General features: G+C 38.1%; 63 protein-coding genes, 1 riboswitch and 1 other annotated feature (1 of these 65 cut by a window edge). Of the genes, 38 read left to right on the forward strand and 25 right to left on the reverse strand.

Translation table 11 applies throughout. From position 1 onward, the window contains the following. Positions 1-303 precede the first annotated feature (303 nt). Both AC1Q8L_RS08715 and AC1Q8L_RS08720 read right to left on the reverse strand, forming a co-directional pair. Positions 304-1224: a Nif3-like dinuclear metal center hexameric protein gene (locus AC1Q8L_RS08715; protein WP_098311936.1), complete on the reverse strand. Its 921-nt coding sequence runs from the start codon at positions 1222-1224 to the stop codon at positions 304-306. A 32-nt stretch (positions 1225-1256) separates the two neighbouring features. Next, on the reverse strand, positions 1257-1433 hold the full coding sequence (locus AC1Q8L_RS08720; RefSeq protein WP_098284230.1) for a hypothetical protein: 177 nt from the start codon (positions 1431-1433) through the stop codon (positions 1257-1259). 165 nt (positions 1434-1598) lie between these two features. Between AC1Q8L_RS08720 and AC1Q8L_RS08725 the strand changes: the two genes are divergently transcribed. Next, positions 1599-1922 carry an iron-sulfur cluster biosynthesis family protein gene (locus tag AC1Q8L_RS08725; RefSeq protein WP_000289570.1) on the forward strand — a complete coding sequence of 108 codons (324 nt, stop codon included), beginning with the start codon at positions 1599-1601 and terminating at the stop codon, positions 1920-1922. A gap of 200 nt (positions 1923-2122) precedes the next feature. After that, positions 2123-3028 (forward strand): DMT family transporter, encoded by a 906-nt coding sequence (locus tag AC1Q8L_RS08730; protein WP_001255405.1) that lies wholly within the window; start codon positions 2123-2125, stop codon positions 3026-3028. A 28-nt stretch (positions 3029-3056) separates the two neighbouring features. Here AC1Q8L_RS08730 and AC1Q8L_RS08735 read toward each other — a convergent pair whose 3' ends face one another. Continuing rightward, positions 3057-3278 (reverse strand): hypothetical protein, encoded by a 222-nt coding sequence (locus AC1Q8L_RS08735; RefSeq protein ID WP_000639042.1) that lies wholly within the window; start codon positions 3276-3278, stop codon positions 3057-3059. 279 nt (positions 3279-3557) lie between these two features. On the opposite strand from AC1Q8L_RS08735, the gene AC1Q8L_RS08740 reads away from it, so the two are divergent. Beyond that, positions 3558-3941, forward strand: a complete 384-nt coding sequence (locus AC1Q8L_RS08740; protein ID WP_000624926.1) for an ATP synthase subunit I — start codon at positions 3558-3560, stop codon at positions 3939-3941. Between the two features lie 359 nt (positions 3942-4300). Here AC1Q8L_RS08740 and pckA read toward each other — a convergent pair whose 3' ends face one another. Beyond that, on the reverse strand, positions 4301-5887 hold the full coding sequence (pckA, locus tag AC1Q8L_RS08745) for a phosphoenolpyruvate carboxykinase (ATP) (protein ID WP_053563510.1): 1587 nt from the start codon (positions 5885-5887) through the stop codon (positions 4301-4303). Between the two features lie 228 nt (positions 5888-6115). After that, a riboswitch (SAM riboswitch) is annotated at positions 6116-6237 on the forward strand. 169 nt (positions 6238-6406) lie between these two features. Between pckA and metK the strand changes: the two genes are divergently transcribed. Beyond that, positions 6407-7606: a methionine adenosyltransferase gene (metK, locus tag AC1Q8L_RS08750; RefSeq protein WP_000163117.1), complete on the forward strand. Its 1200-nt coding sequence runs from the start codon at positions 6407-6409 to the stop codon at positions 7604-7606. Positions 7607-7832: 226 nt separating this feature from the next. On the opposite strand, the gene AC1Q8L_RS08755 is transcribed toward metK, so the two are convergent. After that, entirely contained in the window at positions 7833-8012 is a 180-nt protein-coding gene (locus tag AC1Q8L_RS08755) for a hypothetical protein (protein ID WP_000424797.1), read from the reverse strand. A 236-nt stretch (positions 8013-8248) separates the two neighbouring features. On the opposite strand from AC1Q8L_RS08755, the gene AC1Q8L_RS08760 reads away from it, so the two are divergent. Continuing rightward, positions 8249-8758 carry a MogA/MoaB family molybdenum cofactor biosynthesis protein gene (locus tag AC1Q8L_RS08760; protein ID WP_000117130.1) on the forward strand — a complete coding sequence of 170 codons (510 nt, stop codon included), beginning with the start codon at positions 8249-8251 and terminating at the stop codon, positions 8756-8758. Next, entirely contained in the window at positions 8755-9357 is a 603-nt protein-coding gene (locus AC1Q8L_RS08765) for a molybdenum cofactor guanylyltransferase (RefSeq protein ID WP_000092360.1), read from the forward strand. The genes AC1Q8L_RS08760 and AC1Q8L_RS08765 overlap by 4 nt, the downstream gene beginning before the upstream one ends. A 278-nt stretch (positions 9358-9635) precedes the next feature. Here the strand turns inward: AC1Q8L_RS08765 and AC1Q8L_RS08770 are convergent, their stop codons facing one another. From AC1Q8L_RS08770 to AC1Q8L_RS08780, 3 genes are all read right to left on the reverse strand, one after another. Next, positions 9636-10778 (reverse strand): glycosyltransferase family 4 protein, encoded by a 1143-nt coding sequence (locus AC1Q8L_RS08770; protein WP_098361132.1) that lies wholly within the window; start codon positions 10776-10778, stop codon positions 9636-9638. Positions 10779-10790: 12 nt separating this feature from the next. Then, positions 10791-11324, reverse strand: coding sequence for a phosphatase PAP2 family protein (locus tag AC1Q8L_RS08775; protein WP_000868578.1), 534 nt, complete (start codon positions 11322-11324; stop codon positions 10791-10793). Between the two features lie 144 nt (positions 11325-11468). Beyond that, the gene (locus AC1Q8L_RS08780) at positions 11469-11981 is read right to left on the reverse strand and encodes a gamma carbonic anhydrase (RefSeq protein WP_000640208.1); all 513 of its coding nucleotides are present in this window, start codon (positions 11979-11981) and stop codon (positions 11469-11471) included. 74 nt (positions 11982-12055) lie between these two features. On the opposite strand from AC1Q8L_RS08780, the gene AC1Q8L_RS08785 reads away from it, so the two are divergent. Then, positions 12056-12859, forward strand: coding sequence for an alpha/beta hydrolase (locus AC1Q8L_RS08785; protein WP_025118653.1), 804 nt, complete (start codon positions 12056-12058; stop codon positions 12857-12859). 40 nt (positions 12860-12899) lie between these two features. Then, entirely contained in the window at positions 12900-13964 is a 1065-nt protein-coding gene (locus AC1Q8L_RS08790; protein WP_001102475.1) for a tetraprenyl-beta-curcumene synthase family protein, read from the forward strand. 37 nt (positions 13965-14001) lie between these two features. On the opposite strand, the gene AC1Q8L_RS08795 is transcribed toward AC1Q8L_RS08790, so the two are convergent. The 6 genes from AC1Q8L_RS08795 to mnmL all read right to left on the reverse strand — a co-directional run bounded on the left by AC1Q8L_RS08795 (position 14002) and on the right by mnmL (position 19338). Beyond that, positions 14002-15303 carry a PepSY-associated TM helix domain-containing protein gene (locus AC1Q8L_RS08795; protein ID WP_025118654.1) on the reverse strand — a complete coding sequence of 434 codons (1302 nt, stop codon included), beginning with the start codon at positions 15301-15303 and terminating at the stop codon, positions 14002-14004. A gap of 119 nt (positions 15304-15422) precedes the next feature. Next, positions 15423-16097, reverse strand: a complete 675-nt coding sequence (locus AC1Q8L_RS08800; RefSeq protein ID WP_000579349.1) for an aspartate/glutamate racemase family protein — start codon at positions 16095-16097, stop codon at positions 15423-15425. 24 nt (positions 16098-16121) lie between these two features. Then, positions 16122-16802, reverse strand: a complete 681-nt coding sequence (locus tag AC1Q8L_RS08805) for an ABC transporter permease (RefSeq protein WP_065229462.1) — start codon at positions 16800-16802, stop codon at positions 16122-16124. Between the two features lie 18 nt (positions 16803-16820). Continuing rightward, a complete protein-coding gene (locus AC1Q8L_RS08810; RefSeq protein ID WP_025118656.1) occupies positions 16821-17654 on the reverse strand; it encodes an ABC transporter ATP-binding protein in 834 nt (277 codons plus the stop codon). A 155-nt stretch (positions 17655-17809) separates the two neighbouring features. Then, on the reverse strand, positions 17810-18382 hold the full coding sequence (mnmM, locus tag AC1Q8L_RS08815; protein WP_025118657.1) for a tRNA 5-(aminomethyl)-2-thiouridylate-methyltransferase MnmM: 573 nt from the start codon (positions 18380-18382) through the stop codon (positions 17810-17812). After that, complete coding sequence (gene mnmL, locus AC1Q8L_RS08820) at positions 18379-19338, reverse strand: tRNA modification radical SAM protein MnmL/YtqA (RefSeq protein WP_492339428.1); 960 nt, start codon at positions 19336-19338, stop codon at positions 18379-18381. Before mnmL ends, mnmM begins: the two co-directional genes overlap by 4 nt. A 111-nt stretch (positions 19339-19449) precedes the next feature. Between mnmL and AC1Q8L_RS08825 the strand changes: the two genes are divergently transcribed. The 11 genes from AC1Q8L_RS08825 (at position 19450) to AC1Q8L_RS08875 (ending at position 32142) form a co-directional block, all read left to right on the forward strand. Further along, positions 19450-19713, forward strand: a complete 264-nt coding sequence (locus tag AC1Q8L_RS08825; RefSeq protein WP_000840869.1) for a YtzC family protein — start codon at positions 19450-19452, stop codon at positions 19711-19713. A gap of 15 nt (positions 19714-19728) precedes the next feature. After that, a complete protein-coding gene (locus AC1Q8L_RS08830; protein ID WP_001129340.1) occupies positions 19729-19878 on the forward strand; it encodes a hypothetical protein in 150 nt (49 codons plus the stop codon). A 136-nt stretch (positions 19879-20014) separates the two neighbouring features. After that, positions 20015-21037 (forward strand): DUF418 domain-containing protein, encoded by a 1023-nt coding sequence (locus AC1Q8L_RS08835; protein WP_098311933.1) that lies wholly within the window; start codon positions 20015-20017, stop codon positions 21035-21037. A 246-nt stretch (positions 21038-21283) separates the two neighbouring features. Next, positions 21284-22045, forward strand: coding sequence for an ABC transporter ATP-binding protein (locus AC1Q8L_RS08840; protein WP_000165837.1), 762 nt, complete (start codon positions 21284-21286; stop codon positions 22043-22045). Between the two features lie 16 nt (positions 22046-22061). After that, entirely contained in the window at positions 22062-23921 is a 1860-nt protein-coding gene (locus tag AC1Q8L_RS08845) for an FtsX-like permease family protein (RefSeq protein WP_000897802.1), read from the forward strand. A gap of 348 nt (positions 23922-24269) precedes the next feature. Continuing rightward, positions 24270-24836: a tyrosine-type recombinase/integrase gene (locus AC1Q8L_RS08850; RefSeq protein WP_000454206.1), complete on the forward strand. Its 567-nt coding sequence runs from the start codon at positions 24270-24272 to the stop codon at positions 24834-24836. A gap of 33 nt (positions 24837-24869) precedes the next feature. Next, positions 24870-25367 carry a cation:proton antiporter regulatory subunit gene (locus AC1Q8L_RS08855; RefSeq protein WP_001026053.1) on the forward strand — a complete coding sequence of 166 codons (498 nt, stop codon included), beginning with the start codon at positions 24870-24872 and terminating at the stop codon, positions 25365-25367. 3 nt (positions 25368-25370) lie between these two features. Further along, positions 25371-26594: a cation:proton antiporter gene (locus tag AC1Q8L_RS08860; RefSeq protein WP_000380176.1), complete on the forward strand. Its 1224-nt coding sequence runs from the start codon at positions 25371-25373 to the stop codon at positions 26592-26594. A gap of 299 nt (positions 26595-26893) precedes the next feature. Next, positions 26894-28087, forward strand: a complete 1194-nt coding sequence (locus AC1Q8L_RS08865; RefSeq protein ID WP_001137537.1) for an MDR family MFS transporter — start codon at positions 26894-26896, stop codon at positions 28085-28087. Positions 28088-28275: 188 nt separating this feature from the next. Beyond that, positions 28276-28495: a binding site (T-box leader), on the forward strand. Positions 28496-28560: 65 nt separating this feature from the next. Next, positions 28561-30969 carry a leucine--tRNA ligase gene (gene leuS, locus AC1Q8L_RS08870; protein ID WP_000009442.1) on the forward strand — a complete coding sequence of 803 codons (2409 nt, stop codon included), beginning with the start codon at positions 28561-28563 and terminating at the stop codon, positions 30967-30969. A 234-nt stretch (positions 30970-31203) separates the two neighbouring features. After that, the gene (locus AC1Q8L_RS08875; RefSeq protein WP_000677593.1) at positions 31204-32142 is read left to right on the forward strand and encodes a hypothetical protein; all 939 of its coding nucleotides are present in this window, start codon (positions 31204-31206) and stop codon (positions 32140-32142) included. Positions 32143-32186: 44 nt separating this feature from the next. Here the strand turns inward: AC1Q8L_RS08875 and AC1Q8L_RS08880 are convergent, their stop codons facing one another. The 5 genes from AC1Q8L_RS08880 to AC1Q8L_RS08900 all read right to left on the reverse strand — a co-directional run bounded on the left by AC1Q8L_RS08880 (position 32187) and on the right by AC1Q8L_RS08900 (position 37188). Further along, a complete protein-coding gene (locus tag AC1Q8L_RS08880) occupies positions 32187-32609 on the reverse strand; it encodes a pyrophosphohydrolase domain-containing protein (protein ID WP_000180554.1) in 423 nt (140 codons plus the stop codon). A gap of 97 nt (positions 32610-32706) precedes the next feature. Further along, positions 32707-32892, reverse strand: coding sequence for a hypothetical protein (locus tag AC1Q8L_RS08885; protein WP_000038781.1), 186 nt, complete (start codon positions 32890-32892; stop codon positions 32707-32709). Positions 32893-32984: 92 nt separating this feature from the next. Continuing rightward, the gene (gene gerHC, locus AC1Q8L_RS08890; protein ID WP_000411387.1) at positions 32985-34070 is read right to left on the reverse strand and encodes a spore germination protein GerHC; all 1086 of its coding nucleotides are present in this window, start codon (positions 34068-34070) and stop codon (positions 32985-32987) included. Then, positions 34040-35140, reverse strand: a complete 1101-nt coding sequence (locus AC1Q8L_RS08895; protein ID WP_000049081.1) for a spore germination protein — start codon at positions 35138-35140, stop codon at positions 34040-34042. The genes gerHC and AC1Q8L_RS08895 overlap by 31 nt, the downstream gene beginning before the upstream one ends. A 17-nt stretch (positions 35141-35157) precedes the next feature. Next, positions 35158-37188: a spore germination protein gene (locus AC1Q8L_RS08900; protein ID WP_000638086.1), complete on the reverse strand. Its 2031-nt coding sequence runs from the start codon at positions 37186-37188 to the stop codon at positions 35158-35160. 152 nt (positions 37189-37340) lie between these two features. Here AC1Q8L_RS08900 and AC1Q8L_RS08905 point away from each other — a divergent pair, with 152 nt between their 5' ends. After that, entirely contained in the window at positions 37341-38465 is a 1125-nt protein-coding gene (locus AC1Q8L_RS08905) for a homoserine O-acetyltransferase family protein (protein ID WP_001167624.1), read from the forward strand. A 49-nt stretch (positions 38466-38514) separates the two neighbouring features. On the opposite strand, the gene AC1Q8L_RS08910 is transcribed toward AC1Q8L_RS08905, so the two are convergent. Further along, positions 38515-38697 carry a hypothetical protein gene (locus AC1Q8L_RS08910; RefSeq protein ID WP_000171889.1) on the reverse strand — a complete coding sequence of 61 codons (183 nt, stop codon included), beginning with the start codon at positions 38695-38697 and terminating at the stop codon, positions 38515-38517. Between the two features lie 197 nt (positions 38698-38894). Here AC1Q8L_RS08910 and AC1Q8L_RS08915 point away from each other — a divergent pair, with 197 nt between their 5' ends. The 6 genes from AC1Q8L_RS08915 (at position 38895) to AC1Q8L_RS08940 (ending at position 46136) form a co-directional block, all read left to right on the forward strand. Further along, a complete protein-coding gene (locus tag AC1Q8L_RS08915) occupies positions 38895-39200 on the forward strand; it encodes a rhodanese-like domain-containing protein (RefSeq protein ID WP_000141254.1) in 306 nt (101 codons plus the stop codon). A gap of 78 nt (positions 39201-39278) precedes the next feature. After that, positions 39279-39503 (forward strand): spore germination protein, encoded by a 225-nt coding sequence (locus AC1Q8L_RS08920; RefSeq protein WP_000512463.1) that lies wholly within the window; start codon positions 39279-39281, stop codon positions 39501-39503. A gap of 20 nt (positions 39504-39523) precedes the next feature. Then, positions 39524-39847, forward strand: a complete 324-nt coding sequence (locus AC1Q8L_RS08925; protein WP_001110850.1) for a hypothetical protein — start codon at positions 39524-39526, stop codon at positions 39845-39847. 116 nt (positions 39848-39963) lie between these two features. Then, a complete protein-coding gene (locus tag AC1Q8L_RS08930; protein ID WP_098311931.1) occupies positions 39964-43893 on the forward strand; it encodes a BclA-related collagen-like exosporium protein in 3930 nt (1309 codons plus the stop codon). A 199-nt stretch (positions 43894-44092) separates the two neighbouring features. After that, complete coding sequence (gene moaA, locus AC1Q8L_RS08935; protein WP_001157116.1) at positions 44093-45106, forward strand: GTP 3',8-cyclase MoaA; 1014 nt, start codon at positions 44093-44095, stop codon at positions 45104-45106. 16 nt (positions 45107-45122) lie between these two features. Continuing rightward, complete coding sequence (locus AC1Q8L_RS08940; protein WP_001158101.1) at positions 45123-46136, forward strand: molybdopterin-synthase adenylyltransferase MoeB; 1014 nt, start codon at positions 45123-45125, stop codon at positions 46134-46136. Positions 46137-46173: 37 nt separating this feature from the next. On the opposite strand, the gene moaC is transcribed toward AC1Q8L_RS08940, so the two are convergent. Beyond that, on the reverse strand, positions 46174-46659 hold the full coding sequence (moaC, locus tag AC1Q8L_RS08945) for a cyclic pyranopterin monophosphate synthase MoaC (RefSeq protein ID WP_000094143.1): 486 nt from the start codon (positions 46657-46659) through the stop codon (positions 46174-46176). 83 nt (positions 46660-46742) lie between these two features. Here moaC and moeA point away from each other — a divergent pair, with 83 nt between their 5' ends. The 7 genes from moeA to AC1Q8L_RS08980 all read left to right on the forward strand — a co-directional run bounded on the left by moeA (position 46743) and on the right by AC1Q8L_RS08980 (position 51456). After that, complete coding sequence (moeA, locus tag AC1Q8L_RS08950; RefSeq protein WP_000229700.1) at positions 46743-48032, forward strand: molybdopterin molybdotransferase MoeA; 1290 nt, start codon at positions 46743-46745, stop codon at positions 48030-48032. Continuing rightward, positions 48002-48517: a molybdopterin-guanine dinucleotide biosynthesis protein B gene (gene mobB, locus AC1Q8L_RS08955; protein WP_000513629.1), complete on the forward strand. Its 516-nt coding sequence runs from the start codon at positions 48002-48004 to the stop codon at positions 48515-48517. Before moeA ends, mobB begins: the two co-directional genes overlap by 31 nt. Further along, entirely contained in the window at positions 48514-48978 is a 465-nt protein-coding gene (gene moaE / locus AC1Q8L_RS08960) for a molybdopterin synthase catalytic subunit MoaE (protein WP_000611226.1), read from the forward strand. The genes mobB and moaE overlap by 4 nt, the downstream gene beginning before the upstream one ends. A 2-nt stretch (positions 48979-48980) precedes the next feature. Then, complete coding sequence (gene moaD, locus AC1Q8L_RS08965) at positions 48981-49214, forward strand: molybdopterin converting factor subunit 1 (RefSeq protein ID WP_000621776.1); 234 nt, start codon at positions 48981-48983, stop codon at positions 49212-49214. Between the two features lie 93 nt (positions 49215-49307). Then, positions 49308-49721, forward strand: a complete 414-nt coding sequence (locus AC1Q8L_RS08970; protein WP_000717656.1) for a DUF3888 domain-containing protein — start codon at positions 49308-49310, stop codon at positions 49719-49721. 78 nt (positions 49722-49799) lie between these two features. Beyond that, complete coding sequence (gene glcU, locus AC1Q8L_RS08975; protein WP_000350865.1) at positions 49800-50657, forward strand: glucose uptake protein GlcU; 858 nt, start codon at positions 49800-49802, stop codon at positions 50655-50657. A 13-nt stretch (positions 50658-50670) separates the two neighbouring features. Further along, the gene (locus tag AC1Q8L_RS08980; RefSeq protein WP_000286697.1) at positions 50671-51456 is read left to right on the forward strand and encodes a glucose 1-dehydrogenase; all 786 of its coding nucleotides are present in this window, start codon (positions 50671-50673) and stop codon (positions 51454-51456) included. Positions 51457-51528: 72 nt separating this feature from the next. On the opposite strand, the gene AC1Q8L_RS08985 is transcribed toward AC1Q8L_RS08980, so the two are convergent. Then, positions 51529-52023 (reverse strand): CarD family transcriptional regulator, encoded by a 495-nt coding sequence (locus AC1Q8L_RS08985; RefSeq protein WP_000451446.1) that lies wholly within the window; start codon positions 52021-52023, stop codon positions 51529-51531. 253 nt (positions 52024-52276) lie between these two features. On the opposite strand from AC1Q8L_RS08985, the gene AC1Q8L_RS08990 reads away from it, so the two are divergent. Further along, positions 52277-52513 carry a DUF2553 family protein gene (locus AC1Q8L_RS08990; RefSeq protein ID WP_000533807.1) on the forward strand — a complete coding sequence of 79 codons (237 nt, stop codon included), beginning with the start codon at positions 52277-52279 and terminating at the stop codon, positions 52511-52513. Position 52514: 1 nt separating this feature from the next. After that, positions 52515-52697: a sporulation protein Cse60 gene (locus AC1Q8L_RS08995; RefSeq protein WP_000621751.1), complete on the forward strand. Its 183-nt coding sequence runs from the start codon at positions 52515-52517 to the stop codon at positions 52695-52697. 34 nt (positions 52698-52731) lie between these two features. Here AC1Q8L_RS08995 and AC1Q8L_RS09000 read toward each other — a convergent pair whose 3' ends face one another. Beyond that, a complete protein-coding gene (locus tag AC1Q8L_RS09000; RefSeq protein ID WP_000498987.1) occupies positions 52732-52959 on the reverse strand; it encodes a DUF3973 domain-containing protein in 228 nt (75 codons plus the stop codon). A gap of 421 nt (positions 52960-53380) precedes the next feature. Between AC1Q8L_RS09000 and AC1Q8L_RS09005 the strand changes: the two genes are divergently transcribed. Both AC1Q8L_RS09005 and AC1Q8L_RS09010 read left to right on the forward strand, forming a co-directional pair. Continuing rightward, positions 53381-53812 (forward strand): SRPBCC family protein, encoded by a 432-nt coding sequence (locus AC1Q8L_RS09005; RefSeq protein WP_000437768.1) that lies wholly within the window; start codon positions 53381-53383, stop codon positions 53810-53812. Then, positions 53813-54136 carry an ArsR/SmtB family transcription factor gene (locus tag AC1Q8L_RS09010; protein ID WP_000098837.1) on the forward strand — a complete coding sequence of 108 codons (324 nt, stop codon included), beginning with the start codon at positions 53813-53815 and terminating at the stop codon, positions 54134-54136. A gap of 28 nt (positions 54137-54164) precedes the next feature. On the opposite strand, the gene AC1Q8L_RS09015 is transcribed toward AC1Q8L_RS09010, so the two are convergent. Next, a complete protein-coding gene (locus AC1Q8L_RS09015; protein WP_001228030.1) occupies positions 54165-55604 on the reverse strand; it encodes an MDR family MFS transporter in 1440 nt (479 codons plus the stop codon). A 245-nt stretch (positions 55605-55849) separates the two neighbouring features. Then, on the reverse strand, positions 55850-57121 hold the full coding sequence (locus AC1Q8L_RS09020; protein ID WP_025118400.1) for a BaiN/RdsA family NAD(P)/FAD-dependent oxidoreductase: 1272 nt from the start codon (positions 57119-57121) through the stop codon (positions 55850-55852). A gap of 294 nt (positions 57122-57415) precedes the next feature. Here AC1Q8L_RS09020 and AC1Q8L_RS09025 point away from each other — a divergent pair, with 294 nt between their 5' ends. Further along, on the forward strand, positions 57416-57671 hold the start of the coding sequence (locus tag AC1Q8L_RS09025; protein WP_001284026.1) for a putative polysaccharide biosynthesis protein. The gene runs 1397 nt beyond the window's last position; 256 of the gene's 1653 nt are visible here — the first part of the coding sequence; its start codon is at positions 57416-57418; its stop codon lies beyond the right edge, outside the window.

Consider the following 57671-nt stretch of genomic DNA (forward strand, 5'->3'; position numbering starts at 1 on the left):
GTGGGTCCGGTGTTCCCCGTGGGTCCGGTGTTCCCCGTGGGTCCGGTGTTCCCCGTGGGTCCGGTGTTCCCCGTGGGCCCAGTGTTCCCCGTGGGCCCAGTGTTTCCGTTAGAACCGCTGTTGCGCCTGCCGTCGCAACTAAAATAATTACGTGGGTACATATATGTTCTCCTTTCTATATTTTCAAAATCTAGTTTTTAAAATAGAACTACTATATATATATTATGAATTCTATAATTTTGTGTGGCAGATCGTATTTTGTGTCTAGATTTCAAAAGATAGCGGGAGGAGAATTAAGTAGTGTTAGAGCCACCATTTCTCCTGCGGAAGCAAAATAACATCCACATCAAAATTCTCTTTAAACCAATCATACATCAATGTCTCTTTTACTAAATATTCAGAGGCAGAGTGTGACACGCCAATTAGAGACATATTCGTTTCTTTTACATAATCCATAATGAGCGAGTATTTATGTCGGCCGTAATTATTGTCGATATGGCAATGGATTTCTCCTGTAATATATGCTTCAGCACCTTTTTCTTCTGCTTCCTTCATTAAAGATACAACATCGCCACATCCAGCGATAATTGCGATTTTTTTGATGGAATCATGTCGTTTACCTTCGAAGTCTGTGTAAGGAATCTGGAAGAGTTGTTTTAGATGTTTTTGGAGTGCTTCTGTTGATGTTTCATCTATTTCACAAATAAGGCCAACTGGTTCTTGTTCTGGACCTCCATATGCAAAGTTGTCCACTACAGTAGCATTTAATGCTTTTGCAATTGAAATACTCGTTCCATGTGTTTGATGAAAATCCATTGGTACGTGACATGTATATATAGAAAGTTGTTTTTCCTTTATTCCTTGCAAATATTTTTCAGGAATTGGTATGAAACCGCGGCCTGATCTTCCAATTGGATCACCGCACTCCATTACAAGGGGATGGTGCATAAAGAGTAAATCACCGGGTGTGGATTGTGAAATGAATGTTTCAAGAACGTCATCTGTAGGGAATACAGCTAAAAATACTTTGTTTACATTTTCAGATCCGTGCATCATAAGGCCGTTAAATAAATCTACAAAATTTGCTTCGAAAAATTGTTGCCAAGGAAATTTGATAGGATCATATACGGCTGGGATAAATCGACTAAAGGCGCTATCTTTTCCGTATTTTTCAATTTGAAATAAGTGATCGAGTGATTGCTCTATTTTTTTTAAGGCTGGCATGTTTGATAATCCTCCTTAAGATGATTCTTGCTTTATGAGTTGTTTGTATTCTTCGTAGCAAAATAAGAAGTGGATAGGAAACAAATAAAACCTAGAATCCAGCCAATAGAAGGAGAATAGGGAAGTACATGCTGTAATAGCATTCCGCTAGAAATGAAGAAACTACTAAATAGACCTAATAACATAGGATATCGTTGTAGTTTGAACACAGATAGTAAACATCCTTTCTCCTGCATGAACTACTCATAAAAGCTCGATTGCTGAAACTTTATGACATACATTGTATATTAGTCTTAATTTTCTGTATATAACTTTTAAGAAAAATGGTGATACAATATATAAATGATAAGAGAAGAGAGGATGAAGATTAACATATGTACGTTACTGTAACAGAAGCAGCATATAAAAAGATTATGGATACGATTCCAAGTGAAGCGAAATATATAAAGTTATTTTACGATAATGAGGGTTGCGGTTGTGTTATGAGCGGAATCATCGATTTAGTAGCTGTAGCAGAGAAAGATGAGCGCGATGTGGATATTGAATCAAGCACAATGAATTTTATCGCTGATCGTACAAAGCTTGTATTTATGGACGATAAGTTAACGGTTGATTGGCATGAAGGTGGAGGAACTTTTCAGTTGAAGAGCCCAAGCCAGTTTTATAATCCAAATATGAAATTACACGTTCGAGTATAGTAAAGGAAATGTGAGTCCAAAATGTATTTTGGACTCACATTTTTTTATTTTATAAGTCGCTATTATTGTCGATATATTGAAAAAATCGCCGATATAATTTCATTTACCAAAACGTCCCAATAGTAAAAAGATTTTTTCACATAATGAAATGTACATGTGATTGAATTTTCTGTATAATCTTCTTTGCGGAGGGGATACGCATGAGAAGATGGGGAATTGAGTTATTAATTTTAAGTGTTGTTATTATTTGGGGGATTAACTATACGATTGCAAAGTATGGATTTTTAGAATTTACAGCAATTGAATTTACTGCACTTCGTATGATGGCGGCGGCACCGCTCCTGTTACTTCTTACCTTTTTTATTGAAAAGTCGGTTTATATGGAGCGAAAGGATATACCTAGACTAATCATCGTTAGCGTTGTAGGTATTGTACTGTATCAAACGTTATTTATGGAAACTGTCAAATATACATCCGCTACAAATGCCTCTTTACTCATTTCTATTTCACCTATTTTTACAACTGTATTTGCGATTTTTCTGAAACAAGAAAATTTTTCTTCTCGAAAGTTAATCGGTTCTATGATTGCTTTTGTTGGTGCAGCATTAGTTTTAGTAGCAGGACATTCACTTACTAGTTCTTTTTATGGCAATGGAATTGGACTTATTACATCAATATGCTGGGGGCTTTATCCTGTTTTAGCAGGACCATTAATTAAAAAATATTCAGCATTACGTGTTACAGCATGGTCTGCATTAGTGGGTGCGATTCCGCTATTATTGTTAAGTGGTCCGCATGTGTTTGTCAGGCCATTTCACATTACTCACGGAATGACACTATTTGCTTTACTATATTCTATTTTCTTTGTCACAGTATTTGGTCTAGTAATGTGGTATGTTGGTGTTCAAAAAATTGGGGCGTCACATACGATGGTATATATGTATATAACGCCGCTTGTAGCTGTTTTATTTGCAGCTGTCTGGGCAAATGAATATGTATCGTTTCAACAAATCATCGGTGGAATTATCATTTTTGTCGGTCTATGGTTTGTGAAATCGGAGAAAGTAAAAGTTCATTCTATTGCAGGGGAACCTATATCAAAATAGGAAAACAGATCACCTATGATCTGCTTTCCTATTTTTTTATTTTTGGTAAGAAGATGAGAAATAAGATAGCAGTAATAAGTGGAATTAAGTTTAAAAATGGAATACGGAAGAGTGTAATAAGAATAATACCTGGAAGAAGAACACCGAGGACAGCGTAAAAAATGCTATGGTTTTTCGTGTACCAATACAACGAAAGTCCGATAAGTGCAGGGATAATGAGATGAATGAGAGCCATTAAAAAATAAATCATTAGACGCCCCCTTTATTTGTGTGCTTATTACATCATATCCGTATGTTCATAAATTGATATCATTTTTTTCATAAATGGACGAAAAAAGTTTGAAAAACCGTCACAAAATATGAGAATATAATGTTTGAAATCTTGTATAATATTATTTTCTAAAAGCATTTAAACAACATAAACATACTGTTTATGTTGTTTTTAATTTGAGTGAAATGGATGTAAGGAATATGAATTTGAAAGAAATTTTTTGTTGGATAGATAAGAACGAATGAAGAGAGGTACAGCATGATTAGTATGTCACTAAGATCATTTAAAATCCAATCGTATTATATACTAGGTATTTTGTTACTAGGTTGGATGTTAACACCGTTTTCAGCACACTTTTTAGGCGCTGGAATTGGGCTTATTGTAAGTATGTATTGCGTTTGGCTTCTAGGGAGAAGAATTGAGAAGCTTGGAGATAGTATTGTAAAGAAGACGAAAGCACCGACACTCGGTATGTTTAACCGTTTTGCAGCTGCCATTTTGGGTGCTATTATTATGTACGAAATTGAGCACCACATGGTTATGTGGGCATTTGCAGTAGGGATTATGGGTGGTTATTTCTTAATCGTTGTGAATTTAGGATACTATAGCATGAAAGATGAGAAAGAACTAACAAAGAGCTAAAAGAGATAAAAAGATAAAAGACTTCTTTTTAGATGGAATAGATGATCCAGCCACAAATAGAAGCGGTCAGGGCCTTTTTTAACCCCATACGATGTGAAACTCGAGAGATGTAGCGAGTAGTGATATAATGTATATATTCGAAGCTGTAATTTTATAATCTAGGTCACAGATGAAGAGATTAGCATTTCACTTTATATAAGATATAGAAAGAAGCTTACGTTTTCACGTAAGCTTCTTTTTTATGTAAGTGTGTGTAACCGTTAAGCCGCATTGGGTTTTGTCGGTGAGTACGCGAAACTTTACGGTTACACGACACTTATTCATATGAGTAAAGGGTTATTCCAACAGAAAGTTTTAATTTAAGCGATTGGACCGCCTAAGTTAATGATATCTTCAGAAACGCTTTCGAACTTTTTGAAGTTCTCTTTGAATTCATTTGCAAGCTCGATTGCTTTTGCTTTGTAAGCAGCTTTATCAGCCCAAGTTTGTTCAGGCATTAACACTTCGTCAGGTACACCTGGTACGTGAAGTGGAACTTCAAGACCGAAGATGTCATGTTTAGCTGTTTCAGTTTTTGCAAGTTCGCCGCTTAATGCTGCTTGAATCATTGCACGAGTATAACCTAAGTTCATACGTTTACCAACTCCGTACTCGCCGCCAGTCCAGCCAGTGTTTACTAGGAATACTTTCGCATCGTGTTTCTCGATTTTTTCACCAAGCATTTCAGCGTAGCGAGATGCATCAAGTGGTAAGAATGGTGAACCGAAGCAAGTTGAGAATGTAGCTTGCGGAGATGTAACGCCGCGCTCTGTTCCTGCTAGTTTACTAGTGTAACCACTTAAGAAATGATACATAGCTTGCTCTTTTGATAACTTACTGATTGGAGGCAATACGCCAGATGCATCAGCAGTTAAGAAAATAATTGTATTTGGGTGTCCAGCAACACTTGGCAGTACGATATTGTCGATCGCATGCATAGGGTATGCAGCACGAGTATTTTCTGTTAAAGTAGTATCGTTGTAGTCGGCGATACGCGTTTGGTCATTAATGATAACGTTTTCTAAAACAGATCCAAATTTGATTGCATCGAAAATTTGTGGTTCTTTCTCGTGAGAAAGGTTTACACATTTTGCATAGCAACCGCCTTCAATATTGAATACACCGTTATCAGACCAACCGTGCTCATCATCACCGATTAATTTACGGTTTGGATCAGCAGATAATGTTGTTTTACCTGTTCCAGATAAACCGAAGAATAGTGCTACGTCGCCTTCTTCACCTACGTTTGCAGAGCAATGCATAGAAAGGATATCTTGTTCAGGTAATAAGAAGTTCATAATAGAGAAGATTGATTTTTTCATTTCTCCAGCGTATTCTGTACCACCAATTAGTACGATACGTTTTTCGAATGAAACCATAATGAATGCTTCAGAGTTTGTACCGTCAACAGCTGGATCAGCTTTGAAATTCGGTGCAGAAACAATTGTGAACTCTGATTCATGAGTTGTTAATTCTTCTTCAGTTGGACGAATGAATAATTGATGTACAAATAAATTGTGCCATGCATATTCGTTAATAACTTGAATTGGTAGGCGGTAATTGCGGTCAGCGCCTGCAAATCCTTTGAAGACGAATAACTCTTCTTTTTCTTTTAAGTATTCTAAAACTTTAGTATATAATTTATTAAAATGTTCTTCAGAAATCGGTTGGTTCACAGCTCCCCAAGCAATTTTGTCAGCAACCGATGCTTCTTTCACAATAAATTTATCTTTAGGAGAACGTCCTGTATATTTTCCAGTTGAAGCAGAAACGGCACCAGTCGAAGTTAATTTCCCTTCATTTCGCATTAATACTTTTTCCACTAATTGCGGAACACTTAGTTGAATCTGTGCATTGCTTCCGTTCAATAATTCGTGTAAACCAATTTGGACATTCACAGTACTCATATTTATATACCATCCTTTTCATTTAATGAAATATTTCTCGTAATCCCCAACAAGAGTATAACACAATTATATAAATAATGTATACTATTTATTTCTTTTTGTTTGTGTGAATGTATTATTTCCCTATTAATATTTCATTTCAGGCGTATTGAGAAAAACTTTCAGGAAAATGTGAATATTAATTGACAAATGAATATCATTTCTTTAGTATAGGTTGGGACGGATACTCTCTTATCCCGAGCTGGCGGAGGGACAGGCCCGATGAAGCCCAGCAACCTCACTTGTATTGATAAATGCAGGTGAATAGGTGCTAAAACCTGTGCGAGGCTACAGGTCTCGAACGATAAGAGCGAAGGGCAAAAAGCAGTATGCAAGTAGCAAATTAAACCTTTCCTCTATGTAAAGTAGGAAAGGTTTTTCTGTATGCTTGTGTGGGAGAATAAATGTATGTCGCAGTTTGTGGCAAATTAAGGATGAGTTCCGTACAATATATACAATTACTGTAGGGAGGTTTACCACATGACAAAAAAACGTCATCTGTTCACATCTGAGTCTGTAACTGAAGGACATCCAGATAAAATTTGTGACCAAATTTCTGATTCAATTTTAGATGCGATCTTATCAAAAGACGCAAATGCACGTGTAGCTTGTGAAACAACTGTAACAACTGGTTTAGTATTGGTAGCGGGGGAAATTACGACTTCTACTTACGTAGATATTCCAAAAATCGTTCGTGAAACAATTCAAGGCATTGGTTACACACGCGCAAAATACGGATTCGATGCAGAAACTTGTGCTGTTTTAACATCTATCGATGAGCAGTCTGCTGACATCGCTATGGGTGTTGACCAAGCGCTAGAAGCACGCGAAGGTCAAATGACTGACGCTGAGATTGAGGCAATTGGTGCAGGAGACCAAGGTTTAATGTTTGGTTTCGCATGTAATGAAACACAAGAGTTAATGCCACTTCCAATCTCGCTTGCTCACAAATTAGCTCGCCGTTTAACTGAAGTACGTAAAGATGATACATTATCATACTTACGTCCAGATGGAAAAACGCAAGTTACAGTTGAGTATGATGAAAATGGTAAACCAGTACGTGTTGATACTATCGTAATTTCTACACAACATCACCCAGATGTTACATGGGAAGAAATCGATCGCGACTTAAAAGAGCACGTAATTAAAGCTGTAGTACCAGCAGAATTAATGGATGGAGAAACGAAATTCTTCATTAATCCAACTGGCCGCTTCGTAATTGGTGGACCACAAGGTGATGCTGGTTTAACAGGACGTAAAATCATCGTTGATACTTACGGTGGATACGCTCGCCATGGCGGCGGTGCATTCTCTGGTAAAGATGCAACAAAAGTTGACCGTTCTGCAGCATATGCAGCTCGTTATGTTGCGAAAAACATCGTAGCAGCTGGTCTTGCTGACAAAGCAGAAGTACAACTTGCATACGCAATCGGTGTAGCACAACCAGTATCAATTTCAGTTGATACATTCGGCACAGGTAAAGTATCTGAAGACGTACTAGTAGAACTAGTTCGTAACAACTTCGATCTTCGCCCAGCTGGTATTATTAAAATGCTAGACTTACGTCGCCCAATTTACAAACAAACAGCAGCTTACGGCCACTTCGGACGTACTGATGTAGATCTTTCATGGGAACGTACAGACAAAGCTGCAGCTTTAAAAGAGCAAGCTGGTCTATAATATATGAAAAAAAGCTTTGCGCGGTGAGCGCAAAGCTTTTTTTATTTCGTTTTACTTACAATTTGAATGCATGATTTGCAATATACTTCGCCTTCTAGCTCAATATACTTTTTCGTATTAGTCATGCCACTTGCTGGAAAAGGCATATGAATCCATGCCTTTTCATACGTTTGTATTTCCTTTTACATGATTTACAAAGGGTGGATTTCTTCTGGAAGATATGCAATCAACCTTTCATTTGACGTGCTTTACCTGCGCAAAAGGCACTGCTTAGTAAAAATAGTGTCGCGAATATAATGCTTACTAATGTAGCGTATGGAATTGCACCTTTTAAGGAAAAGCCGACAGTGATTGAAGCGATGAATAAGAGGATGAATGTTGTTGTTAATTTTTTATAAAGTTCCATACTATGTAGACCTCCAATTTATTTTTTAGTACAAGTTTTAAAATTGAATTCTATTATGTAGAAAATATAAAGAGTAACTAAAGATATGTAGTCTAGGAGTATAAGAAAGTGCAGTTTCCTTTTTGTGGGTTAGTATACTTATATTGTATCATGGCGCATGATTGGCTTCATACATAATTGTGTAAAGATATGTATGATAAAATGAAGAAAAGTCTTTAAGAAAGGAAAGATAAAAAATGAGTGTAACTGAACATAAAAAACAAGCTCCAAAAGAAGTGCGTTGCAAGATTGTTACGATTTCCGATACACGTACGGAAGAAACGGATAAGAGCGGACAACTATTACATGAATTGTTAAAAGAAGCGGGCCATACAGTAACCTCTTATGAAATTGTAAAAGATGATAAAGAAAGTATTCAGCAAGCAGTGTTAGCTGGTTATCATAAGGAAGATGTAGATGTTGTATTAACAAATGGCGGTACTGGTATTACGAAGCGTGATGTAACAATTGAAGCAGTGTCAGCTCTATTAGATAAAGAGATTGTCGGGTTTGGTGAGTTGTTCCGCATGATTAGTTATTTAGAAGATATCGGGAGCAGCGCAATGTTAAGTAGAGCGATTGGGGGTACAATTGGGCGCAAAGTAGTTTTCTCGATGCCAGGATCGAGCGGGGCGGTTCGCCTTGCGATGAATAAATTAATTTTACCGGAATTAGGCCATATTACATTTGAGCTACATCGCCAATGAGTAGGTGGGCTGGAATTGTATTAGCGGGCGGTATGTCGAGTAGATTTGGTGAGCCGAAAGCGTTAGCGAGCTGGCAAGGTAGTACTTTTATTGAGCATATTTTGAAAGAGATGACAAGTGCGCTCCAAGAAGTTGTAGTCATTAGTCATTCTGATATAAAAGAGCGAGTAGAGCAATTCGTACAAGTTCCTGTTATAGAAGATATCCCGCACTATAAAGGGAATGGACCGCTGGCCGGTATTGTATCAGGAATGGAATACATAGAAGCAGATTGGTATGCTATTATGCCTTGCGATGCGCCAAATGTTTCGCATGAATGGTTTACCATTTTACTGGAGCAAACGAGCAATGAATATGATGCAGTTGTACCTATTATTAATGGAAGAAAACAGCCGCTGCTTGCAGCGTATCATAACCGTGTGAAAGAAAAGATTTATGCTTTACTTCAGGAAGAGAAAAGAAGTATGGGGCAGCTTTTATCACAATGTAATGTGAAGTATGTTGCTGGAGAAGATGTACAAGCGAATACAGATTGGTTTATAAATGTAAATACAAAAGAAGAATATGTGCAGGCTCAAAAAGACCTTTCAAATGAATGAAAGGTTTTTTGATATACAGAATTGGGGAACAATTGCTGTATAAAGGTATGTGAGTAAGTTGATTTTAAGGGGAATTCTTAAAATCATTATACAGCAAAAACACTGTATAACCATATATTAATTTTTATGGGTTTTTATTACAAGTCTGTTTAGTTATGTTTATTTTTGCTATAATGAATATGGAAATAAATGATATTTCACCTTATGTATCATTCATTCAACTAAAATTTACAAGTGTGTAATAAACTCCCTTCGTTTTTTGAAGGGAGTTTTTCTGTTCAAGCAAGTAACTCTGATGCGGTATGCTGAAGGACTTCTTCATACTGGTTAAGTAAGCCGCGAAAGATCTCATCCCAGCTTTTTGATTTTGCAAAAGATGAAGCTGCTATTCCCATCTGCTCAAGTTTTTCTTCATTTTGCAATAAAGAATAAATGGATGATAGAAATGCATCCTCATTTTTAGGGGGACAAAGAATTCCCGTTTTTCCATCTGTAATAATATTTTTAACCCCGCCACTATTTGCACCAATGACAGGTGTGCCACATGCGAGTGATTCAAGTACGACATTTCCGAATGTTTCAGTAGCTGATGGAAATACCATTATGTTAGAACAAGCATATGCTTCAGCTAAATCTGCACTTTGTAAATAGCCAGTAAAAGTGACATTTGTTTGTGGAACAGCTTCACGCAAATTTGTTGCTAGAGGTCCGTCTCCTGCGATGAGCCAATGAATGTCGTTTCGAGTATGCGATGTTTTAACGATAAGGTTTTGCAACGTATCAATATCTTTTTCAGGAGCAATTCGTCCTACATAGGAAAGAACGTACTTCGCTGTAATATTATATTTTTTTCGGAATAGGTCTGTATTGTAAGCTGGATGAAAGAGTGTGCAATCTACACCACGTCCCCAAATGGAGAGGGCCTGAAAGCCTTTATTTTTTAATTGATGTAATGTTTCAGGGGAGGGAACGAAATTTTTTTGCATATGACTATGAAACCATTTTAAATAGTTCCAAAGCATATTGGAGAGAAATTCAATTTTGTAATAGCGTAAATACGCATCGAAATCAGTATGATAAGAACCGACAACTGGGATGTTTAACTTTTTGGCGTAATACAGTCCACAAAGTCCCATGTTGAAAGGTGTGGCAATGTGAATAATGTCAGGTTTAAAGGAATGAAGTTCCCGTTTAATACGCGGAGTAGGAAAAGAAAAGCGACATTCTGGATATAATATTGTTAACGGGATACTTCTCATCTTGTTCACATTAGCCACGAAATTATCTTCAGCTGTATGTTGAGGGGCGAAAACAGAATAGGCGATCTGTTCTTTTTGAAAGTAACTTGTTAATCGTTCTAACGTTTTCGCAACCCCGTTAACTTGTGGCGTAAAAGTATCGGTAAAAATGGCGACTCTCATCATATCACTCCTTTATGTGAAAAGTGGGATGAATTGATAAAAAGAGATGATGCCAGAGCAAGTGCCAAGGCACATGCCGACGAATACATCTGACGGATAGTGAAGCCCTAAATAAATACGAGAAATACCGACGCATAATGCTAACGGTAATAGGAAAGCAAGTAAGCTTGGATTATAGCAAATAAATGGAATGAAGACAGAGAAAACGGCTGTTGTATGACCAGACGGGAAAGAGTGGTCTTTTAATGGATGGACTGGATATTTCGCATCCTGAATTGTTAAATACGGACGTTTTCGTGGATACCACCTTTTTAATATTTGTACAGGAATATGGCTAATTGCTAAAGAAATAGCAGCAGCGATTGCCGCTTGGTGTAAAGTCCCTTTTGCAAAAATTAAAAAGAAAAGTGTAAGTGCAATGGAGAAAGTAGCACCACCGATATGGGTTATATTGCTGAAAAAGATATTTAATGTTTTTTGATCAAAGTAGCGATTAATTCCTTTAAAAATGTAACATTCTATTTTATATAATCCACTGACCTTCATGAAAATTCTCCTCCCTCGTTTACATATATATGGAGATATTAGCTTTTATTTTAATAAGATTTTGTTGAGGGAGTAATAATGTTTTGTAAAGAAAAAGTTAGTTTTTATATAAAAAAAGCTGCCAGTATTATGGCAGCAGTAAAATCATTTTTGTAGTGATTTATAATATTGACCTTTTTCAACATACTGCGTACGAATACGCTCCATATCTTTACGGTCTTCTTCTGTTAATTCACGAATGACTTTCGCGGGACGACCGAAAGCTAACGTGTTTGGTGGAATTTTCTTTCCTTGTGAAACGAGGCTTCCAGCGCCGATAAAAGCTCCTTCACCAATTTCAGCACCATCTAATATAATGGATCCCATTCCAATTAAAGCATCCTTTTTAATATGACAGCTATGTAAAATAACTTGATGCCCAACTGTAACATCATCTTCTAAAATAAGAGGATATTGAGGGCTTTGGTGGAGTGTACATTGGTCTTGTACATTTACTCGGTCTCCAATGATTGTTGGTGACACATCACCACGGATGACCGTATTAAACCAAATACTTGATTCCTCGCCAACGGAAACATCGCCTGTAATCGTAACATAGTCAGCGATAAAAGCACTACTCGCAATTTTCGGATTTTTTTCTTTGTAAGGATATATCATGTAAAGTCTTCCTTTCCTAGAGACTAGTTTTAGTGTATCAAATTATGAGAAAGAGTGAAATGGAGGAGGTCCGTATGTGGAATTATGAAGCAGAGGAAGCGAAAGCTGTCATTGTTATTGTGCACGGCGCAATGGAATATCACGGACGTTACGAAGCCGTTGCGGAAATGTGGAATCATATCGGCTACCACGTCGTGATGGGGGACCTTCCGTCACATGGAACGACTTCAAGAAATAGAGGACATATTGATTCATTTGATGAATACATAGAGGAAGTTAAATTATGGGTGAAAGAAGCAAGAAAGTATAGATTACCTATTTTTCTATTCGGTCATAGTATGGGTGGTCTTATTGTCATTCGTATGATGCAAGAAACGAAGAGAGAAGATGTCGAGGGTATTATTTTGAGTTCGCCTTGTTTAGGGGTAGTGACTGGACCCTCTGCTCCGCTTCAATTTGCTTCAAAAATATTAAATGTTGTGGCTCCAAAATTGCAATTTGCAACGAATCTTACGGTGGAAATGTCAACACGTAACCATGAAGTGAGAGATGCAATGGAGAATGATTCTTTGTTCTTGCGCAAAGTATCAGTACGTTGGTATAGTGAATTGATTAAGTCTATCGAAATTGCTCATAAAAAAATAGATGATTTTCCAGATGTTCCGCTCTTGCTAATGCAAGCATGTGAGGATAAACTTGTAGATAAAACACGTGTCCGCATGTGGTTTGATAATGTTAAAATAGGTGATAAGGCATATAAAGAATGGCCGAATTGTTATCACGAGTTATTAAATGAGTATGAGCGTGATGAAATTTTGAATTATATTCAGTCATTTACTGAAATACATGTCAATAATATAGTAAAAACAAACAAATAAATCATTATTTGTACATTTAATAGAGGAGATGAAGGAAGAAGTGAACGTACCGAGTAATCCCATAACGCTCATGGCGAAAGTATACCGTGATGTGTTTCCGGTTGTACACCATGAGCTAGCGATGTGGAAAGAGCGTGCCTACCATATTCCGAATGATGAGCTTCATAGTCAGGCAATCGCAAGTATTGAGCATAAAACGTTTCATTGTGAGGGTGGTGGCATTTTATCGCTGCTAGCAAATGAACACCGAGAGGAATGTATTCGTTTTATCGTAGCGTATCAAACAATCAGTGACTATTTAGATAATTTATGTGATCGCAGTACATCACTTGATCCAAATGATTTTGCCGCGCTACATGAATCAATGTTAATGGCACTATCACCTGAAGTGGAAGGTGGCGGTAATTATTATCGTTACCGTGATGATCAAGATGATGGTGGTTATTTAGATGAACTTGTTGAAACGTGCCAAGATGTTTTAAAGAAAACGAAGCACTATGACAAAATCGCTCCTGTTCTCCATGAACTTGCTTGTTATTATTGTGATTTACAAATTCATAAACACGTGAAGTTAGAAGAGAGAGAACCGCGCCTGAAAACATGGTTTGAAGCACATAAAGAAAACTTACCTGAGATGAGCTGGTTTGAATTTTCAGCATGTGCCGGTTCTACGCTTGGAATTTTCTGCCTTGTAGCATATGCATTTCATGATGAATTACATGATGAAGATATTGCGAAAATTAGACAAGGATACTTTCCTTACGTACAAGGACTTCATATCTTACTTGATTATTTCATCGATCAAGAAGAAGACCGCATAGGCGGAGATTTGAATTTCTGTAGTTATTATGAAAACGAGCAAGCTATATTAGATCGTATGAAACACTTTGTAGAAGAAGCAGAGAAGAGCATTGGTGATTTGCCTCATGCGAAGTTTCATCGTCTTATAAGCCGAGGATTACTTGGTATTTATTTATCAGATCAAAAAGTATCAGCACAAAAGAATATGCACAAAATGGCACGGCGCATTGTAAAGTACGGAGGCCTCACTTCAAGATTCTTCTATTGGAACGGGAAGATGTACCGAAAGAAAATGGCGCAGTGATGAAGAAAACCACTCATGTAGAGTGGTTTTCTTTTTATTATGATCGTATTTTTGAAAATACATATATGAGAAGTTCAATCGCAAAAATAACTAAAACAGATAGTCCGAATAAAGGCATGACAGCGCCTAATATAACCATCATGATAAAGAAAACGAGTACGCTTTTCTTATCTCTTTGCTTTGGAGGTGCTGCTAATTTTCCTTTTGGCTTTCTTGCTAACCACATTTTTACTCCGTAATAAATAAGAAGTAATAGAGATAATGTCGTTAGTAAGCATAATATTTTATTTGGCCATCCGAATAAATGTCCTTCGTGAAGTGGGATACCGTAAGTGAACCATTGTGCAAGTAATCCATAATCACGATAGTCCGTTTTTGAAATGAGTTCCCCGCTATATTGATCAAAGTAAGCTGTTATCTCTTCACTTGGTGCAACATGCATCCCTGTAATACCAGAACCGCTCGATTTCGAAACAGTGAATACACCTTTCGGATCAGCTGGTAGTGAAATAACATATGGCTTCTTTATTTCAATTCCTTTTTGTAATTCATCGACAGAAATTGCTTTCGGTTCATTTGAATTCGATTCAGGAGGAGCTTCTTTTCTTGTTGCCCACGGCAATTCTTTTACCTTTGATTCAGGCGGTGCCATGTACAATTTTGGATATCCGAGTGATTCATTAGAAGATGCAATTTTATAAATTTGGTTCCCCATAAATCCTGACCATGGCAATCCAGATGCGATTAGCAGAAAGAGAGGAATTGTAAATATAATACCGATAATAGAATGACGTCTTTTTGCCTTTTCTCGCTTATTGGATGATGGTGTGTTTTTGAATTGGCGTATACTCATGTACAATCCGGTTACAATTAAAAAGATTGTCCAGCATGCTGCAAGTTCTACAGTATAGTTGACGACAGTGCCACCAACTAAAAGAGAACTATGTAATTCCCTCATTATATTGGCAAACGTTTCACTTGCGTTTTGATCCCCAACAATTTGATTATTACTATCTAAATACACATATTTTTGTTGCCCAGTATACTCATTTGCAATCGTAAGTCTCGTATTATAATCCCCATTAAACTCACTAATTTTCGCCACGCTATAATGTGGATATTTTTTCTCTGTTAAGGAAATAGAATCAGCCATCGAAATAGATTCTGTTTGAGCGCTCTTTCCAAAATATAAATCTTTATAGATGAAATCTTCAACTTCCTCCCGAAATAAATACCCAATTCCGCTCAGTGACAAAGTAATAAGAAGCGGCGTAATAAAAAGTCCAGCATAAAAATGCCAACGCCAAAAAATGTAATGAAGCGAACGATTTTGTTTCATACTTTCAGTTCCCCTAACCTTCCCTATATGAATAACTACTTATTTAATATAGCGAGATTAAGTGTGATTACTTTGAAAGAATTGTGAAGAAAGTTAAAAGTTTTTAGGGTTTTCAACGTTTATAAATGTTTCTTCTTATTTGATAAATACATTTCAACAACCGCTTCAGCAAGATATTGAGAGGAATCAACAAAATCCTCATTCGCCACCACATTCAAATCGGTACACGCGATAATTGCAGTATCTACTTCATCTCTCAGTTGTAAAACGAGCGCATTCCACAATTCGCGAGCTTCTTCAATCTCTCCAGATTTAATGCAAGTAATAATTTGATTAATGCTTTCCTGCCATTTTTCATGATGAATGTATTTTATATTACGCTTTGCAATCCCATCTTGGTAAATCCTAGCTTGAACAGTTGCTTCTGTTGCGAGAAGAGCGACTCTTTTTGTATTTTCAGGAATTGCTTGTAACGTTTCATCGACTATATTTAAAATCGGGATAGAAAGCGAACGCTGTAATTCTTCAAAATAAAGATGCGCCGTATTACACGGCATAGCAATAAAGCTTGCGCCAGTACTTTCAAGTTTTTGTGCTCCGTCAATAATTGCTTTTTTCATCGCTTCGTGATCAATAGGGCGATCCATGTAAAACGGTGTTGGGCACGAGTAAATCATCATATGAGGAAAGTCCATATCATACTTTGCTCCGTATATTGTTTGGCACCTTGCTACAACTGTATCGACGAATGGTCCAGTTGATTTTGGACCCATTCCTGCTAGTATTCCGATCATTGTTTAGTCCCCTTTAATATGTAATTAAAAACGTTTTTTGCGAACGATAAAAAGAAATAAAGTAAGTAATAAAAATGAATATACGATAGCCCAAGCTGTGAGCCATAGCGTGTGAGTAAGTATATTAAATTTATATTGGCCAAGCATTAGAAAGCTTTCGATAGGTGGTAAAAACCATAGTAACTCTTTTTTAAACCGGATGGAGGCAATCGTTATAAGTAATATAAATGTCAGGCTAAGCCAAGCTGTGCTTGCTTTTGGAATAATATTTCTAGTAAATAAAGTTGCAATTGAAATTCCTAGTATAGAGAAAGACATGTGAGCGAGAAATCCGACTAAAAATAAAGAAACAGTCATTTTTTCATTAAACATTTGCAAAATAATTGGATAGATTACGGATATAAAAGATAATACAGTACAAATGAGAAGAGCTGTAATATATTTACCAACGTATAATGCGGAAATATTATTTGTGTGAGAAATAGTAATTTGTTCTTGTACAGGGTCTTCAGTATGAAAAATTGTGACCGTAATCCAGGCAGATAATAAATAAAGCGCGAGAGCTGTTTCTAAATATGTCGGTACAATAGGAGTCGGTTTATATGTATATACAAAAAGCAAGCTCACAAAGTACATCGCAATAGGAGGGACATACTTATACGATTTTGTATAGTCGAGAAAATGGTAACGAATAAGCGCAAACATAATAAACCTTCTTTCGATTTAAAAGTTAGGTTGTAGCAGTGTGATAGATGCTTTTTTATGTAATAAAAACTGAAGTATTTCGTTTGTATATTCTTTTTCGATTTGTAATTGAATAAGATTTTGATTTGCATTGTGTGCAACGTGTATAAAACCGGATTGCTTTTGTAGTTCTATTGCTGAAAATGTGTCGTGAACGATTGCCTCAATATAGACCTGTTCTGCTACTTTTTGTGCAGAGGTATTTTCTGCAATTGTATGATTTGCTAACGTCACAATTCTATCGGCGAAGTTTTCTAATAGTTGTTTTTCGTGACATGTGAAGAGTATAGATATACCTTGTTGTTTTAATGAGAGTAAAATATGTTCTAATTCTTGCTGAGAGTTAGGATCGAGCCCAGAAAGCGGTTCATCTAAAATTAATAAATGGACGTCTGTAAGTAATGCTTGCATAATACTAGTTTTTTGTTTCATACCTTTTGAAAAGTTTCGTACAACAGAATGTCTTGCATGCTGTAAATGAAAAGATTCAAGAAGCATCGGGATTTTATCTTTTAAATATTTGGTTGATAAACCGTGAATGTGGCCGAGATGATATAAATAATCCTCTAATGTAAAACGAATCCCTTCAGGAAAATGTTCAGGTACATAGCCAATTTGTATATGTTCTTTTCTTTGAAGTGCCCCTGCCGTAGGTGAAACAAATCCTGCAATTATTTTGAGTAGAGTACTTTTTCCCGTCCCGTTTCCGCCAACAATGGCGAGTGCTTCTCCTTCTGGAAGGGATAAATCAATATTGTCTAGTATAAGTGATTTGCCGTACTTCTTTTGAATTCCCCGTAGTTCTACTAGCAAAGTTCTATCCTTCTTTCTTTAAATAGTCTATATATCCATTATATAGGAGAATAAAAAAAGACGTGCAGTGAATGCACGTCTTTTTTTGTTATGTTTTGTCGAACAATCGATATATCCCGAGTTACGATAGATATAATTGAAAAATCGTCGATATATTATCGCTTCTCAATCGCCACAATAAATGGCGGGTTATTTTGTTGATTAATGAAGCCGTATCGCAGTACGTGTGCTTGTTTTTGGTCTAGTTCTTCAGCAAATGTAAGCACAGCGTCGCGTTCTACTTGTCCTTCTGGGTGTCCGTGGTAAATAACAAGGACGATGATACCTTCAGGTGCCATTACTTCTAATAATTGTTCGATCGCTGAGATTGTTGAGTTCGGTTTTGTAACGATATGCTTGTCTCCGCCTGGAAGGTAACCTAAGTTGAAAATTGCACCTGTTACTTTTCCTTTTGCGTCTTCCGGTAATACGGATAGAAGTGTATCGTGACTATCGTGAACTAAAACAGTACGTTCGAAAAGTTCTTTTTCTTTTAGACGAGTTGTTGAGCTTTCAATTGCCCCTTTTTGAATATCAAATCCAAATACTTTTCCGTTATCTCCAACGATTTCAGCTAGGAAGCAAGTGTCATGGCCGTTTCCTAAAGTTGCATCTACAGCGTAATCGCCTTCTTTTACTGCCGTTTGCAAGAGAGTACGAGCAAACGGTAATACACGTTCTAATTTCATTTTTGTTTCTCCTCATTTGCATATTTTCCTTGCCAGCTTCCGCGGCGTACAAATTCTGCATCGATGGAATTTAATACTTCCCATTTATTTAAGCTCCACATTGGGCCAATCATTAAATCAGGTGGACCGTCACCTGTGATACGGTGCACAATTACGTCTTCTGGAATAATTTCAAGTTGGTCAACAACGAGGCTTACGTAATCCTCAAGAGAAAGGAATTCGAGTTGTCCTTTTTCATATTGCTTCACCATTGGCGTTCCTTTTAATAAATGAAGTAAGTGGATTTTAATTCCTTGTACGTCAAGCTTCGCTACTTCACGTGCTGTTTCCATCATCATGTCGTAATCTTCAAGAGGAAGACCGTTAATAATATGAGAGCAAACTCGAATGCCATGCTTACGTAATTTATTTACACCTTCCACATAAGACGGATAATCGTGAGCGCGATTAATAAGATTTGCAGTACGTTCATGAACGGTCTGTAGTCCGAGTTCAACCCAAAGGTACGTGCGTTTATTTAAGTCCGCTAAATATTCAACAATATCGTCTGGTAAACAATCTGGACGAGTTGCGATAGAAAGACCGACAACGTCTTTTTCTGATAGAAGCGGTTCGAATTTTTCTTTTAACACTTCAAGTGGTGCATGTGTATTTGTGTACGCCTGGAAATAAGCGATACATTTTCCATCTTTCCACTTTGAGCGCATTTTTTCTTTCATTTCATGATATTGCGTTATAACATCGTCGCGGCGATCGCCAGCGAAGTCACCAGATCCAGCAGCACTGCAAAATATACAACCGCCATAAGCAACTGTACCGTCACGGTTCGGGCAATCGAAGCCAGCATCTAATGAAACTTTAAAAATTTTTTCACCATATTCATTTCGTAAATGATAATTCCATGTATGATAACGTTTATTGTCGTTTGTATATGGAAAAGGGTTTTGAACCTTCATTACTTTCCCTCCTAAGCCGAGTCAAAATAACACAAAATCCATTATAACATACTCATAAGGTTCATAAGGAAGGGACACACTAAAGGGGAATTGAAGCAAGGAGGGACAATTATGGCAGAGCGTCAATCACTTGAATCGTATATTACACAAGCGGAACAAGCGGTGGAATATGCGAAAGAACAATTAGACCAAGGTATGAGACAAGAGCATTATAATACGATGGAGTATTCGGATGCGCAGTTACAATTAGAACAAGCGTATAACGATTTACAAACGATGCAACAACATGCGAATGATGAGCAACGTGAGCAATTAAATAGAGCACGTATGGCAATTCGCCAATTGCAACATCAAATGATTATTACACCGCACTAATAAGGAGTGAATGTAATGGCGAAACGTTCAGATCAAAATAACCCAGAGCAAAAAACACAAAATGGACATAACGCTGAGTTTTCGAATGAACTTGATCCGATTGTTCAAGTAAAACAGCGTAATAGTAAAAAAGGACAACCTCAAAAATCAAAACAATCAGAGTAAACCAGGTCGAAATATGACCTGGTTTTATTTTGCTATATGACAATAATGTAAGATTTATGTAAGGTTTGTCGATAGTTGTGAGCAGCTTTCTCCAGTAGAGTAAGGAAGGATTAAATTTTATACAAGGAGTTGCTTTATGGGGAACAATATTACAAACAAGCGAATTGATGAGTTAGATTACATTCGTGGCTTTGCACTACTGGGAATTATTTTAGTAAATATTCTCGCATTACTTAACATTAAAATTCCAGATCCTAATACAGTGGATGCTAGCTATCAAAGATTTTTATACTTATTTGTAGAAGGTCGTTTCTTCTCAATCTTCTCATTCTTATTTGGAGTGGGATTCTATATCTTTATTTCAAGAGCGATTGCGAAAGGGAAAAATGGCTATGTTTTATTTTTACGTCGCTTAGTAGCATTATTTATTTTTGGTTTAATTCATCAAATGTTTCAGCCTGGAGAAGCACTAGCGTTATACGCAATTTGTGGGTTAATCGTTTTACCGTTTTATAAAGCGAAAAAAGAAGTGAATGTAGTAATTGGTCTTATTCTTACGATAGCTTTTAGTATTATGGCAGCTAAGGAATTATTACCATTAGGGTTAATTTTATTAGGTCTTGCTGCGGGGCAGTATAAAGTATTTGAAAATCTTTCAGCAAAAATTAAACAAGTCGCTATTTTTACAGGAATTATGTTTGTTTTAAGTGTTGTCGCGTTATGGTATCAATATGGACACGTTCCTCCCGAACCATTTGTAAATATGATGCTCATGAATGAGGATGGAACAGTGGACGCTGCAGGTCAATTCTTAAAAATTGGCATTACAGTTGGACCAATTATTTCAGCTTTCTATGTAGGAGCATTAATTTTATTACTTCAGTTAAAACCAGTTCAAACATTATTAGCACCATTGAAATACTACGGTCGTATGGCTTTAACAAATTATATCGGACAAACTGCAATGATTTTAATCGCAGGAAGTGTATTTAACTTTGCAGGAAATTTAACTTATATGCAGACGTTATATGTATGTATTGCAATTTACGCAATTCAAATTGTATGTAGCGTAATTTGGATGAAAATCTTTAAAATGGGTCCATTAGAATGGATTTGGCGTGTTATTACGTACTGGACGGTAACACCTTTAAAGAAATAAAGAGAGAAGTGGGCTGTTCCTTTTGTGGAGCAGCCCATTTTTTATTTTCAGCTTTTGTAGTTGCGCCGATATAATTTCATTTACCGATTCAATATGTCACTAATATTTAAAGTAGTAAAAGCCAAACTTACAAGCACACCTTTTTTATATTACAAAAGTGTAAGGTAAATGTAATGTTAACAAATAGCAGTTCACTTCTAAAAAGCGCAAAATAGGTAATGGAAAAACAAGCGTAGGAGGATATATATGACGAAACCAGTTGTAGACGTGAAAAACGTTCAAAAAGTGTACGGTAAAAAAGGTGAGAACCAATCACACGCGTTAAAGGGTGTTTCATTCTCAATTCAAGAGGGTGAGTTTGTTGGAATTATGGGACCATCTGGTTCTGGTAAAACGACATTATTAAATGTAATTTCAACGTTAGATAAGGCAACGGGCGGCGTTGTTGAAATTGCGGGAACGGATATTACGAAAATGAAGCAAGGTGAGCTTTCAGATTTCCGTTCGCAAAAATTAGGATTTATCTTCCAAGATTTTAACTTATTAGAGAACTTATCTATTTATGAAAACATTGCACTTCCACTTTCTCTTCAAGGTGTCGCATCACGTAATATTGGACCGAAAGTAGAAAAAGTAGCGGATATGTTAGGGATTACAGAAATACTTCAAAAGTATCCATCTGAAGTATCTGGTGGACAGAAACAACGTTCAGCAGCAGCGCGTGCACTTGTGCATGAGCCGGCAATTATTTTAGGGGACGAGCCAACAGGAGCGCTTGATTCTAAAAATGCAACGAGTTTACTTGATGCGATGACAAACTTAAATAAAGATCAAGGCGTATCGATTATGATGGTTACGCATGATCCATATAGTGCAAGTTACTGTCAGCGTATTTTATTCATTCAAGATGGTGAGCTATATAAAGAAATTCATCGCGGTGGTACGCGTGAAGAGTTCTACAAAGAAATTTTAGATGTACTTGCAGATTTAGGTACACAAAAGGCGTAAGAAAGGAGGTTCCAGTATGTTATTTAAACTTTCCATGTCGGGGCTGAAAAGTAAGCTGAAAGATTATATCGTCTTACTTGTTGGTCTTGTCATGTCGATTTCAATTTTTTACATGTTCCAAACGTTAGCACTGAATAAAGCATTTTTAGAATCTAATTCAGTGATTAAATCTATTGGATTCGTATTCCAAGCAGGTTCATTTTTATTAGCAATTATAACGTTCTTCTACATTTTATATGCAAACTCTTTCTTATTATCTCTTCGTCAAAAAGAGTTCGGTATGTATATGATGTTAGGTGCGAAAAAACATAAAGTTACATTACTTATGTTTATTGAAACAATCGTATTAGGTGCTGCGTCTCTTGCAATCGGGATTGCAGTTGGAGTAGGACTTGCAGAAGGTATTGGACAGTTATTAATGAAACAGCTTGAATTTGCTGGTGAAGGGTATAAAGCATTTTATCTACCATCTATGACTGTTACTTGCATCTTCTTCTTTGCACTATTTGTATTATCAGCAATTATGAACAGTATTAAATTGTCACGTATTTCTGTATTGCAACTAGTACATGCAGATGCACAAACAGAGCGTGTTGCAGTAAAAGGTAAAAAGACAGTTGTAGTGGCATTCCTTGCTGTTATTTTATTAGGTATAGGTTATGCATCTATGATCTATATGGAAAAACTAAAAGAGATGGGAATCCTTATTGCATTAATTACAACGACAGCTGGTACTTACATGCTATTTGGCTCACTTCTTCCAGTCATTATTAAAAAGTTAAAAAGTAATAAAAAGCGTAGTGAAAAAGGACTTAATGCTTTTACATTTGCACAATTAAACTTCCGAATTAATAGTTTAACGAAAGTACTTGCAACAGTGGCAATGTTAGTTGCGCTTGGAGCTGGTGCAATTTCGGGCGGTATGGCGTTCAAAAATAACGTTATAAAAATGGTAGATGGTTTAGTAATATATGATTCAGTAGTTCATAATCCAACAGCTGAAGAAAAGAAAGTTTTAGACGGTATTACATTTAAAGAGAAAAGCGAATATCGTTACAAAGTTGATGATAAATACGTTTACTATGTAAAAGAAGATTTAGAGAAAAATCGTCCTTTCGTAAAAGATATGGCAAAGATGAAGTCTATGAAGGATTTAGTAAATACGAAAAAAGTTTCAGAGGAACTACCGGTAGGTGCAGTTTCTAGAGAGATGAATCAAAAAGATGCGAACACTAAAGAACTTTCAGCGGAATGGACAGATGCTTTTAGTACAATCCATCCATATTATTTATACAATGATCATGCAATTAAAATTGTAGATCAAAAAATGTACGATGGGATAAATGGTAAAGAAGGTATAGCATTTATCGGAAAAACAGATGATTTTTTAACATATAAAAAAGAATGGAAAAAACTTGATGAGTTGCAGCTAGATAAATATAAAAATGTAAAAGCTGAACAAATGGATAGTAAATATCAAGCTTATAGTGGGTTCTATGGCATTGCGAGTGGAACAGTATTTATGGGATTCTTCCTTGGAATTGCGTTCTTAGCAATGATGGCAAGCTGCCTTATGTTTAAAATTCTTTCTGGTGCATCAAAAGATATTACGCGTTATCAAATGCTTCGTAAAATCGGTGTGCGCCGTGAGTTACTAACGAAATCGATTTATAAAGAGTTATTCTTAGTATTCTTATTCCCAGCAATTGTGGGTATCGCTCACGTATTAGTTGGTATGAATATTTTCGGATTTATTTTAATCGATCCGTACTTCCGTATTTGGGTACCAATTGTAATTTTCGTAGTTATTTATGCGATTTATTACTTCATTACCGTTCAATTGTATAAAGGAATTGTTCTTCCGAAAGAAGATTAATAATAAAAACCGAGCAAAAACGCTCGGTTTTTATTATTTTCAGAAAAAAACACTTTAATGTTACTGAAATGTATAATATAATGTAAGTAAGTAACGTAATATAAAAGTAGAAGTAGCTGTATAAGGAAAGGAGGAATCCAATCTGTAGAAAGAAGCTGAACTTTTATCCCCACATTTTTTTACCGCAACGTATTTATACAATCGTAAGTTTCCACATTGAAAGTTTTCAGAACCACCTGAGTATATTGTGAAAATAATGGATAACACATGGAAATCTCATAGCATGATAAGGTAAAATGGACAACATAATGAGAAAATTACCGTTCATAAGATGAGGAGAATACATGTATGGAAGTTGTAGAGGCATTAAAAGATATAAGCCAAATTGAGGCTATGAAAAAATATTTAAAAGAGCACTCCCAGCGAGATTATCTTTTATTTGTTATTGGAATTAACACAGGATTAAAAATTACAGAACTACTTAGCATGAAATTTGAAGATGTATTAAATGAAGACGGGACTGTTAAAGAGTTTTATGCTCTTCCTGTGAAAGATGAAAAATTTAAACAAGATATTTATTTAAATACAAAAGTAAAAGAAGCGCTTTTAGATTACGTACAATCTATTGGCGTTAAAAGAGAAAATTACGTATTTCAATCTAATAAAACGCCAAATTCAATTACGCGCCAACAAGCGTATCGTGTAATTCATAATGCTGCAGAAGCAGTTGGAGTTGTTGGTAAAATCGGAACGAATTCAATGCGAAAAACGTTCGGATTTCATGCGTACAAAAGAGGGATAGCGATTGCGCTATTGCAAAAACATTTTCATCACGCGACTCCATCAGAGACACTAAAGTATTTAGGTATCTCAAAGGATGAGACCTTTAAAACGGAGATTGATGTCGATTTATAAAAGCCGTAACTAAAAAATTAGGAGGCGGAAAATATGAATATTAGAGAGAGTGAACTGCCGGGTATTGGATGTAAGTTTGAAGTGATTACAAAAGGTAATGAAAAGATGGTTATCGTTATTCATGATGATGGCCGAAGAGAAATGTACCATTTTGATGCTGATCATGAAGAGAGTATTTCAAGTGTCTCTCTTCGTGATTCTGAAGCGAGACAAATTGCAGCTATATTGGGCGGAATGGTATATAGGCCACAAGCTTTAGATACGATTGAAATGGCTTTTGAGGGATTATCAATTGAGTGGTTTAAGGTGGAAAATAATGCACCAGTTGTACAAAAAACAATTGGTAGTTTACATGTTCGAAACACATATAACGTAACGATTATTGCCATTTTGAAAAAGAATATGAAGAAGTTCTTTAATCCAGGCCCAGATTCTATCATTGAAGCTGGCGATATGCTCGTATTATCAGGCGAAAGACATGAAGTAAAAAGAATTATTAATGAGTTGCTTTCAGTAGGAGGGGATTCATAATCGATGGATACTTTAATCTTTGAAGTTGGAACTGCGTTAGTATTAGTCGCTTTTGCAGCTATTCTCGCTGCAAAGTTAAAGTTCTCGATTATTCCGTTTCTCATTATACTCGGTATGCTAGTGGGACCACATGCCCCAGATTTAGGGCTTATCGATTTAAGATTTATTGAAAGTGGAGAAGTTATTTCCTTCCTCGGCCGTGTTGGCGTTATATTCCTCTTATTCTATTTAGGCTTAGAATTCTCAATTAAAAAATTAATTAAATCAGGAAAATCAATTGCTTTTGGGGGAACTGTTCATATATCGCTTAATTTTATATTAGGTTTACTTTACGGATATATAATGGGTTTCCCCTTATTAGAAACATTAATTATTGCTGGGATCATAACAATTTCATCGAGTGCAATTGTTGCGAAAGTAATTGTTGATTTAAGAAGATCTGGTAATAAAGAGACGGAGCTAATTTTAGGAATCATTATGTTTGATGATATCTTTTTAGCGGTATATTTATCAGTCGTTTCAGGATTAGTACTCGGAGGGGCAACGTCATTTGTAGGTGCTCTTACATCTATTTTAATCGCAGTAGGGTATATGCTACTATTCTTTGTAGTTGCTAGAAAAGCTACACGATTCTTAAATAAAATGTTAGATATTTCGTCCAATGAAATTTTTATTATCGTAATATTCGCTATTTTATTCTTTGTAGCAGGATTTTCAGAAACGATTCATGTTGCAGAGGCAATTGGAGCATTATTACTAGGACTCGTTTTTTCTGAAACAGAGCATAGTGATCGAATTGAACAGCTTGTCGTTCCGTTTCGTGATTTCTTTGGAGCTATATTCTTTTTCAGCTTCGGTTTAAGTATAGACCCATTTTCACTTGGCGGAGCAGTGTGGTTGGCATTAGGAGCAGTTTTCATTACTCTTATCGGTAATTTTACTGCTGGAATGGTTGCGGGGCGTAAAGCTGGGTTATCGCATAAGGCTTCTACGAATATCGGTTTAACACTTGTATCACGCGGAGAATTTTCCATTATCGTCGCGAATATTGGAATTGCGGGCGGCTTAATGGCAACGATTAAACCATTCTCAGCTTTGTATGTTTTAATATTAGCATCGTTAGGACCTTTGTTAACGAAAGAATCTGGGAGAATATATTCCTTACTAGATAAAATATTTAAATGGAGCGCTAAAGAAAGTGCGAAGCGAGAAAAAGAAGTTGGATAGTACAAATAAGGGTAGACTGCATGAAAATTTCATGCAGTCTACCCTTTTATATATTGTTACTGTCGTCGTTTTTTGTCGGTAAGTCGATATATTTTAATAATCGCTGATATATTTGTAGTTGCGCCGATATATTTTGATAATCGCTGATATAATCCAAGAAGTAATCAATATAATTTCATTTACCGCAAAACCATTATCTGAATTTCATCAACTATTAATCAGTTGCCTTCCTATTTAAAAACGACTACAATTTTACTGTTATATATATGAACGAAAAAAATAGAATAGGAGGGGAAACTATGCCAAGGAAAGTATGGCTATTAGTAGCTGGGATGATTATTAATGTCACGGGTGCTTCTTTTTTATGGCCTTTTAATACAATTTATTTGCATGATCACCTAGGCAAATCTTTATCTGTGGCCGGAATGGTATTAATGATCAACTCGCTTACTGGTGTAATCGGAAACTTGCTCGGCGGTGTTTTATTTGATAAATGGGGCGGTTATAAATCAATTTTAGTAGGGATTGTCATTACACTTGTATCGATTTTAGGTCTTGTGTTCTTCCACGGTTGGCCGTTATATGTTGTGTGGCTAGCGTTAATCGGCTTCGGTTCTGGGATGGTCTTCCCATCGATGTACGCGATGGTTGGTACGGTTTGGCCAGAGGGCGGAAGACGAGCGTTTAATGCGATGTACGTTGGACAAAACGTTGGTATTGCGATTGGAACAGCGTGCGGTGGTTTAGTTGCTTCATATCGTTTTGATTATATTTTCTTAGCGAACTTTATTTTATACTTTGTTTTCTTCTTAATTGCTTTTATTGGATTCCGTGGTATGGAAGACAAGAAAGAGCCAGGAGTGCAAAAAGAAGTCGAGACGAAAAAAGGTTGGTCACTTACACCTGGATTCAAAGCACTTCTTATCGTATGTGTAGCATATGCTTTATGCTGGGTTACATACGTACAGTGGCAAGGAGCGATTGCAACACATATGCAAGAATTGAATATTAGCCTTCGCCACTATAGTTTATTATGGACGATAAACGGAGCGATGATCGTTTGTGCGCAGCCGTTAGTTAGTATGTTAATTCGCTGGATGAAGCGTTCTTTAAAGCAACAAATTATGATTGGAATTTTCATTTTTGCGGCGTCATTCATTGTGCTAAGTCAAGCGCAGCAATTTACGATGTTCCTCATTGCGATGGTAACATTAACAATTGGTGAGTTATTTGTATGGCCTGCGGTTCCAACGATTGCAAATATACTTGCACCAAAAGATAAATTAGGGTTTTATCAAGGGGTCGTAAATAGTGCGGCGACTGTAGGGAAAATGTTCGGGCCGGTCGTTGGCGGAGCAATTGTGGATTTATACAATATGGAAGTATTGTTTATAGCAATCATGGTAATGCTTGTAGTAGCGCTTATAGCAACGAGTATTTATGATAAACGAGTAAAAGTAGAAGAAGCAGTTGAAGAAAAAATTGCAGTTTAGTTTGACGGAACATGTTCACATGTTTTAGAATATATTTAAATAAAACAACCTTTAGAACAAGGGAGATAGCTCGGCTGTCTTAAGATGAATTCGTTAGTTATTAAGAGTAACGATTAACCGAGAAGTCCTCGCTTTAAGTAAGCTCTTAAGAGATACTAGATGAAGGATAGTTCACTTAACTTATATGTGTAATAACAGTGAGAAGGAGTAGTAGTAATAGAAGCTGGTTTAGAGAGTTGACGGTCGGTGCAAGTCAATCCACGTTTCGTTATGAACTCGCCTTTGAGTTGCAGTTGTGAAACTAATAGTAGCAATTGCCGTTAATCCACGTTACGGATCTAAGCGAATGTATATTTTTACATTAATTTAGGGTGGTACCGCGGGAATCTATAACCTCTCGTCCCTTTCTAGGGATGAGAGGTTTTTTGTATTTTGGGCGGTGAAAATAAATAGAATTTCAAGGAGGGTATCTCATGAGCTTTAATCATCAAGATATTGAGAAGAAGTGGCAAGGGTACTGGGAAGAGAATAAAACATTCCGTACGCCAGATGAGACAGAAAAACCAAAATTTTATGCACTAGATATGTTCCCATATCCATCAGGTGCAGGCCTACACGTAGGACATCCAGAAGGTTATACAGCGACAGATATTTTATCTCGTATGAAGCGTATGCAAGGGTATAACGTTCTTCATCCAATGGGATGGGATGCATTTGGTCTTCCAGCAGAGCAATATGCACTTGATACTGGAAACAGCCCAGCTGAATTTACAGAGCATAATATTAATACGTTCCGTAACCAAATTAAATCATTAGGTTTCTCTTATGATTGGGACCGTGAAGTAAATACAACAGATCCAAACTACTATAAGTGGACACAATGGATCTTCTTAAAACTATTTGAAAAAGGCTTAGCTTACGTTGATGAAGTACCTGTAAACTGGTGTCCAGCACTTGGTACAGTACTTGCAAACGAAGAAATCATTGACGGTAAGAGTGAGCGTGGTGGACATCCAGTTGAGCGTCGTCCGATGAGACAGTGGATGTTAAAAATTACAGCTTACGGAGATCGTCTATTAGAAGATCTAGATGAGCTTGATTGGCCTGAAAGTTTAAAAGATATGCAACGTAACTGGATCGGTCGTTCTGAAGGTGCAGAAGTACACTTCAACATCGACGGTACAGATGAGAAGTTCACAGTTTTCACAACGCGTCCTGATACACTATTTGGTGCAACATATTGTGTACTTGCTCCGGAACATGCACTTGTTGCAGAAATTACAACAGCAGAACAAAAAGAAGCGGTAGAAGCTTACATTAACGCTGTAAAAATGAAGAGTGACCTAGAGCGTACAGAACTTGCGAAAGAAAAAACTGGTGTATTCACTGGTGCTTACGCAGTTAACCCAGTAAACGGTGAGAAATTACCAATCTGGATTGCTGACTATGTTCTTGCAACTTACGGAACAGGTGCTGTAATGGCAGTTCCAGCTCACGATGAGCGTGATTATGAATTCGCATCAGTATTTAATCTTCCAATGAAGGAAGTTGTAAAAGGCGGAGATATTACGAAAGAAGTGTACACAGGTGATGGTGCACACGTAAACTCAGCATTCCTTGATGGATTAAATAAAGAAGAAGCAATCGCAAAAATGATTGAATGGCTTGAAGTAACGAGCGCAGGAAATCAAAAAGTAACGTACCGTCTACGTGACTGGTTATTCAGCCGTCAACGTTACTGGGGTGAGCCAATTCCAGTAATTCACTGGGAAGATGGTACAATGACAGCTGTGAAAGAAGAGGAATTACCATTAGTTCTTCCGAAAACAGAAAACATCCGTCCTTCAGGTACAGGTGAATCACCACTTGCTAACATTGACGAGTGGGTAAATGTTGTTGATCCTGAGACTGGTAAAAAAGGTCGTCGTGAAACAAATACAATGCCGCAATGGGCTGGTAGCTGTTGGTATTACCTACGTTACATCGATCCAAACAATAGCGAAGCACTTGTAGATCCTGAAAAAGTAAAACAATGGCTTCCAGTTGATATTTATATCGGTGGTGCAGAGCACGCTGTACTTCACTTACTATATGCTCGTTTCTGGCATAAAGTATTATACGATATCGGTGTAGTTCCAACGAAAGAACCGTTCCAACAATTATTCAACCAAGGTATGATTCTAGGTGAAAACAACGAGAAAATGAGTAAATCAAAAGGTAACGTTGTAAACCCTGATGATATCGTAGCAAGCCACGGTGCAGATACACTTCGTCTATACGAAATGTTCATGGGACCATTAGATGCTTCAATCGCTTGGTCTGAAAATGGTCTTGACGGAGCTCGTCGTTTCCTAGACCGCGTATGGCGTCTATTCGTTCAAGATAACGGTGAATTAAGTGAGAAAATTACTGACGCACCAAATAAAGAGCTTGAAAAAGCTTACCATCAAACAGTGAAGAAAGTAACAGAAGACTATGCAGAGCTTCGCTTCAACACAGCGATTTCTCAAATGATGGTATTCATCAACGATGCATACAAAGCTGAAACACTTCCAAGAGAATATGTAGAAGGTTTCGTAAAAATGATTGCACCAGTTGCACCTCATATCGGGGAAGAGCTATGGAGCAAACTTGGATACAATGAAACAATCACATATGCAAGCTGGCCAACATTTGATGAGTCTAAACTTGTAGAAGATGAAGTTGAAATCGTTGTTCAAGTTATGGGTAAAGTTCGCGCAAAACTAACAATGAGTAAAGACGCATCAAAAGAAGAAATGGAACAACTTGCACTTGAAGCAATTCAAGACCAAATTGAAGGGAAAACAGTTCGTAAAGTAATTGTTGTTCCTGGAAAACTTGTTAACGTTGTTGCAAACTAATTTATTCTAAATGAAAGCTCAGAGTATTTATACTCTGAGCTTTTTTGTGTAAAAAATAATCTTTGGATCACTTTTATATAAGTTTTTAATTTATAAAGAAGTTTACTTTAAAGGCGTTTTGCATCTTTTCCTTTAATTTGTTTGTTGAGGAATTCTTATAAAGACAAACACCTATTCTTCACTAGGAAATATGATAAAAAAGGTAGGTAAAATTGAGCAGAAGAGGTGAAAGGAATGAAAGGGATGGACAATAATGCACCACATGGTTTCTTCGGGGGTGGATCGGATAGTTATGAACAAATGATGTTAATGGGAGGAGGACAACAAGGATACGGTGGAATTCCGAGCTGGATGGGTGGAGCAGCAGGAGGATTTCCAACATCGGTAGCTGGCATGCAAACTGGAATGCCTACATTAATGGGAGGATTTTCGACATCAGGGGCTGGAATGCCTACAGTAACAGGAGGATTTCCAACATCAGTAGCTGGCGTACAGACAGGAATTCCAGTAGGGGGACCAACTACATTTCCTTCTTTCGTTGGAGGAGTGCAGACAGGATTCCCTGTACCGGGAGTAGGTGTAGTGGCAGGAGGAGTAGGTGGTTATCCACAGGGTGTTCACGATCATCATGTACATCACCATCACCAAGGCCACCACGGTCATCATGTACATCACCACCACCAAGGCCACCAAGGCCATCATGGTCATCATCACCATCAAGGCCAACATGGCCACCACGGTCATCATCACCATCAAGGTCACCAAGGCCATCATGGTCATCATCACCATCAAGGTCACCAAGGCCATCATGGTCATCACCAACAACAAGTACATCATCAAGGTCACCACCACATTCATCCGCAAGCTGTTCTTTATCAAACTCACCAAGGCCAACATGGTCACCATGGACATCACCACCAAGGTCACCACCATCACCAAGGTCATCAAGGTCATCAAGGCCAACACGGTCATCATGGGCACCAAGGCCAACATCATGGACACCAAGGTCAACAGCACCAACATCATCAACAATATCAGCAATATCAGCAATATCAACAACAGCAACAATCTTCTCCTTGGACAGGTGGAATTGGAGCAGGAGGAGCAGGGGCAGCAGCAGGAGCAGCTAGTATTAGTGGAGCAGCAGGACACGCAGGGCACGTGGGTCATTAATGATTGGCAGAAAAAAAGCCATAATAAAAAACTGCTAGGAAATCCTAGCAGTTTTTTTCAGCTTCTTGACGCTGACGTTCAATTTCAGCACGAAGTTGTGGTTCCGGTGCTTGCCAGCCTTCTGGCTTTAGAATCTTACCGTCGCCTTCACGGAATCGAGGCTTCCCATCAGGGAATAGTTTTGCCATGTTGGCGTTGTTTACAATTTCGAATCCTTTATCTGGACGTACGCCCATTTCTGCAAACGTTCCGAATGCAAAGTAAATAAGGTCAATCAGTGCATCGTATTGATCTTCAACAGTCGTTGCCTCTAGAAATTCTTCTAGTTCTTCCTGCATAAAACTTGCACGGATTTTTGCACGCTCTTCTGTTAATTTTGTTGGAGTATTTGTCACAGGATGTCCGAATACTTCATGCATTTTCGCAACAAGTTCGTATCCTTTATCTAAACCTTTTTCGTTTGTCATGTTGTTTCATCCTTTCTTACGTTATGCCGAAGTTTATTGTAACATAAGGTGATTATGAAATGAAAAGAACATCTTATCGAAATAAGATGTTCGCTCGTTATTCTTCTTTTTTTATTAAAAGCGATGAAATAAGATCGATGCCAAAAATACCGACGAGTAACATTGGTATAACGACAAGCAAGTAACGTGTGAAGGAAACATTTTTTAAGTATGTATGAGCAAATAAAAAGACGCCGAGAAATAAAATACCATTTAAAATAGGCTTTACTAATTTTTTAGACATAAGCTCCCCCATAAATATCTTCTCTCTCTATTTGATAATAAAAAACTCCTCTCTCCGTTGTATCATGCTGGAGAGAGGAGTTCAATCATTTCTCATTCAATGACACCAGAATTTGTAATATTTACGGTGTATTTTATATGAACCGGAACATCTTTATACATTTGTCTCCATTCTTCTAATTTGAATGGGCGATAATGTTGTTTATACTTTGCACCTAGTCCGAGAGGATCGACGCCTAAAGATTTAAATTGCTTAATTAACTTAGCAGCTTGTTTATCTAATTGTTTTTGGACATCTTTTTCAATGTTTTTTGTGTTCTTGTTATTTTCTAAGTTAATTTGTTTTGATAGTTCTTGAATACGTGCGTCAAGACGAACGTGAATGAAAAAAGAAGGCTTTCCGTTTTTAATTTTTATATCGTAAGTTGGAACAGAACGAATATTATTAATCATTACGTACGCAGAATCTGTTTTAAATTCATGTGAATCTAATTTATGTTTCTCTAATAGTCCTTTAAATATGAACATATCTTTTTCCGCAATTTTACCGATATATTTATCCTTTTTAAAAAGGCCAATTCCGGTAATTTTTATTTTATCACCATGCTTCTTTAGAATGGGAATATAGTAGTCTTTTCCTTCTTGATAATAGCGAAATGCTCCTATATGTAGATTATCCGCTGGTAAAGGTCCGGTCTCCATGTTATGTTCTAGCAATTTTTTTATATAAATTGCAACGTTGTATGAAGTCGAATATTTGCCTTTTAAAAGTTCAGTACCATTCCCATCTAATAAAGCAGCATATAAAGCGTTCCCTATATTCACATCTCGGAGTAATGTATCGAATGAAGTAGACATTCCTGTTTTGGCAAGTCTTATCGTATATAGAGCGACACGCATTTGTCCACTAGCAAAAGGTTGAGAAGACTCTAAAGATGTGTCTGCTTTTACTTGTTTTACCGCATTTGCACTGCCTTCAAAAACTTGAACTTTATTTCCTTTTTTTTGAATGGGACAAACGAATGTCACTTTTACTTTATTATCTTTTGCGACATCAAAAACGCTTCCTTGAATAAGTTGTACATCATCGATAATATTTTTTTGTAAACATCCAATTAGACTGAAGAATGTTATACAAGAAATAAGTATTAATTTGCTTGTGCTTTTGATTTTTTCCATTTTCTTTTCACCCACACAATAATAAATAGGATTGGGATGTATACATAAATGAGCCAAAAACTAACTTTTGATACATTACTAATAAAGTTATTAATATCGTGTCTGTTTGTTAAAAGTTGCGAAACAATGAGAGTGATAAAGATAAAAGCAATTAAAACACCCCTTTGTTTTACACGGAATATTTCATGAGTTCCTCTCATTGACGCCCATAAAGGGAGGATAAAACTTGAAATAATAACGAGTGCATAGCCTGAAATTGCAATATATTCGAGTCTTTCTATAAATGGTAATTGAATGACTTGGGTCATAGAAAGTTGTGCCCATATTGTTTTTAACAATTGCTTCTCACTAAAAAATGCAAAGGCTAAAAGGGTACTAAATAGATATAGAAGATTTGAAAATAGTGCTCCAAGCTGAGCGTATTTATGAGATTGCATAGGCTTTTTCACAAATGGATACACCATGAGGTAAATCTCAAAACCGGTCATACTGTAGATTGACAGTTGAGCGGATTTTAAAATGTCTGAAAAAGAATGTGTGAATATAGGTAGTAAATTATCCCAATGTGAATATTTCAAAACGAATAAGCTTAGAAATAAATATCCTAATGTACCACCAACAGAGATGACGCAAATACCGGTAATTACACGAAATCCAGAAGAGATAATGTAATAGCTAACTAAGCATAAAAAGAGTGTTAACATAAAGGTGGAAGCGGTAGGAAACATCCATACTTGAATAATTTCAACATATGTTCGGATGACTGAAATACTAACGATTAAAAAATAAGCCATAAAGATGATGCTAATGCCATTTCCTAGCCATTTTCCAAATGTTTGCCGATGTAAATCAACTAAATTCCCATTTGTTTCTTTTAATAAGACATACATCATCCATATAATAATATGGATGAAAATTCCCGTGATTATAACTCCCATCCAGCCGTCGTATCCAGCGGCTTTTGCGATAATTCGAGCGAATCCGAGAACTCCAGCACCGAACTGTGCACCGTGAATTAAGAAGAAAACAAAGACAGGAGATATTTGATATTTTTCTTGAACTTTACTCATCGAATGCACCTCATTTCTTAATCATCAAAGTCTGATCTATGTTTTGTTGAAATTCCTTTCGCTGCTTTTTTTACATGTTGTGGCCTTGCTTGTACATCTCTTGTATCAATCATTGTTAAAGGAAAACGAATCCAAGAATCTTTAACAGATTGTTGTCTTGTTGGATAAAACAAAGCGTATGGCTTGCGTAAAGAAGTAAGCCTGAATAGATGAGTAAATAAGAAGATAAATCCAAGAGAAATCCCGAACAATCCGCCTATTTCTGCAAACATAAGAAAAGGAAAGCGTAGTAATCGAACAGCGTTACCCATTTTATAAATAGGTGTAATAAAGGAAGCAAGTGCTGATAAGGCAACGATAATTAATAAAATATTGCTCGTTAAACCAGCTTGTACAGATGCTTGCCCGATTACGATACCGCCTACAATACCGAGCGTTTGACCAACTTTCATTGGTAACCTTGCGCCGGCTTCTCTTAATAAATCAATTGCAAGTTCTAAAAAGAGCGCTTCAATTAAAGGTGGGAATGGTACTTGTGCCCTTGATAAAATCAAAGTTTCAAGTAAATCACTTGGAATAAGTTCATAATGATAATTTAAAACTGCAACGTATAATGGTGTAGCGCAAATTGAAAATAGAACGGCAATTAATCTTAAAATCCTTGAAAATGTAGCGTACATCCAGGAGACGTTATAGTCTTCTGGTGAAATGAAAAAATCGAAATAGGATACAGGTGTTAGTAAAACACTTGGAGAACCATCAACGAAAATAGCGATTTTTCCATCAATTAGTGCTTTTGTAACTCTATCAGTGCGTTCTGTATTAATATAGAGAGGGAAGATCGATTTTTCACCCATCAATTCTTGTATATAAGCACTATCATTAATTTGATCATACTCAAGAGCGCGTAATGATTCTTCTAGAAAATCTACATTATCTTTTTCAGCGAGGTTGTCTAAATACATCATGACAACTTTTGTTTTGGAAAACTCGCCGATAATCATTTCTTTTGTTTGTAAATCCAAAACAGGAAGACGTTTTCGAACTAAATTAATGTTTGTATCAATATCCTCTACAAAACCTTCTTGCGGACCAATAACAGTTGATTCGTTTAAAGGAGGGGTTGGTGCACGATAATTATCAATTGCAATGTTTGCAAGCATACATTTTTGATCTTGCTGATTCAATTGAATAATCGCATGCCCCTTTAAAACCATATCCTCAATTTTTTGTAAGTCGTTCGTAATTGTAATGCCGCTCATCGGGATATGTTCCTTCAGCTCTTCTAGTGATGCGTTAGGTCGTTCTAAAAGAGTGGGCATTAAATACTTTTGTAATTTTTCTCCATCAAGTGAAGGTCGATAGTAAGAAATCCAATAAGGCATCGTTTCATCGTCGGATGTATGATAATTTACAAAATCACTAGACTTTTTCAGCTTCTCTATTAAATTTTGTAAAGAATGAATACGATCTTTTTCTGGTTTTGTAAAGTCATAAATACTATTACCTTTAGAGTTTTGCTGCTGTTGTCCTTGAGAAGATTTGTCTTGTTTAGCACTTTGTTGTTGATCCTGCTCGGAGTCGTTTTGCTTAGAATGTTGCTGTTGCCCTTGCTCCGAGTTGTCTTGCTTAGAGTGTTGTTGATTTTGCTCTGAGTTGTCTTGCTTAGAATGTTGCTGTTGTTCTTGAGAAGGTTCGTCTTGTTTAGCACTTTGTTGCTTACCTTGAGAGGAATCCTCTTGTTTAGCACTTTGTTGTTTATCTTGAGAGGAATCCTCTTGTTTAGCACTTTGTTGCTTACCTTGAGAGGAATCCTCTTGTTTAGCGCTTTGTTGTTTATCTTGAGACGAGTCCTCCTGTTTAGCACTTTGTTGCTTATCCTGAGAAGAATCTTTTTGCTCGTTATTTTTACCTTTATTATGTTTCATACTTCTAGTCTGTTCTTTGTTATCATCCTCTTGATTGTTAGAATGCTGCTCCCAGTTATCTGTTTCGTTTGCTTCTGGTGTATTTGATTTTTTTTTCTTACGTAACCAATTCCAAATCATATGTACGCCCTCTTTAATCTTGTAATATAGTGCTATTTTGTGGCTAATTTTGTATATTATTCATTTATTTATGAAAAGAAGAAGGAGATTAGTTTGCATAGAAAAAAATCTTTAGTAAGCAGTTCATACTATAACGGGGAGAGGGAGAGTCTGTGCAAATTGTAAAAAAGGAGAAGTTTGTTTTAAAAGAGTTTACGTTTGAAAATGGCAGGGAAATTCCTGTTCAAATGGGATACGAGACATATGGTACGTTGAATAGAGAAAGGTCAAATGTGATTTTGGTTTGTCATTATTTTAGTGCAACAAGTCATGCGGCAGGAAAATATACAGTGCATGATGAGGAGTCTGGTTGGTGGGATGGGCTCATTGGACCTGGGAAAGCAATTGATACAAATAAGTATTTTGTTATATGTACGGATAATCTTTGTAATGTGCAGGCGAGGAATCCATATGTGATTACAACAGGACCGAAATCGATTAATCCAGAAACTGGAGAAGAATATGCTATGGATTTTCCGGTTTTTACATTTCTTGATGTAGCTCGTATGCAATATGAGTTAATAAAAGGTATGGGAATTTCAAGGTTACACGCTGTAATCGGACCGTCGGCGGGGGGAATGATTGCACAACAATGGGCGGTTCACTATCCACATATGGTAGAGCGGATGATTGGCGTTATTACGAACCCACAAAATCCAATTATTACGTCTGTAAACGTAGCACAAAATGCGATTGAGGCAATTCAACTGGATCCAAGTTGGAAAGATGGAAAATACGGAGAAGAGCAGCCGATAAAAGGGCTTCATTTAGCAAATAGAATGATGTTTATGAACGCGTTTGATGAGCATTTTTATGAAATGGCATTTCCTCGTAATAGTATAGAGATAGAACCTTATAAAAAGTTTTCTACATTAACATCATTTGAAAAAGAGATAAATAAAGCGACATATAGAAGTATAGAGTTAGTAGATGCAAATTCATGGATGTATACTGCGAAGGCAGTTTTATTGCATGATATTGCACATGGGTTTTCTTCACTAGAAGAATCTCTTTCTAACATAGAAGCGAATGTACTTATGATTCCGTGTAAACAAGATTTGCTTCAGCCGTCTCGTTATAATTATAAAATGGTAGATATTTTGCAAAAACAAGGAAAATATGCGGAAGTGTATGAGATAGAAAGTATAAATGGGCATATGGCAGGAGCATTTGATATTCATTTATTTGAAAAGAAAGTTTATGAATTTTTGAATCGGAAAGTATCTAGTTTTGTGTAGAAGACAAATGATGGGGAAAAGGTGCAATGTTTGTAATAGGCACCTTTTTTTACATAATTTGTAGACGGAAAATATATGTAGCGATTGCTATACCGAAAAACGCTATGCTAAGCAATAGAAATAAGAATGACATTTCTTGTGGGGAGTTTATTTTTCTATTATTTTTCATACTAAGAGCAATAATTGCAGCGAGTAAGAACACAATGCCCATAATGAAAAGAAAAAGCGTCATTTTAATCGACTCCTTTCATAAAACAAGTATATTGAGGATACAATGTGCTAGTTATGTTTGTAAAGAATAAATTTTTAGAGAAAATTGAGAAATAGTTTTTCGATTCTTTGCGTTCTTTCTTTTGCGTGCTAAAATTGGTAGAGAATGTTTGTGAAAAAGAAACTAAAGGTTTTATTGTATATAAGGAGGAACTACATATGACAGAAGTTAATACAATTACTACAGAAGAGGTACAAGAGCGTTTAGAAAATGGAGAAACGTTATTTTTAGTAGATGTAAGAGAAGATGAAGAAGTAGCGGCAGGAAAGATTCCAGAAGCTGTACATATTAAAATGGGCGATATCCCACATAAAGTAGATTTCTTTAATAAAGAGAATGAATATATCTTTATTTGTCGTTCAGGAATGCGCAGTGAAAATGTATGTCATTATTTAAATGAGCAAGGATTTAAAACAGTGAATATGGTTGGCGGTATGCTTCAATATGAAGGTGAAACGAAATAGTTAATAGTTAAAAACTTGAAACGAGTCTGTTTCAAGTTTTTTTCTTTTGCATACAGTATAAAAAAGGAGGAGGGGTCAATGGGGATTAACTTGCGTAAAGTAAAAATTATTAATAATACAGGAGCTGTTAATGTCGGCGACTGTTATGATATCTCGCCTTTAGCTGTAGCAAAAGTATATGCAGGTGCTGGAGGGTCGAGTGCGGCTATTTTTTTAAATGGGAAAAGACAGCCAGAAGCAGTCATTAGAACATCAGTGTTTCTTCCGCCATTAGCAACGAGTACACGTACATTAGGTTCATAGAGGAAAGGTAGAGTGTAATTATGCCTGCTCATATAAAAGAATTTGTTATTGTGAATAACACTGGAAATATATTTACCGGTGATAATTTGAGTGATACTTCATTTACTGCTTCGAAATCATATAGTGGTTCAATGGGGTGCACTTGGATTGATGTTGTTACAGTAATAGGGACGGAGACAAAGCTTTGTTTACAGCCGGGTGATTCGGTGACGACAACATATACAAGAGGCACTCCTGCTGGTACTGTAACAGGAATAAATATGGGGCAAAGTGTAAATGCATCGGGTATAGCACAAGCTGTCCCTAATACAGATAATATGGATTCAGTTGCTGGACTCCCTTAAGGAATTAAGGGAGTTTTTATTATTTAAAATAAAAATAGTCTTGGAAATTATTTTTGTAAATAGATTAAGAAGAGGTTTATTTATTATGAAAAAGACGGTTTGTAGGTGGTGAAAGTGTGAAGAAACGTGATAATAATGGGGGGCAAAATTCGTTAAGCTCTAATTTTAGAATTCCCCCCGAACTTATTGGGCCTACTTTCCCTCCTGTTCCAACTGGATTTACAGGTATAGGGATTACTGGCCCAACAGGTCCACGGGGTCCAACTGGTCCTCAAGGACCGAGAGGGTTACAAGGTCCGATGGGGGAGATGGGCCCGACAGGACCTCAAGGTGTGCAAGGGATACAAGGATCAGTTGGGCCAATAGGTGCAACTGGACCAGAAGGACAGCAGGGGCCACAAGGATTGAGAGGACCACAAGGAGAAACTGGAGCGACAGGACCTCAAGGGGTGCAAGGGTTACAAGGTCCGATTGGTTCAACGGGAGCGACTGGGGCACAAGGTATACAAGGGATACAGGGATTACAGGGGCCAATTGGAGCGACGGGACCTGAGGGACCTCAAGGAATTCAAGGCGTCCAAGGGTTACCGGGTGCAACTGGTCCACAAGGAATACAAGGAGCACAAGGGATACAAGGAACACAAGGACCGAGTGGAAATACAGGTGCAACCGGAGCGACTGGTCAGGGGATAACAGGTCCGACGGGAGTAACCGGTCCAACAGGGATCACTGGCCCGTCAGGAGGACCTCCTGGTCCGACGGGGCCGACTGGTGCGACAGGTCCGGGTGGTGGACCAAGTGGAAGTACAGGTGCGACTGGAGCAACGGGGAATACTGGGGCTACAGGAAGTACAGGGGTAACAGGAGCAACGGGAAGTACAGGTCCGACTGGAAGCACGGGAGCACAGGGCTTGCAAGGAATCCAAGGGATTCAAGGGCCAATTGGGCCAACAGGTCCAGAAGGTCCGCAGGGTATTCAAGGTATTCCTGGTCCGACGGGAGTAACTGGTGAACAAGGAATACAAGGAGTTCAAGGTATTCAAGGGGCAACGGGAGCAACAGGGAATCAAGGTCCACAAGGAATACAGGGGGCTATAGGGCCTCAAGGGGCCACAGGAGCAACAGGAGATCAAGGTCCACAAGGAATCCAAGGAGTACCAGGGCCATCAGGAGCAACAGGCCCACAGGGAGTTCAAGGGATACAAGGTCCGATGGGTGATATAGGACCAACAGGTCCAGAAGGCCCAGAGGGACTTCAGGGCCCGCAAGGAATCCAAGGTGTGCCAGGGCCAGTTGGAGCAACGGGTCCAGAGGGTCCTCAGGGGATACAAGGTATTCAAGGACCGGTAGGAACAACAGGCCCACAAGGTCCACAAGGAATACAGGGAATACAAGGTGTGCAAGGGATAACGGGAGCAACTGGAGTACAAGGAGCAACTGGAATTCAAGGGATACAAGGGGAAATAGGAGCAACGGGTCCAGAGGGTCCCCAAGGAGTGCAAGGTGCTCAAGGGGAGATTGGTCCAACAGGTCCGATGGGTCCCCAAGGTGTGCAAGGAGTACAAGGAATTCAAGGAGCGACGGGCGCACAAGGAGTGCAAGGTCCACAGGGAATTCAAGGAATCCAAGGTCCGACGGGGGCAACAGGAGATACAGGAGCAACAGGTGCGACAGGGGAAGGCACTACAGGCCCAACAGGAGTAACCGGTCCAACAGGGGTAACAGGCCCATCTGGAGGACCAGCAGGACCGACCGGCCCAACGGGGCCATCAGGTCCGGCGGGAGTAACTGGTCCATCTGGTGGACCACCTGGCCCGACAGGAGCAACAGGTGCGACAGGAGTAACAGGAGATACTGGGGCGACAGGCTCAACTGGAGTGACAGGAGCGACAGGAGAAACGGGAGCAACCGGAGTGACGGGTTTGCAAGGTCCGCAAGGAATCCAAGGTGTGCAGGGAGAGATAGGTCCGACGGGTCCCCAAGGTGTTCAAGGTCCCCAAGGAATTCAAGGAGTAACGGGGGCCACTGGAGATCAAGGTCCGCAAGGGATTCAAGGCCCACAAGGCGACATAGGTCCAACCGGCCCACAAGGAATTCAAGGCCCACAAGGTTCTCAAGGAATCCAAGGAGCGACAGGGGGAACAGGAGCACAAGGTCCACAGGGAATCCAAGGTCCGCAAGGTGACATAGGTCCGACTGGGCCACAAGGTCCAACTGGAATCCAAGGGATACAAGGAGAGATAGGTCCAACAGGTCCAGAAGGCCCAGAGGGACTTCAGGGCCCGCAAGGAATCCAAGGTGTGCCAGGGCCAGTTGGAGCAACGGGTCCAGAGGGTCCTCAGGGGATACAAGGCATTCAAGGACCGGTAGGAGCAACAGGCCCACAAGGTCCACAAGGAATACAGGGAATCCAAGGTGTGCAAGGGATAACGGGAGCAACTGGAGCACAAGGAGCAACAGGAATTCAAGGGATACAAGGGGAAATAGGAGCAACGGGTCCAGAGGGTCCCCAAGGAGTGCAAGGGATACAAGGGGCGATTGGTCCAACAGGTCCGATGGGCGCACAAGGAGTGCAAGGAATACAAGGGATTCAAGGAGCAACAGGTGCACAAGGAGTGCAAGGCCCACAAGGGATTCAAGGGATACAAGGTCCGACGGGAGCAACAGGAGATACGGGGGCAACCGGAGCGACGGGAGAAGGAACTACCGGTCCAACAGGAGTAACCGGTCCAACAGGGGTGACTGGCCCGTCAGGAGGACCAGCAGGACCGACCGGCCCAACGGGGCCATCAGGTCCGGCAGGAGTGACAGGTCCATCAGGTGGACCACCTGGCCCGACAGGAGCAACAGGTACGACAGGAGTAACAGGAGATACCGGGGCGACAGGCTCAACTGGAGTGACAGGAGCGACAGGAGCAACGGGAGCAACCGGAGTGACGGGTTTACAGGGTCCGCAAGGAATCCAAGGTGTTCAAGGAGAGATAGGTCCAACCGGTCCACAGGGTATTCAAGGTCCCCAAGGAATCCAAGGAGTAACGGGGGCAACTGGAGCACAAGGTCCCCAAGGAATTCAAGGCCCACAAGGCGACATAGGTCCAACCGGCCCACAAGGAATTCAAGGTCCACAAGGTCCTCAAGGAATCCAAGGAGCGACGGGGGCAACTGGGGCACAAGGCCCACAGGGAATCCAAGGTCCGCAAGGTGACATAGGCCCGACCGGCCCACAAGGCCCCCAAGGAATTCAAGGCCCGCAAGGAATTCAAGGTCCAACGGGAGCTACAGGAGCAACCGGAGCGACAGGTCTCCAAGGAATTCAAGGCCCACAAGGAATCCAAGGCCCGCAAGGAATTCAAGGTCCAACGGGAGCTACAGGAGCAACCGGAGCGACAGGTCCACAAGGAATTCAAGGTCCACAAGGAATCCAAGGCCCACAAGGAATTCAAGGCCCAACGGGAGCTACAGGAGCAACCGGAGCGACAGGTCCACAAGGAATCCAAGGTCCAGCGGGGGCAACTGGAGCAACGGGTTCACAAGGTCCAACTGGGGATACAGGTCCAACAGGTTCACAAGGGATTCAAGGTCCAACTGGTCCAACAGGAGCTGGAGCAACCGGAGCCACAGGAGCGACTGGAGTTAGTACAACTGCAACGTATGCGTTTGCGAATAATACATCAGGAACCGCTATTTCCGTTTTATTAGGTGGTACGAACGTACCATTACCGAACAATCAAAATATTGGCCCAGGAATAACCGTTAGTGGTGGAAATACTGTATTTACAGTTGCGAATGCAGGAAACTATTATATAGCCTATACAATTAATTTAACGGCAGGTTTACTTGTAAGTTCTCGTATAACTGTAAATGGCAGTCCGCTTGCGGGAACGATAAATGCCCCGACAGTCGCTACTGGTTCATTTAGTGCAACAATAATCACTAACTTGCCTGCTGGAGCTGCTGTTAGCTTACAGTTATTTGGAGTAGTTGCAGTAGCTACATTATCTACGGCAACGCCAGGGGCTACTCTAACTATTATTAGATTAAGTTAATAAGCAGAAAACCTTGAAACTTTTATGTTTCAAGGTTTTTTATCCTTGTATTTGTAAGTAAACCTCGTTAACCAGGGGGAGTGGATACCCTCTAATTATTTAAAGTTTCACTTTATTCACTTGAGCAAAAACATCGCAGTTCGAAAATATATTATAATAGAATGAAAAGAAAGAAATTTGGCAGAAAGGGAGGGTGGCGATGCAGGAGATGGTTAAAGATTTTTTTGGACGCCCACTTCAAGATTTACGTATATCTGTCATTGATCGTTGCAATTTTAGATGTACATATTGTATGCCAGCGGAAATATTTGGGCCAGAATATGCTTTTTTGAAAGACGAGTTTTTACTAACTTTTGATGAAATTGAGCGTTTGGCAAAATTATTTGTTAGCATCGGTGTACGGAAAATTAGACTTACTGGCGGTGAGCCACTGCTTCGTAAAGATTTAACAAAACTTATTGCACGTCTTGTGAAAATTGATGGGCTAATAGATATAGGGTTAACGACAAATGCTATTCATTTAACGAAACAAGCGAAGGCATTAAAAGAAGCTGGATTACATAGAGTGAATGTTAGTTTAGATGCGATAGATGATGACATATTTAAGAATATTAATGGTCGAAATATTAATACGAAACCGGTAATTAAGGGAATTATAGCAGCTAAAGAGGCGGGACTGGAAGTAAAGGTAAATATGGTTGTGAAAAAAGGGATGAACGATCATCAAGTACTTCCGATGGCTGCGTATTTTAAAGAGCAAGGAATCACGCTTCGGTTTATTGAGTTTATGGATGTTGGTAGTACAAATGGGTGGAATTTTGATCAAGTCGTTACAAAACGAGAATTAATTGAGATGATTCATAAGGTGTATCCGCTTGAGCCGGCTGAAGCGCATTACTTTGGTGAAGTTGCGAAGCGATATCGGTATGTTGGAACAAATGTTGAAGTTGGTTTTATTACATCTGTCTCTGAGTCATTTTGTGCCTCTTGTACGAGGGCGAGAATTTCGGCAGATGGAAAGTTTTATACGTGCTTATTTGCGACAGAGGGTTTGGATGTAAGAGAACTTCTTAGAGGAAATCTTTCGGATGAGGAGTTATTAAGTGTTATACAAGATGTATGGATGAATAGAAAAGATAGGTATTCGGATGAACGAACAGAAGAAAGTGCAAAAAATCGTCCGAAAATCGAAATGTCTTATATAGGAGGATAAGAAAGGGGGCTATCGCATGCAGGAGCGATATTCAAGACAAATATTATTTTCTGGTGTTGGAGAAGAAGGACAGAGAAAAATAAGAGAGAAGCATGTGCTTATTATTGGTGCTGGTGCTCTCGGTGCGGCAAATGCAGAAGCGATTGTTAGAGCAGGGGTTGGAAAAGTAACGATTGCTGATCGGGATTATGTAGAATGGAGTAATTTACAAAGACAACAACTATATACGGAAGAAGATGCAAAGCAGTATAAACCGAAGGCGATAGCGGCTGCAGAACATTTACAAGCAATTAATTCTGAGGTGGAAATAAATCCTGTTGTGACAGATGTAACGGTGCAAGAAATGGAAGAATTAGTGAATGATGTAGATTTAATATTAGATGCGACAGATAATTTTGAAACGCGTCTTCTCATTAATGATATTTCACAAAAGTATAATATTCCGTGGATATATGGTGGGTGCGTCGGGAGTTACGGAGTAACGTATACAATTTTACCAGGGAAAACACCGTGTTTTCGCTGTTTAATGGAGCATCCGGCGAGCGGAGCAACATGTGACACAGCTGGTATTATACAACCGGCAGTACAATTAGTAGTTGCGCATCAAACTACGGAAGCGCTGAAAATATTAGTAGAAGACTACGGAGCGCTTCGTGAAACGATGTTATCGTTTGATCTTTGGAATAATCAACAGATGGCATTTAAAGTGAATAGGCAGAAAAAAGATACCTGTTTATCTTGCGGAAGGTTACGTACATATCCGAGTTTAACATTTGAAGCACAAACAAAAACAGAAGTGTTATGTGGGCGAAATACAGTACAAATTCGTCCAGGTGTGCGGAAGAATTTTAATTTGGAAGAAATTAAAAAGCGCTTACAAAGAAGTGTAGAGATAAAGGCGACACCTTATTTATTATCATTTCCGGTAGAAGAATATCGTTTTGTCTTATTTACAGATGGCAGGGCGTTTATTCATGGGACGAATGATATGAATGTAGCGAAAAGTTTGTATGCAAGATATATAGGTTGAACCTAAAGGAAATCCTTTAGGTTCAACGGAGAGAGGATTATGAATTTCTCGTATAATCTCCACTTTTTCCACCTGTTTTTTCAAGTAAGTACGTCTCACCGATAATCATACCTTTATCGACAGCTTTACACATATCATACACAGTAAGAGCGGAAGCGGAAGCAGCTGTTAAAGCTTCCATTTCAACACCGGTGCTACCTTCTGTTTTAACTTTTACTTCAATGAGTAAACGATATTGTTCTTCTGATTGTTTCCAATCGAAAGAAACGTCAACACCTTTTAATAATAAAGGATGGCACATTGGGATAATATCAGAAGTACGTTTCGCAGCCATAATGCCTGCAATTTGCGCAACTGCTAATACGTCACCTTTCCCAATTTCATTGTGAGAGATTTTATCGTAAATTTCTTTCGTAACGACAATGCTAGAGCACGCAATTGCTGTTCGAACGGTTGCTTTTTTGTCGCTTATATCAACCATTTTTGCGCGTCCTTGGTCATTAAAATGTGTAAATGAAGACATGGAATTCCTCCTTGAAGTAATTTCTATTGAATACATAAAGTTTAATCGAGATAAAAAAAATTGCAAATATGAGGTGAGAAACGATGGTAGAAAAACGAATTCCAATTCAAGTTGCTGAGGCGGTAGAACGGGTAATGAAATATGCGAAGCATGGTGAAGTAGAAGAAATTTCTATTACGGAAAGTTACGGGAGAATTCTCGGGGAAGATGTTGTCTCAGATCATGACGTTCCTCATTTTGATCGTTCCCCTTACGACGGTTTCGCCATTCGAGCAGAAGATACGAAAGGAGCAACCCAAGAGAATCCAATTGAATTTGAAGTAATAGGAGAAATCGGGGCGGGTTCTGTTTTTTTAGAAGAAGTAGGAGCTTTTAAGGCGATTCGCATTATGACAGGAGCAGCTATTCCAGAAGAATGTAATGCAGTCGTAATGCTCGAGCTGACAGAAGGGTTTGAGAAGAACGGGAAAACATATATGAAGTTAAAACGCCCTTTTAATAACGGTGACAATGTGTCGTTTAAAGGAGAAGATATAAAACAAAATCAAGTTCTCGTTAAGAAAGGTGTTGCAATTAATCCAGGTGTTGCGGCCTTACTAGCAACGTTTGGATATAGTACTGTGAAAGTTGTAAAACAGCCTGTTGTTGGTATTGTAACGACAGGAAGTGAATTATTAGAAGTACATGAGCCGTTACAGCCGGGGAAAATTAGGAATAGTAATTCGTATATGATAGCAGCTCAAATTATGAAAGCTGGCGGGAAAGTTCGTTATTATGGTCAACTCGCCGATGAGCTAGATGCATGTTTTACAGCTGTTCAATCAGCGATAGATGAGGTCGACATTTTAATTACAACAGGCGGTGTATCAGTAGGAGATTATGACTACTTACCAGCTATTTATGAAAGGTTACAGGCGAATGTACTCTTTAATAAAATAGCGATGAGACCGGGAAGTGTAACGACAGTAGCTGAAGTTGATGGAAAGTTACTTTTCGGTTTATCAGGAAATCCGTCTGCTTGTTATGTAGGCTTTGAATTATTTGTGCAACCAATTATAAAAACATATTTGTATGCGAAGGAACCTCACGTATATAGAGCGGATGCTATTTTACAAAAGGATTTTTCAAAGCCAAATCCATTTACTCGTTTCGTAAGAGCGAACGTAACAATTGTGGACGGGGCGTTACAAGCGATGCCGGTTGGTTTAGATAAATCGAGTGCGGTATCTTCACTTGCAGATGCGAATGCTTTTATCGTGTTACCTGGAGGAACGAGAGGATTTGAGACTGGGATGAAAGTATCCGTATTATTGTTAGAGCACTCTGAGGGATGTGATTGGCCATGGGCAAAGCCCCTTCAATCTTACAAATAGTAGGATATCAAAATAGCGGAAAAACGACACTTGTAGAGAAAATTGTGCATGTGTTAGCTGAAAGTGAAATGAAAGTTGCTACAATTAAACATCACGGGCACGGAGGTTTTCCAGAAGTAGCGCAAAAAGATAGCGAAAGACACCGTAAAGCTGGTGCTGTCGTAAGTAGTGTAGAAGGTGCTGGATTGCTTTCACTTTCTTCACTAAGAAAGAAATGGTCCTTGCAAGAAATTATTCGCTTATATGAGTTTTTTGGAGTGGATACAATTTTAATAGAGGGCTATAAAAAAGAGAACTACCCGAAAGTAGTGTTACTTCGTTCTGCGGAAGACGTTGAACTTTTACATGAAGTAGAAAATATAGTGGCAATTATTACGTGGTATGATGTCCCGGTAAATATACGAGAAGAATATAAAGTATTTCATATAACAGAAGAAGAGTTGTACATAGACTGGTTTTTACAAATGGTTAGGAGTGCGAAATGATAAATACATATTATGAAGTAATTGATACAGAAATCTCGATTGAAGAGGTAACGAAGAAAGTAATTCGACGTGAATGCGGTGCTGTTACAACATTTATTGGAACGGTTAGAGAGTTTACGAAAGGCCGTCGTACATTATACTTAGAGTATGTTGCTTATAAGACGATGGCAGAAAAGATGCTAGAGAAAATTGGTCTGGAAGTGAAAGAGAAATGGCCAGGTACATATGTTGCGATTACACATCGCATCGGTACGTTGCAAATTTCTGATATAGCGGTTGTTGTTGCTGTTTCAACACCACACCGTAAAGCGGCTTATGAAGCGAACGAATATATTATGGAACGCATAAAACAAATTGTTCCGATTTGGAAAAAGGAGTTTTGGGAAGATGGTGACTCATGGATTGGTGATCAATTAGAAAAAACACCATATCCGGCGGGAGAGCCTGGGAAGGAGCTATAAGTATGATTAGAGTATTGTTATTTGCGCACTTGCAAGAAGAAGCAGGGACAAGTGAATTACAAATAGAGAAAGAAAATATTACAGTTGCACAGTTAAAAGATGTTGTTGCGAAAGAATATAATGTACCAGTTTCAGAGCCAATTATGGTTGCGATTAATGAAGAATACGCAAATGAAGATGACAGGGTCCAAGATGGTGATGTGGTTGCACTTATACCACCAGTGAGCGGTGGTTAATATTGGATTCCTTAAAACGACTTTCCTAAGTAGGGGAAGTCGTTTTTTTATGGCGTTTTTGAGAACACTAACTTATAGGATAAGGAGGACGTTATGAAAAAAATATGTGTAATTATTACAGCGATATGTTCTATCTTTTTCTCTTCTCCAAGCGATTCTTTCGCGAAAGAATCAAGAGAACAGCTTTTAGAGAGTGCGTTATTGAATAGGTACTATTCGGTTATTAGACAAGTGACAGAAGATCAATATGAATGTGATGCAGTTATAAATATAAAGCGTCTCGGCAGGAAAGATGAATTTGTACCTAGATTTGAAGTGACGCTACAATTTCTTACATTTCAAGGGGCGCATAATCCTCCAAATGACAAAGTTACACTTACTTTAGAGGATTATTTAGATCATATAAAGGTAAAAAATGTGGAGCGAGAAAAAAATGTTTCTAATGATGTTGTAGAAAAGATTTGTGCTCGCAAAAAAGAAAAAATGAAAGCTCATTCTAATGATTGAGAGCGGTAACTTATTCCGCTATTTGCGGGATGATTAAAGTTTCAATTTATAACATTTTACAGAGAAAGGTAATGGGCGATGGATATATTTTTAGCAATTTTACCAGCTATATTTTGGGGGAGTATTGTGTTATTTAACGTAAAACTGGGCGGGGGACCGTATAGTCAAACGCTTGGAACAACGTTTGGAGCACTTATTTTCTCAATTGTTGTTTATATTTTTATGAAGCCAGTATTAACACCTACTGTGATTGGGGTTGGAGTTGTGTCAGGTTTATTTTGGGCGCTTGGTCAGGCGAATCAATTGAAAAGTATTGATTTAATGGGCGTTTCGAGGACGATGCCAATTTCAACAGGACTTCAATTAGTTGCGACGACTTTATTTGGCGTTATCGTATTTCATGAATGGTCCACGACAATATCGGTCGTCCTTGGGATTTTAGCGCTCGTTTGTATTATTGTCGGTGTTATTTTAACATCACTTCAAAGTGAAGAAGAAAAGAATGCAGAGCAAGCAGCAAATTTTAAAAGAGGTATCATAATTTTATTAATTTCAACAGTCGGTTATTTAGTTTACGTAGTAGTGATTAGACTATTTAACGTAGATGGTTGGTCAGCTTTATTACCACAAGCAGTTGGTATGGTATTAGGAGGGATTTTGCTTACCTTTAAACATCATCCATTCAATAAATATGCAATCCGAAATATTATTCCAGGATTAATTTGGGCAGCTGGAAATATGTTTTTATTCATTTCGCAGCCGCGTGTTGGAGTCGCAACAAGTTTCTCGCTATCGCAAATGGGGATTATTATTTCCACGCTTGGTGGGATCCTTATATTAGGTGAAAAGAAAACGAAACGCCAATTAACGGGTATCGTTGTCGGTATCGTTTTTATTATTGCAGCCGGAATTATGTTAGGTATAGCAAAAAGTTAAAGGAGGTATTGAAATGTATAGTGATTTAGAAGGAAAAGTGGTCGTTATTACAGGATCAGCAACTGGTCTTGGTAGGGCGATGGGAGTAAGGTTTGCTAAGGAAAAAGCGAAAGTGGTTATTAATTATCGCTCACGAGAATCAGAAGCAAATGATGTGTTAGAAGAAATTAAAAAGGTAGGCGGAGAAGCGATTGCTGTAAAAGGTGATGTAACCGTCGAATCAGATGTTGTGAATCTCATTCAATTTGCTGTGAAAGAATTTGGTACGCTCGACGTTATGATTAATAATGCAGGGATAGAAAATGCAGTACCATCGCATGAAATGCCACTTGAAGATTGGAATAAAGTAATCAATACAAATTTAACAGGTGCTTTCTTAGGAAGTAGAGAAGCGATTAAATATTTTGTAGAACATGACATTAAAGGGTCTGTCATTAATATGTCTAGTGTTCATGAGAAAATTCCGTGGCCACTATTTGTGCACTATGCAGCGAGTAAGGGTGGCATTAAACTGATGACAGAAACGTTAGCGCTAGAATATGCGCCAAAAGGTATTCGAGTAAATAATATAGGACCAGGTGCAATTAATACGCCGATCAATGCAGAAAAATTTGCTGATCCTAAAAAACGTGCTGACGTAGAAAGTATGATACCGATGGGCTACATTGGAAAACCAGAAGAAATTGCAGCAGTAGCAACTTGGCTCGCTTCTTCAGAGGCGAGTTATGTAACGGGCATTACGCTATTTGCAGATGGTGGAATGACGTTATATCCATCGTTTCAAGCTGGGCGTGGGTAATATAAAAGGACGAAGAGATAAAACTCTTCGTCCTTTTTTTTACAAAAAAAATAGCGGCCAGCTATTTTAAATTTAGTGATTAATTGTATCTTGAAGAAATTCTGTTGCTTGATGTTCAGTAACATTTTGTACGAGCGCGACTTCGCTGATCATCATTTTTCGTGCATTATCTAGCATTTGTTTTTCGCTCGCATTTAATGTTCTCTCTTTATTACGGCGAAGTAAATCACGAACCACTTCTGCGCTATCTTGTAAATTGCCATTTTTCATTTTTTCCATATTCATTGTATATCTTTGTTTCCATGAGAGTGATGGGTCTGACTCCCCGTTTTGAAATTCAAGAAGTATATCATCTAACGTACCTCGATCAACGATATAACGAATACCCGATTTTTTTAATTGTTCCATCGGAAGCATTACTTGCATATCTTTACTAATGATGCGTATCACACAATATTGACGTGAAGTACCTAATATTTCTTTCTCTTCAATTGCTTCGATAATTCCTGCACCGTGCATTGGATAAACGATTTTATCACCAATTTGAAACAAATCATCCACCTCCATATGTGGTAACCACTTTTAATGATAGCATACGTATGTAAAAATGTCAAATTTTATATAATAACATAATATTTATATTCGAGTCAATAAGATAAAGTGCTTTTTTATGTTTTTTTTTGGACCTTATTTATAGTGATTTTTTTAGAAAAATAGTACAGGTGAAGAAAGAAGGCATATCCACTTATTTTTAAGCATAAAATGTAAAAGCGCTAATACAATATACCTAAATCCGTTCTTTGCAAAGGAGGGAGAGAAGGTGGGGCGCACAATAAAAATTGATATTACAAATAAAGTTGTAGCTAAATTTAGATCAAATTATTTGGAATTATATACGAGTAAATTTATGATAGGTAAGTTTTATGTCTATACTGAAGATAAAGAATATGTGTTAGAAGACGGATATATATATGAGAATGGAAAGTTTTATCGCATCATAGATACGCACCGTGGCAATAATCAAGCGGCGGAGGGCTGCGATCTAGGACGGTGTTAACATGATTCGTGTGAAAGTGTTTGATGAAAGTCACGAAAAAGACTTAGAAGATGCTGTAAATGTTTTTTTGAAAAAGATTGATGATAGCAACTTTGTAGATATTAAATATCAAGTTGGTGTTTCCATTAACGACGATGAAAACCAAATTTATTGTTTTTCAGCAATGATCGTTTATAAAGCATAAAAAAGAGCTGGCTCACCCAGCTCTTTTTTATGTTTTATGTTGGGACAACATGTGTCGGTAATACGTTCATAATAGATGGGGGTGTGCCTAATTTCTTTGTCGTTAAAAGAGGCTCCCCTGTTTCATGATTTTGGGCATCTTTACACATACCAAGGTGATAACGATCACCTAAAAATGGATCAATATAAAAACCATTTTTGAATACTTTATCATTTGGATGTTTTTCATGGTGAATATCAGAGCAGTTAATGCAATAGAACATAGCGTTCAACCCCTTTTTATTTTGTTTGAAAAAAGTGAGTCGGTAGTCATTTCGCTCCTAAGGAAATGTTGAGGAGAAGAGAAATAACTACCTACTCAAATGGTGGGCATATTCCTTCTGATTTGTCATATCTCGCGTATTGTCCCTGAGGGAAGGAGGAGAGACGAAGTACGCATGATATAAGTAAGGCGCTTCTTTCAATATGAATGATGGAGTTTCATGTTGAGAGAAGTTTTTATTTTGTATTGCCTTTGTGAGTATATTATGAGGAAATGCTAAGAGGGTGTTTGTCCTGTTGAAAAAATGTTGAGAATTTCTCAACAGTAAAAGAATTAACGTTGACATGAAACCAAAAGGTGTTATATTATCGAAGTGAAACCAAAAGGTGTTATGTTATAACGCCGAGTAAAGGAGAATGAACATGGAACAACAAAATACATTAAATGATATTAAACAAACAATCGTTTTTAACGCGTCTATTCAAAAGGTATGGAGTGTAGTATCAACTGCAGAAGGGATTGCGTCATGGTTTATGCCAAATGATTTTGTATTAGAGGTAGGACATGAATTTCATGTGCAATCGCCATTTGGGCCATCACCATGTAAAGTGTTAGAAATTGATGAGCCAAACCATTTATCTTTCTCATGGGATACAGATGGCTGGGTTGTTTCATTTAATTTGAAAGACTTAGGAGATAACAAAACAGAATTTACGTTAATTCACGGCGGCTGGAAACATCCTGATGAAATTCTTCCGAAAGCGAAAGCGAAGAGCTCTATTATTCGCGATAGAATGAGCGGTGGTTGGGTAGCGATTGTAAATGAAAAACTGAAAAAGGTTGTCGAAGGCTAAGTGTCCTCGTCAGCAGCGAAATATGATGTATTTCAAGCAATTGCTGATCCAACCCGCCGAGAAGTAATACGGTTATTAAGTGACAAAGAGTTACCGATTTCCAAAATAACGGATCATTTTCCGATGAGTCGTACTGCGGTTGTAAAGCACCTTCATATTCTTTCGGAAGCGAATTTAGTAAGTGGAAGAAAAAGCGGAAGAGAGAAGATATATCGTTTGCATCCAGAACCATTAGAAGAATTACAACAGTGGCTCTCGTATTATGAACGTTTTTGGGATAATAAATTATCCATGCTGAAACATATTGTGGAGAATGAAGAATAAAAAAGGGTGACCAAAATGGTCATCCTTTTTATTGTTGCTCACTTGTTTGTGTAGCTGGCTTTAATAAAAGCCAAGCAATAATTAATGTAAATACTGCTAATACGAAAGTGCTCATATAAATGACGTGTACGCTTGATGCTAATGCGGATTGTGATTCGGTTACTACGTTTGCTGTAGTACCGCCATGTCCACCAGATACAAGATCAAGATTTTTAATACCACGTGCGTGAATCATCGTATTAAAGATTGTACCGAATATTGCAGCACCTAACGTTTGACTAAATGTATTAATAAATGTATTTAAACCAACAGCTGTCCCGCGTGTATGAGCTGGCACGGCTGCTTGAATTGTTACCATGTAAATCGGTGTCACAAGCCCCATTCCTAAGCCGAATAATCCGACTGCTACATAAATAAGGAACGATGGTGAATTTGTTGATAGTGTAAATAATAAGAACGTAGCAACTGATAAGATGCTAGCTCCAAGTAAAATAATTTGTTTCGTTTTTAACTTGCCAACTAAGTTACCCGAGAACATAGCACCAAATGTCCACATAACAGGAATTGGCATTAAAATGAGTCCAGCTTCTGTTGCATTTTTTCCTAAAACACCCTGGCTCCAAATTGGAAGATACACAGTAATACTAATAATCATTGCGCCAGCAATAAGAGTTAATATATTTATCGTAGATAATGTACGGTTAGAGAAAAGTGCTAGCGGAATTAATGGTTCCGGAGATTTTTTCTCGATGAATAAGAAAATAATAAATGAAACGACGGCGAAAATTAATAGGCCGATAATTGTTATGTCTCCCCAGTTTTGCTTACTGCTACCTGTTAATAATGCATATAGTAGAGCGATTGTACTTAATGAGAAGACTGTTGCACCAAGATAATCGATATGATGTTTAGCAGGTTTAATAGATTCTTTGTAGTAAATTACAATCATTAAGCAAGCGATAATTCCGAATGGGACGTTTAAGAAGAAAATATAACGCCAAGAAAGAGAATCAACTAAAAATCCACCTACTAACGGTCCGATAACACCGGATACACCCCAAACGGCACTCATCCAACCTTGTGCTTTCGCGCGGTCTTTCGCTTCGCTATATAAGTCTCCAATAATCGTCATTGTGATTGGCATAACAGCACCAGCACCGATACCTTGAAGCGCGCGGAAGAAAATTAATTGTTCCATCGATGTAACGACTCCGCAAAGTGCAGAACCGACTAAAAAGATTGTAGCCCCGATCAGTAAAACCTTTTTACGACCAAATAAATCAGCGAGCTTTCCGTATATTGGAGTCGAAACAGCTGTTGCAAGCATATAAATTGCATATACCCAACTAACAAGTTCGACGCCTGACAAATCACTCGTTATACGAGGGATTGCTGTACTAACAATCGTTCCTTCTACCGCAGAAAGAAACGTCATTAACATTAAAGACATCATGACTTTTTTTCTCATTTGTTTTCCCCTTACCCTTTTTTAAATATTCAACAATATAAAATATAAAGGTACTAAGGTATATAAAGCAACAAAAAAGCAATGGAAAGTTACATGGAGCAGATGTTTGTCGCTTCTTGTCGGTAAGTCGATATATTTGAGAAATCGCCGATATAAGTTGTAGAATCGCTGATAAATTTGGAAAATCGCCGATAATGATTTCATGGCAATATTAAAAAAAGAAACAGGAATCCCTGTTTCTTTTTTTAATATTGCATTTTCGCGTTTTCTCCAGCTGTCGTTCCAGCAATTCTACCAGTAACAAGGGCTGATGTAATATTATAGCCACCAGTATAACCGTGGATATCAAGAACTTCTCCGCAGAAATATAAGCCGTTCGTAAATTTAGAAGACATTTCTTTCGGATTAATTTCTTTCACGGATACACCTCCGCCAGTAACGAATGCTTTTTCAATTGACTGCGTACCATTTACATTCACAGTAAACTCTTTAAAGTCTTTCACAAGTGCACGAATCTTTTCGTGAGAAACTTGTCCAGCTTGTTCACTACCGTCAATTTCATTTTTTTCTAATAAGAATAGGAAGTAACGTTCAGGGACATAACCTTTTAAAACGTTTTTAATTCCTTTTTTCGGATCTTCTTTCATTTGTTTCAGCATGCGCTGAAATAATTGCTCACTATTTTCCTCTGGCAATGCATCAATACTCATTTGTATTGTGTTCGTTTTAAACTTTTTCAGTGCTTTCACGACGAATTGACTACAGCGAAGAGCAGCAGGACCAGATAGGCCAAAATGAGTGAAGAGCATGTCCATTTTGTGAGAAATGATAGCTTTTCCTTTCGGGTTTAATACGCTTAAGTTTATATCACGTAAAGCAAGACCTTGTAATGAGCGATCACGTATAAACGGCTCGTTTGACAGGATAGGTACTTCTGTTGGGAATAATTCTGTAATTGTATGACCTGCTTTTTCAGCCCAAGCGTATCCGTCTCCAGTCGAACCAGTTTGAGGAACAGATTTTCCGCCAACAGCGATAACGACGTGATTTGTTTCTAACACTTCGCCTGTTTGTAGTACAACTGCTTTCGTTTGGCCGTTTTCATATTCAATCGTTTCAACAGGTGTATTTGTACGGATTTTTACACCTAAGTTTTTTAATCGTGTTAAAAGTGCGTCTACAACAGATTGCGCTTTGTTTGACACAGGGAACATGCGACCGTGGTCTTCTTCTTTCAATTTAACACCAAGATTTTCGAAGAATGTAATAATATCTTCATTATTAAAAATAGAAAAAGCGCTGTATAAGAAGCGACCGTTTCCTGGTATATGTTTAACAATTTCATCAAGTGGTAGACGGTTTGTTACGTTGCAGCGTCCGCCACCAGAAATCGCAAGTTTACGCCCAAGTTTATTTCCTTTATCAAGAAGTAAGACATTTGCGCCTTCTTCTGCAGCACCAATTGCAGCCATTAGCCCAGAAGGACCGCCGCCGATGACAATAACATCATAATGCATAATATATCGACCTCATTTTCTACATTTCCTGCCTAAAAGAATAGCATGTTTTCCCTTAAAAGAAAAATAGAGTGAAGTACTGCTTAATGAGAGAATTGTGGTACAATACAAAAGTTAGAGTTCAGCACTATCCTGCTATTTGTAGGCGATAAGACTAAAACCTCAAGATTTAGGAGAAGTAAATAGGGAGTCTGTTAGCCTGTAAATGCTCGAATGGTTCAACTAATAAGGAGTAGGAGAGAAGTCTCCAACTAATTATAGTTTCACTTTATGTAGATGTAGGAGGATTTTTGTATGTCCGATTCGAAATTTCTGCGCGGAACGCTTATTGTTACGCTAGGGACATTTTTAGTAAAGTTCTTAGGCATGATTTACGTCTTTCCGTTTCATGCATTAGTAGGCACAGAAGGCGGAACGCTCTATACATATGGATACATTCCATATACGATCTTTTTAAGTATCGCAACGGCAGGTGTGCCGCTTGCTGTTTCAAAATTTGTTTCCAAATATAATGCGCTTGGCGATTATAAAACGAGCCGGAGAATGTTCC

The organism is Bacillus sp. GW823-FHT06A11 (assembly GCF_058795355.1).

Coding starts and splice junctions, on each gene's coding strand:
- AC1Q8L_RS08715 (WP_098311936.1), bottom strand. CDS start 1,224: ATGCCAGCCTTAAAAAAAATAGAGCAATCACTCGATCACTTATTTCAA.
- AC1Q8L_RS08725 (WP_000289570.1), top strand. CDS start 1,599: ATGTACGTTACTGTAACAGAAGCAGCATATAAAAAGATTATGGATACG.
- AC1Q8L_RS08730 (WP_001255405.1), top strand. CDS start 2,123: ATGAGAAGATGGGGAATTGAGTTATTAATTTTAAGTGTTGTTATTATT.
- AC1Q8L_RS08735 (WP_000639042.1), bottom strand. CDS start 3,278: ATGATTTATTTTTTAATGGCTCTCATTCATCTCATTATCCCTGCACTT.
- AC1Q8L_RS08740 (WP_000624926.1), top strand. CDS start 3,558: ATGATTAGTATGTCACTAAGATCATTTAAAATCCAATCGTATTATATA.
- pckA (WP_053563510.1), bottom strand. CDS start 5,887: ATGAGTACTGTGAATGTCCAAATTGGTTTACACGAATTATTGAACGGA.
- metK (WP_000163117.1), top strand. CDS start 6,407: ATGACAAAAAAACGTCATCTGTTCACATCTGAGTCTGTAACTGAAGGA.
- AC1Q8L_RS08755 (WP_000424797.1), bottom strand. CDS start 8,012: ATGGAACTTTATAAAAAATTAACAACAACATTCATCCTCTTATTCATC.
- AC1Q8L_RS08760 (WP_000117130.1), top strand. CDS start 8,249: ATGAGTGTAACTGAACATAAAAAACAAGCTCCAAAAGAAGTGCGTTGC.
- AC1Q8L_RS08765 (WP_000092360.1), top strand. CDS start 8,755: ATGAGTAGGTGGGCTGGAATTGTATTAGCGGGCGGTATGTCGAGTAGA.
- AC1Q8L_RS08770 (WP_098361132.1), bottom strand. CDS start 10,778: ATGAGAGTCGCCATTTTTACCGATACTTTTACGCCACAAGTTAACGGG.
- AC1Q8L_RS08775 (WP_000868578.1), bottom strand. CDS start 11,324: ATGAAGGTCAGTGGATTATATAAAATAGAATGTTACATTTTTAAAGGA.
- AC1Q8L_RS08780 (WP_000640208.1), bottom strand. CDS start 11,981: ATGATATATCCTTACAAAGAAAAAAATCCGAAAATTGCGAGTAGTGCT.
- AC1Q8L_RS08785 (WP_025118653.1), top strand. CDS start 12,056: ATGTGGAATTATGAAGCAGAGGAAGCGAAAGCTGTCATTGTTATTGTG.
- AC1Q8L_RS08795 (WP_025118654.1), bottom strand. CDS start 15,303: ATGAAACAAAATCGTTCGCTTCATTACATTTTTTGGCGTTGGCATTTT.
- AC1Q8L_RS08800 (WP_000579349.1), bottom strand. CDS start 16,097: ATGATCGGAATACTAGCAGGAATGGGTCCAAAATCAACTGGACCATTC.
- AC1Q8L_RS08805 (WP_065229462.1), bottom strand. CDS start 16,802: ATGTTTGCGCTTATTCGTTACCATTTTCTCGACTATACAAAATCGTAT.
- mnmM (WP_025118657.1), bottom strand. CDS start 18,382: ATGAAATTAGAACGTGTATTACCGTTTGCTCGTACTCTCTTGCAAACG.
- mnmL (WP_492339428.1), bottom strand. CDS start 19,338: ATGAAGGTTCAAAACCCTTTTCCATATACAAACGACAATAAACGTTAT.
- AC1Q8L_RS08825 (WP_000840869.1), top strand. CDS start 19,450: ATGGCAGAGCGTCAATCACTTGAATCGTATATTACACAAGCGGAACAA.
- AC1Q8L_RS08830 (WP_001129340.1), top strand. CDS start 19,729: ATGGCGAAACGTTCAGATCAAAATAACCCAGAGCAAAAAACACAAAAT.
- AC1Q8L_RS08835 (WP_098311933.1), top strand. CDS start 20,015: ATGGGGAACAATATTACAAACAAGCGAATTGATGAGTTAGATTACATT.
- AC1Q8L_RS08840 (WP_000165837.1), top strand. CDS start 21,284: ATGACGAAACCAGTTGTAGACGTGAAAAACGTTCAAAAAGTGTACGGT.
- AC1Q8L_RS08845 (WP_000897802.1), top strand. CDS start 22,062: ATGTTATTTAAACTTTCCATGTCGGGGCTGAAAAGTAAGCTGAAAGAT.
- AC1Q8L_RS08850 (WP_000454206.1), top strand. CDS start 24,270: ATGGAAGTTGTAGAGGCATTAAAAGATATAAGCCAAATTGAGGCTATG.
- AC1Q8L_RS08855 (WP_001026053.1), top strand. CDS start 24,870: ATGAATATTAGAGAGAGTGAACTGCCGGGTATTGGATGTAAGTTTGAA.
- AC1Q8L_RS08860 (WP_000380176.1), top strand. CDS start 25,371: ATGGATACTTTAATCTTTGAAGTTGGAACTGCGTTAGTATTAGTCGCT.
- AC1Q8L_RS08865 (WP_001137537.1), top strand. CDS start 26,894: ATGCCAAGGAAAGTATGGCTATTAGTAGCTGGGATGATTATTAATGTC.
- leuS (WP_000009442.1), top strand. CDS start 28,561: ATGAGCTTTAATCATCAAGATATTGAGAAGAAGTGGCAAGGGTACTGG.
- AC1Q8L_RS08875 (WP_000677593.1), top strand. CDS start 31,204: ATGAAAGGGATGGACAATAATGCACCACATGGTTTCTTCGGGGGTGGA.
- AC1Q8L_RS08880 (WP_000180554.1), bottom strand. CDS start 32,609: ATGACAAACGAAAAAGGTTTAGATAAAGGATACGAACTTGTTGCGAAA.
- AC1Q8L_RS08885 (WP_000038781.1), bottom strand. CDS start 32,892: ATGTCTAAAAAATTAGTAAAGCCTATTTTAAATGGTATTTTATTTCTC.
- gerHC (WP_000411387.1), bottom strand. CDS start 34,070: ATGGAAAAAATCAAAAGCACAAGCAAATTAATACTTATTTCTTGTATA.
- AC1Q8L_RS08895 (WP_000049081.1), bottom strand. CDS start 35,140: ATGAGTAAAGTTCAAGAAAAATATCAAATATCTCCTGTCTTTGTTTTC.
- AC1Q8L_RS08900 (WP_000638086.1), bottom strand. CDS start 37,188: ATGATTTGGAATTGGTTACGTAAGAAAAAAAAATCAAATACACCAGAA.
- AC1Q8L_RS08910 (WP_000171889.1), bottom strand. CDS start 38,697: ATGACGCTTTTTCTTTTCATTATGGGCATTGTGTTCTTACTCGCTGCA.
- AC1Q8L_RS08915 (WP_000141254.1), top strand. CDS start 38,895: ATGACAGAAGTTAATACAATTACTACAGAAGAGGTACAAGAGCGTTTA.
- AC1Q8L_RS08920 (WP_000512463.1), top strand. CDS start 39,279: ATGGGGATTAACTTGCGTAAAGTAAAAATTATTAATAATACAGGAGCT.
- AC1Q8L_RS08925 (WP_001110850.1), top strand. CDS start 39,524: ATGCCTGCTCATATAAAAGAATTTGTTATTGTGAATAACACTGGAAAT.
- moaA (WP_001157116.1), top strand. CDS start 44,093: ATGCAGGAGATGGTTAAAGATTTTTTTGGACGCCCACTTCAAGATTTA.
- AC1Q8L_RS08940 (WP_001158101.1), top strand. CDS start 45,123: ATGCAGGAGCGATATTCAAGACAAATATTATTTTCTGGTGTTGGAGAA.
- moaC (WP_000094143.1), bottom strand. CDS start 46,659: ATGTCTTCATTTACACATTTTAATGACCAAGGACGCGCAAAAATGGTT.
- moeA (WP_000229700.1), top strand. CDS start 46,743: ATGGTAGAAAAACGAATTCCAATTCAAGTTGCTGAGGCGGTAGAACGG.
- mobB (WP_000513629.1), top strand. CDS start 48,002: ATGGGCAAAGCCCCTTCAATCTTACAAATAGTAGGATATCAAAATAGC.
- moaE (WP_000611226.1), top strand. CDS start 48,514: ATGATAAATACATATTATGAAGTAATTGATACAGAAATCTCGATTGAA.
- moaD (WP_000621776.1), top strand. CDS start 48,981: ATGATTAGAGTATTGTTATTTGCGCACTTGCAAGAAGAAGCAGGGACA.
- AC1Q8L_RS08970 (WP_000717656.1), top strand. CDS start 49,308: ATGAAAAAAATATGTGTAATTATTACAGCGATATGTTCTATCTTTTTC.
- glcU (WP_000350865.1), top strand. CDS start 49,800: ATGGATATATTTTTAGCAATTTTACCAGCTATATTTTGGGGGAGTATT.
- AC1Q8L_RS08980 (WP_000286697.1), top strand. CDS start 50,671: ATGTATAGTGATTTAGAAGGAAAAGTGGTCGTTATTACAGGATCAGCA.
- AC1Q8L_RS08985 (WP_000451446.1), bottom strand. CDS start 52,023: ATGGAGGTGGATGATTTGTTTCAAATTGGTGATAAAATCGTTTATCCA.
- AC1Q8L_RS08995 (WP_000621751.1), top strand. CDS start 52,515: ATGATTCGTGTGAAAGTGTTTGATGAAAGTCACGAAAAAGACTTAGAA.
- AC1Q8L_RS09000 (WP_000498987.1), bottom strand. CDS start 52,959: ATGTTCTATTGCATTAACTGCTCTGATATTCACCATGAAAAACATCCA.
- AC1Q8L_RS09005 (WP_000437768.1), top strand. CDS start 53,381: ATGGAACAACAAAATACATTAAATGATATTAAACAAACAATCGTTTTT.
- AC1Q8L_RS09015 (WP_001228030.1), bottom strand. CDS start 55,604: ATGAGAAAAAAAGTCATGATGTCTTTAATGTTAATGACGTTTCTTTCT.
- AC1Q8L_RS09020 (WP_025118400.1), bottom strand. CDS start 57,121: ATGCATTATGATGTTATTGTCATCGGCGGCGGTCCTTCTGGGCTAATG.